General features: G+C 67.7%; 57 protein-coding genes (2 of these 57 cut by a window edge). 24 read left to right on the top strand and 33 right to left on the bottom strand.

Annotation, left to right across the window (positions count from 1 at the left end; all coding sequences use genetic code 11):
* On the top strand, positions 1–250 hold the end of the coding sequence (locus NGK62_RS29825) for an N-acyl-D-amino-acid deacylase family protein (RefSeq protein WP_251881717.1). The gene continues 1,220 nt to the left of window position 1, outside the view; 250 of the gene's 1,470 nt are visible here — the last part of the coding sequence; the start codon falls outside the window, past its left edge; its stop codon occupies positions 248–250.
* Between the two features lie 32 nt (positions 251–282).
* Entirely contained in the window at positions 283–1,242 is a 960-nt protein-coding gene (locus NGK62_RS29820) for a tripartite tricarboxylate transporter substrate binding protein BugE (protein ID WP_165867952.1), read from the top strand.
* Between the two features lie 15 nt (positions 1,243–1,257).
* Here the strand turns inward: NGK62_RS29820 and NGK62_RS29815 are convergent, their stop codons facing one another.
* From NGK62_RS29815 to NGK62_RS29795, 5 genes are read right to left on the bottom strand one after another with little or no spacing between them, the layout of a single operon-like run.
* Positions 1,258–2,628, bottom strand: a complete 1,371-nt coding sequence (locus NGK62_RS29815) for a sulfite reductase subunit alpha (protein WP_251881715.1) — start codon at positions 2,626–2,628, stop codon at positions 1,258–1,260.
* 4 nt (positions 2,629–2,632) lie between these two features.
* Complete coding sequence (locus tag NGK62_RS29810) at positions 2,633–3,658, bottom strand: FAD:protein FMN transferase (protein WP_502803470.1); 1,026 nt, start codon at positions 3,656–3,658, stop codon at positions 2,633–2,635.
* A 14-nt stretch (positions 3,659–3,672) separates the two neighbouring features.
* The gene (locus NGK62_RS29805) at positions 3,673–4,473 is read right to left on the bottom strand and encodes a DUF4198 domain-containing protein (protein ID WP_059379924.1); all 801 of its coding nucleotides are present in this window, start codon (positions 4,471–4,473) and stop codon (positions 3,673–3,675) included.
* A gap of 20 nt (positions 4,474–4,493) precedes the next feature.
* A complete protein-coding gene (locus tag NGK62_RS29800; protein WP_059379923.1) occupies positions 4,494–5,009 on the bottom strand; it encodes a DUF2271 domain-containing protein in 516 nt (171 codons plus the stop codon).
* 28 nt (positions 5,010–5,037) lie between these two features.
* Positions 5,038–5,664 (bottom strand): PepSY-associated TM helix domain-containing protein, encoded by a 627-nt coding sequence (locus NGK62_RS29795; protein WP_059379922.1) that lies wholly within the window; start codon positions 5,662–5,664, stop codon positions 5,038–5,040.
* Positions 5,665–5,852: 188 nt separating this feature from the next.
* Between NGK62_RS29795 and NGK62_RS29790 the strand changes: the two genes are divergently transcribed.
* Together NGK62_RS29790 and crcB are read left to right on the top strand one after the other, a co-directional pair.
* Positions 5,853–6,407: an HdeD family acid-resistance protein gene (locus NGK62_RS29790; protein ID WP_054452451.1), complete on the top strand. Its 555-nt coding sequence runs from the start codon at positions 5,853–5,855 to the stop codon at positions 6,405–6,407.
* A gap of 6 nt (positions 6,408–6,413) precedes the next feature.
* Positions 6,414–6,806, top strand: coding sequence for a fluoride efflux transporter CrcB (gene crcB, locus NGK62_RS29785; RefSeq protein ID WP_059379921.1), 393 nt, complete (start codon positions 6,414–6,416; stop codon positions 6,804–6,806).
* 16 nt (positions 6,807–6,822) lie between these two features.
* Here crcB and hpnE read toward each other — a convergent pair whose 3' ends face one another.
* From hpnE to hpnC, 3 genes are read right to left on the bottom strand one after another with little or no spacing between them, the layout of a single operon-like run.
* Positions 6,823–8,145 (bottom strand): hydroxysqualene dehydroxylase HpnE, encoded by a 1,323-nt coding sequence (hpnE, locus tag NGK62_RS29780; protein WP_251881713.1) that lies wholly within the window; start codon positions 8,143–8,145, stop codon positions 6,823–6,825.
* Positions 8,142–9,005: a presqualene diphosphate synthase HpnD gene (gene hpnD / locus NGK62_RS29775; RefSeq protein ID WP_059379919.1), complete on the bottom strand. Its 864-nt coding sequence runs from the start codon at positions 9,003–9,005 to the stop codon at positions 8,142–8,144. The genes hpnE and hpnD overlap by 4 nt, the downstream gene beginning before the upstream one ends.
* 1 nt (position 9,006) lies before the next feature.
* On the bottom strand, positions 9,007–9,837 hold the full coding sequence (gene hpnC, locus NGK62_RS29770) for a squalene synthase HpnC (RefSeq protein ID WP_059379918.1): 831 nt from the start codon (positions 9,835–9,837) through the stop codon (positions 9,007–9,009).
* Between the two features lie 129 nt (positions 9,838–9,966).
* Here hpnC and alr point away from each other — a divergent pair, with 129 nt between their 5' ends.
* Complete coding sequence (gene alr, locus NGK62_RS29765; protein WP_251881711.1) at positions 9,967–11,094, top strand: alanine racemase; 1,128 nt, start codon at positions 9,967–9,969, stop codon at positions 11,092–11,094.
* A gap of 154 nt (positions 11,095–11,248) precedes the next feature.
* Positions 11,249–11,968, top strand: coding sequence for an SDR family oxidoreductase (locus NGK62_RS29760; protein WP_042794220.1), 720 nt, complete (start codon positions 11,249–11,251; stop codon positions 11,966–11,968).
* Positions 11,969–11,985: 17 nt separating this feature from the next.
* On the opposite strand, the gene NGK62_RS29755 is transcribed toward NGK62_RS29760, so the two are convergent.
* Positions 11,986–12,843: a LysR substrate-binding domain-containing protein gene (locus NGK62_RS29755; protein WP_251881709.1), complete on the bottom strand. Its 858-nt coding sequence runs from the start codon at positions 12,841–12,843 to the stop codon at positions 11,986–11,988.
* A gap of 81 nt (positions 12,844–12,924) precedes the next feature.
* Here NGK62_RS29755 and NGK62_RS29750 point away from each other — a divergent pair, with 81 nt between their 5' ends.
* A complete protein-coding gene (locus NGK62_RS29750; protein WP_251881707.1) occupies positions 12,925–13,305 on the top strand; it encodes a tautomerase family protein in 381 nt (126 codons plus the stop codon).
* Positions 13,306–13,321: 16 nt separating this feature from the next.
* On the opposite strand, the gene NGK62_RS29745 is transcribed toward NGK62_RS29750, so the two are convergent.
* Entirely contained in the window at positions 13,322–14,275 is a 954-nt protein-coding gene (locus tag NGK62_RS29745; protein ID WP_176088235.1) for a LysR substrate-binding domain-containing protein, read from the bottom strand.
* 109 nt (positions 14,276–14,384) lie between these two features.
* Between NGK62_RS29745 and NGK62_RS29740 the strand changes: the two genes are divergently transcribed.
* The 3 genes from NGK62_RS29740 (at position 14,385) to NGK62_RS29730 (ending at position 17,117) form a co-directional block, all read left to right on the top strand.
* Positions 14,385–15,278, top strand: a complete 894-nt coding sequence (locus NGK62_RS29740; protein WP_013394808.1) for an MBL fold metallo-hydrolase — start codon at positions 14,385–14,387, stop codon at positions 15,276–15,278.
* 74 nt (positions 15,279–15,352) lie between these two features.
* The gene (locus tag NGK62_RS29735) at positions 15,353–16,330 is read left to right on the top strand and encodes a Bug family tripartite tricarboxylate transporter substrate binding protein (protein ID WP_251881705.1); all 978 of its coding nucleotides are present in this window, start codon (positions 15,353–15,355) and stop codon (positions 16,328–16,330) included.
* 10 nt (positions 16,331–16,340) lie between these two features.
* Complete coding sequence (locus tag NGK62_RS29730) at positions 16,341–17,117, top strand: alpha/beta fold hydrolase (protein WP_251881703.1); 777 nt, start codon at positions 16,341–16,343, stop codon at positions 17,115–17,117.
* On the opposite strand, the gene hpaI is transcribed toward NGK62_RS29730, so the two are convergent.
* The 4 genes from hpaI to NGK62_RS29710 are packed head-to-tail and all read right to left on the bottom strand — an operon-like array spanning position 17,111 to position 20,568.
* Entirely contained in the window at positions 17,111–17,911 is an 801-nt protein-coding gene (gene hpaI, locus NGK62_RS29725; RefSeq protein ID WP_251881701.1) for a 4-hydroxy-2-oxoheptanedioate aldolase, read from the bottom strand. The genes NGK62_RS29730 and hpaI overlap by 7 nt on opposite strands.
* Positions 17,912–17,925: 14 nt before the next feature.
* Positions 17,926–18,729 (bottom strand): 2-oxo-hept-4-ene-1,7-dioate hydratase, encoded by an 804-nt coding sequence (hpaH, locus tag NGK62_RS29720; RefSeq protein ID WP_059379909.1) that lies wholly within the window; start codon positions 18,727–18,729, stop codon positions 17,926–17,928.
* Between the two features lie 33 nt (positions 18,730–18,762).
* Complete coding sequence (locus tag NGK62_RS29715) at positions 18,763–19,512, bottom strand: fumarylacetoacetate hydrolase family protein (protein WP_251881699.1); 750 nt, start codon at positions 19,510–19,512, stop codon at positions 18,763–18,765.
* A 15-nt stretch (positions 19,513–19,527) separates the two neighbouring features.
* A complete protein-coding gene (locus NGK62_RS29710) occupies positions 19,528–20,568 on the bottom strand; it encodes a fumarylacetoacetate hydrolase family protein (protein ID WP_251881691.1) in 1,041 nt (346 codons plus the stop codon).
* A 201-nt stretch (positions 20,569–20,769) separates the two neighbouring features.
* On the opposite strand from NGK62_RS29710, the gene hpaE reads away from it, so the two are divergent.
* Both hpaE and hpaD read left to right on the top strand, forming a co-directional pair.
* Positions 20,770–22,236 (top strand): 5-carboxymethyl-2-hydroxymuconate semialdehyde dehydrogenase, encoded by a 1,467-nt coding sequence (hpaE, locus tag NGK62_RS29705; protein WP_118932811.1) that lies wholly within the window; start codon positions 20,770–20,772, stop codon positions 22,234–22,236.
* Between the two features lie 37 nt (positions 22,237–22,273).
* Positions 22,274–23,125, top strand: coding sequence for a 3,4-dihydroxyphenylacetate 2,3-dioxygenase (gene hpaD / locus NGK62_RS29700; RefSeq protein ID WP_059379906.1), 852 nt, complete (start codon positions 22,274–22,276; stop codon positions 23,123–23,125).
* On the opposite strand, the gene hpaR is transcribed toward hpaD, so the two are convergent.
* Together hpaR and NGK62_RS29690 are read right to left on the bottom strand one after the other, a co-directional pair.
* Positions 23,126–23,590 (bottom strand): homoprotocatechuate degradation operon regulator HpaR, encoded by a 465-nt coding sequence (gene hpaR / locus NGK62_RS29695; RefSeq protein ID WP_118932812.1) that lies wholly within the window; start codon positions 23,588–23,590, stop codon positions 23,126–23,128.
* 98 nt (positions 23,591–23,688) lie between these two features.
* Positions 23,689–24,321 carry a hypothetical protein gene (locus NGK62_RS29690; RefSeq protein ID WP_118932813.1) on the bottom strand — a complete coding sequence of 211 codons (633 nt, stop codon included), beginning with the start codon at positions 24,319–24,321 and terminating at the stop codon, positions 23,689–23,691.
* Between the two features lie 415 nt (positions 24,322–24,736).
* Here NGK62_RS29690 and radA point away from each other — a divergent pair, with 415 nt between their 5' ends.
* From radA to NGK62_RS29675, 3 genes are all read left to right on the top strand, one after another.
* The gene (gene radA, locus NGK62_RS29685; protein ID WP_059379903.1) at positions 24,737–26,098 is read left to right on the top strand and encodes a DNA repair protein RadA; all 1,362 of its coding nucleotides are present in this window, start codon (positions 24,737–24,739) and stop codon (positions 26,096–26,098) included.
* An 84-nt stretch (positions 26,099–26,182) separates the two neighbouring features.
* The gene (locus tag NGK62_RS29680) at positions 26,183–26,962 is read left to right on the top strand and encodes a sulfite exporter TauE/SafE family protein (protein ID WP_251881684.1); all 780 of its coding nucleotides are present in this window, start codon (positions 26,183–26,185) and stop codon (positions 26,960–26,962) included.
* 162 nt (positions 26,963–27,124) lie between these two features.
* Positions 27,125–27,364, top strand: coding sequence for a hypothetical protein (locus NGK62_RS29675; protein ID WP_054452411.1), 240 nt, complete (start codon positions 27,125–27,127; stop codon positions 27,362–27,364).
* Positions 27,365–27,511: 147 nt separating this feature from the next.
* Here the strand turns inward: NGK62_RS29675 and NGK62_RS29670 are convergent, their stop codons facing one another.
* The 3 genes from NGK62_RS29670 to NGK62_RS29660 form a co-directional block, all read right to left on the bottom strand.
* Positions 27,512–28,468, bottom strand: coding sequence for a 2-hydroxyacid dehydrogenase (locus NGK62_RS29670; RefSeq protein WP_251881682.1), 957 nt, complete (start codon positions 28,466–28,468; stop codon positions 27,512–27,514).
* A gap of 103 nt (positions 28,469–28,571) precedes the next feature.
* Entirely contained in the window at positions 28,572–29,558 is a 987-nt protein-coding gene (locus NGK62_RS29665) for a Bug family tripartite tricarboxylate transporter substrate binding protein (protein ID WP_059379900.1), read from the bottom strand.
* Between the two features lie 74 nt (positions 29,559–29,632).
* Entirely contained in the window at positions 29,633–30,646 is a 1,014-nt protein-coding gene (locus NGK62_RS29660) for a Bug family tripartite tricarboxylate transporter substrate binding protein (protein ID WP_059379979.1), read from the bottom strand.
* Positions 30,647–30,870: 224 nt separating this feature from the next.
* Between NGK62_RS29660 and NGK62_RS29655 the strand changes: the two genes are divergently transcribed.
* The 6 genes from NGK62_RS29655 to garL all read left to right on the top strand — a co-directional run bounded on the left by NGK62_RS29655 (position 30,871) and on the right by garL (position 37,487).
* The gene (locus NGK62_RS29655) at positions 30,871–31,800 is read left to right on the top strand and encodes a dihydrodipicolinate synthase family protein (RefSeq protein ID WP_251881680.1); all 930 of its coding nucleotides are present in this window, start codon (positions 30,871–30,873) and stop codon (positions 31,798–31,800) included.
* Between the two features lie 80 nt (positions 31,801–31,880).
* On the top strand, positions 31,881–32,654 hold the full coding sequence (locus NGK62_RS29650; RefSeq protein WP_118932816.1) for a FadR/GntR family transcriptional regulator: 774 nt from the start codon (positions 31,881–31,883) through the stop codon (positions 32,652–32,654).
* Positions 32,655–32,703: 49 nt separating this feature from the next.
* Entirely contained in the window at positions 32,704–33,810 is a 1,107-nt protein-coding gene (locus NGK62_RS29645) for an Ldh family oxidoreductase (protein WP_280015050.1), read from the top strand.
* A 47-nt stretch (positions 33,811–33,857) separates the two neighbouring features.
* The gene (gene araD, locus NGK62_RS29640; RefSeq protein ID WP_118932818.1) at positions 33,858–35,603 is read left to right on the top strand and encodes an L-arabinonate dehydratase; all 1,746 of its coding nucleotides are present in this window, start codon (positions 33,858–33,860) and stop codon (positions 35,601–35,603) included.
* A gap of 47 nt (positions 35,604–35,650) precedes the next feature.
* On the top strand, positions 35,651–36,646 hold the full coding sequence (locus NGK62_RS29635; protein ID WP_118932819.1) for a Bug family tripartite tricarboxylate transporter substrate binding protein: 996 nt from the start codon (positions 35,651–35,653) through the stop codon (positions 36,644–36,646).
* Positions 36,647–36,719: 73 nt separating this feature from the next.
* A complete protein-coding gene (garL, locus tag NGK62_RS29630; protein ID WP_251881678.1) occupies positions 36,720–37,487 on the top strand; it encodes a 2-dehydro-3-deoxyglucarate aldolase in 768 nt (255 codons plus the stop codon).
* 6 nt (positions 37,488–37,493) lie between these two features.
* Here the strand turns inward: garL and lysA are convergent, their stop codons facing one another.
* On the bottom strand, positions 37,494–38,729 hold the full coding sequence (lysA, locus tag NGK62_RS29625; protein WP_059379896.1) for a diaminopimelate decarboxylase: 1,236 nt from the start codon (positions 38,727–38,729) through the stop codon (positions 37,494–37,496).
* 115 nt (positions 38,730–38,844) lie between these two features.
* Between lysA and NGK62_RS29620 the strand changes: the two genes are divergently transcribed.
* On the top strand, positions 38,845–39,798 hold the full coding sequence (locus tag NGK62_RS29620; protein ID WP_118932820.1) for a LysR family transcriptional regulator: 954 nt from the start codon (positions 38,845–38,847) through the stop codon (positions 39,796–39,798).
* Here NGK62_RS29620 and NGK62_RS29615 read toward each other — a convergent pair.
* Genes NGK62_RS29615 through NGK62_RS29605 form a run of 3 tightly spaced genes read right to left on the bottom strand, consistent with a single transcriptional unit; the run spans position 39,756 to position 43,738 of the window.
* Positions 39,756–40,655, bottom strand: coding sequence for a catalase (locus NGK62_RS29615; RefSeq protein WP_251881676.1), 900 nt, complete (start codon positions 40,653–40,655; stop codon positions 39,756–39,758). The genes NGK62_RS29620 and NGK62_RS29615 overlap by 43 nt on opposite strands.
* A gap of 42 nt (positions 40,656–40,697) precedes the next feature.
* The gene (locus NGK62_RS29610) at positions 40,698–42,170 is read right to left on the bottom strand and encodes an aldehyde dehydrogenase family protein (RefSeq protein WP_251881674.1); all 1,473 of its coding nucleotides are present in this window, start codon (positions 42,168–42,170) and stop codon (positions 40,698–40,700) included.
* A 2-nt stretch (positions 42,171–42,172) separates the two neighbouring features.
* Positions 42,173–43,738, bottom strand: coding sequence for a GMC family oxidoreductase (locus tag NGK62_RS29605; protein WP_251881672.1), 1,566 nt, complete (start codon positions 43,736–43,738; stop codon positions 42,173–42,175).
* Between the two features lie 207 nt (positions 43,739–43,945).
* Between NGK62_RS29605 and NGK62_RS29600 the strand changes: the two genes are divergently transcribed.
* Positions 43,946–44,818 (top strand): LysR family transcriptional regulator, encoded by an 873-nt coding sequence (locus NGK62_RS29600; RefSeq protein WP_251881670.1) that lies wholly within the window; start codon positions 43,946–43,948, stop codon positions 44,816–44,818.
* Between the two features lie 150 nt (positions 44,819–44,968).
* Here NGK62_RS29600 and rpsT read toward each other — a convergent pair whose 3' ends face one another.
* From rpsT to NGK62_RS29550, 10 genes are all read right to left on the bottom strand, one after another.
* On the bottom strand, positions 44,969–45,232 hold the full coding sequence (gene rpsT / locus NGK62_RS29595; protein ID WP_006396042.1) for a 30S ribosomal protein S20: 264 nt from the start codon (positions 45,230–45,232) through the stop codon (positions 44,969–44,971).
* A 258-nt stretch (positions 45,233–45,490) separates the two neighbouring features.
* Positions 45,491–46,465: a FecR domain-containing protein gene (locus tag NGK62_RS29590; RefSeq protein WP_251881668.1), complete on the bottom strand. Its 975-nt coding sequence runs from the start codon at positions 46,463–46,465 to the stop codon at positions 45,491–45,493.
* 191 nt (positions 46,466–46,656) lie between these two features.
* On the bottom strand, positions 46,657–48,216 hold the full coding sequence (murJ, locus tag NGK62_RS29585) for a murein biosynthesis integral membrane protein MurJ (protein WP_059379889.1): 1,560 nt from the start codon (positions 48,214–48,216) through the stop codon (positions 46,657–46,659).
* 152 nt (positions 48,217–48,368) lie between these two features.
* Positions 48,369–49,127 (bottom strand): 3-hydroxyacyl-CoA dehydrogenase, encoded by a 759-nt coding sequence (locus NGK62_RS29580; RefSeq protein WP_059379888.1) that lies wholly within the window; start codon positions 49,125–49,127, stop codon positions 48,369–48,371.
* A gap of 133 nt (positions 49,128–49,260) precedes the next feature.
* Positions 49,261–49,917, bottom strand: a complete 657-nt coding sequence (gene adk, locus NGK62_RS29575; protein ID WP_059379887.1) for an adenylate kinase — start codon at positions 49,915–49,917, stop codon at positions 49,261–49,263.
* A 91-nt stretch (positions 49,918–50,008) separates the two neighbouring features.
* Positions 50,009–50,773: a 3-deoxy-manno-octulosonate cytidylyltransferase gene (gene kdsB, locus NGK62_RS29570; protein WP_059379886.1), complete on the bottom strand. Its 765-nt coding sequence runs from the start codon at positions 50,771–50,773 to the stop codon at positions 50,009–50,011.
* Positions 50,774–50,783: 10 nt separating this feature from the next.
* A complete protein-coding gene (locus tag NGK62_RS29565) occupies positions 50,784–50,966 on the bottom strand; it encodes a Trm112 family protein (protein WP_059379885.1) in 183 nt (60 codons plus the stop codon).
* A gap of 64 nt (positions 50,967–51,030) precedes the next feature.
* Positions 51,031–52,071: a tetraacyldisaccharide 4'-kinase gene (gene lpxK / locus NGK62_RS29560; RefSeq protein ID WP_118932826.1), complete on the bottom strand. Its 1,041-nt coding sequence runs from the start codon at positions 52,069–52,071 to the stop codon at positions 51,031–51,033.
* Positions 52,068–52,481: an ExbD/TolR family protein gene (locus tag NGK62_RS29555; protein WP_059379883.1), complete on the bottom strand. Its 414-nt coding sequence runs from the start codon at positions 52,479–52,481 to the stop codon at positions 52,068–52,070. The genes lpxK and NGK62_RS29555 overlap by 4 nt, the downstream gene beginning before the upstream one ends.
* On the bottom strand, positions 52,478–53,101 hold the full coding sequence (locus tag NGK62_RS29550) for a MotA/TolQ/ExbB proton channel family protein (RefSeq protein ID WP_059379882.1): 624 nt from the start codon (positions 53,099–53,101) through the stop codon (positions 52,478–52,480). Before NGK62_RS29550 ends, NGK62_RS29555 begins: the two co-directional genes overlap by 4 nt.
* 351 nt (positions 53,102–53,452) lie before the next feature.
* On the opposite strand from NGK62_RS29550, the gene xseA reads away from it, so the two are divergent.
* Positions 53,453–54,474, top strand: the 5' portion of a protein-coding gene (gene xseA, locus NGK62_RS29545; protein ID WP_251881666.1) for an exodeoxyribonuclease VII large subunit. 346 nt of this gene lie beyond the right edge of the window; the window shows 1,022 of its 1,368 coding nt (coding positions 1–1,022); the start codon lies at positions 53,453–53,455; the stop codon falls past the right edge of the window.

Here is a 54,474-nt window from a genome sequence, read left to right as displayed (position 1 = left end):
GGCCCGCGTGTTCGGCCTGGCCGGGCGCGGCCAGTTGAGCGAGGGCGCCTGGGCCGACATCGTCGTGTTCGACGCCGACACGGTCGAGGACCGCGCTACCTGGGAGGCGCCGACGCTGGCCTCCGCGGGCGTGGAGCACGTGCTGGTCAACGGCCAGCAGGTCTACCCGGCTGAAGCCGGCATGGCGCGGCCTGGCAAGATCCTGCGCCGTGAAGCAATGGCGCAAGCCGCCGCCGGCGCGGCCGCATAAGAATTCCAACCATCCCTACAGGAGACATACCCATGATGCGCAAGACTTGCGTAGCCCTGGCGCTGGCCGCCATGCTGCCCGCCGCCCACGCGGCTTTTCCCGACCATCCCATCACGCTGATCGTGCCGTTCCCGGCGGGCGGCCCGACCGACATCGTGGGCCGGCTCGCGGCCGCCAAGGCGGGCGAGATCCTGGGCCAGCAGATCGTCGTGGAGAACCGCACGGGCGCGTCCGGCACCATAGGCATGACCGCCACGGCGCGCGCCAAGCCGGACGGCTACACCGTGGGCCTGGCCACCGTCAGCACGCACGGCACCGCGCCGCACCTGTTCCCGAAGCTGACCTACGATCCGGTCAAGGATTTCACGCCCGTCAGCAACCTGGTCACCAGCCCCAACATCCTCAGCGTGAATCCGCAGTTCCCGGCCAAGACGCTGGGCGAGTTCGTCGAGCACGTGCGCGCCAATCCCAACAAGGACGGCTATGCCAACGCTGGCGCCGGCGGCGTGAACGACCTGGGCATGATCTGGTTCCTGCAGATCATCGGCGGCAAGATGAACAGCATTTCCTATCGCGGTTCGGCGCCCGCGCTGACCGATACGGTGGGCGGGGTGGTGCCGGTGATCTTCGATAACTTCCCGTCGTCGCTGCCCTACCTGAAGAGCAATCACCTGCGCGCCCTGGCCATCACCGGCGCCCAGCGCAACCCGCGTCTGCCGGACGTGCCGACGTTCGCGGAGCAGGGCTACAAGGACTACGACGTGACGGCCTGGTACGGCGTGGTGGGACCTGCCGGCATGCCCGACGACGTGCGCGACAAGCTGGCCGACGCCTTCGCTCGCGCCGTGCGCGATCCGGCGACAGCGGCCAAGATGGAAGAGACGGGCGCATTTCCGCTGGGCAATACCCCGGCCGAGTTCGGCCAGCAGATCCGCGCCGAACGCGACCGCTGGAAGACCGTGATCGAGAAGGCCGACATCAAGCTGCAGTAAACGCAGCGGACGCGTTCAATACACGTCGCGGCGGTAGCGGCCGTCGCGCTGCATGGCCTGCAGGCGCGCGGCGCCCAGTATGTCCTGCAGGGCGGCGTCCACGCCGCCGGCCATGCCTTGCAGGCTGCCGCAGACGTAGATGGCGGCGCCCGCGTCGGCCCAGGCGCGCACGGCTTCAGCTTGTTCGCGCAGATGGTGCTGTACGTAGCGGCGCTCGGCCTGGTCACGCGAGAACACCGCGTCCACGCGTTCCAGCGTGCCGTCATTGCGCCAGGCGTCGATCTCTTCCCGGCAGAACCAGTCGTGCGCCGCGTTGCGTTCGCCGAACACCAGCCAGTTGCGGCGCTGGCCCGCGGCGCGGCGCGCCTTGATCAGCGCGCGCAGGCCGGCCAGGCCGGTGCCATTGCCCACCAGCAGCAGCGGGCGGTCGTCGGCAGGCGCGTGGAAATTGCGGTTGACGCGCACGCGCAGGTCGATCGCGTCGCCGGGCTGCGCGATATGGGTGAGCCAGCCGCTGCCCAGGCCCAGCGCGCCATCGGCGCCGCGCATCTGGCGCACCAGCAATTGGATCGAACCGTCTTCCGGCAGCGATGCGATCGAGTATTCGCGGTGCGCGAGCAAGGGGCCGCCGGCTTCGCGCCGCGGGCCGATCTCGGCGATGTCGCCGGCCTGCCAGCCGCGCACGCCATCGGCTGGCGGCGTCAGCGTCAGCAGATAGCAGGGGCCGCCCTGGCTGTGCGGATTGAGCTGTTCGCGCGCGGCCAGGCGCCACGATTCGTAGACGGGCGCCTGCCAATCGGGCAGGTCGCTGCGTCCTGCCAGCAGGCCCAGGTGGTGCTGCCAATGGCGCAGGGCGGCGGGGTCGCCGTTGTCGACTTCAACCAGATCGAACAACGGCGTCGCGCCCTGGGCGTGCAGCCAGTCGTCCAGGCGATGGCCGAAGCCGCAGAACTGGGCATATTCGCTGTCGCCCAGCGCCAGCACCGCGTAGTGCGCGCCGGCAAGCGCCGGGACCGCCAGCTGCATCTGTCCGGCGAAGGTCGCGGCGGCGTCTGGCGGATCGCCTTCGCCATAGGTGCTGACCACGAACAGCATGCGGCGATACGCCGCCAGACGCTTGGCGTCCAGCTGTTCCAGCGCCGCCACGCGCACGGCGAGACCGCCCGCGCGCAGGGATTCGGCGGTCTGCGCCGCCAGCGATTCGGCGTAGCCGGTCTGCGTGGCGTAGGCGACCAGCAAGGTGTCTTCGGGGACGGGCGCTTGCAGGGCTTGCAGTGCCAGCGCCTGTTGCGCCTCATGGCGCTTGGCGCGGCGGCGGGCCCAGAGGCACAGGAGCAACCAGGCTCCCACCACGCATGCTGCCGCGATCAACCGGGTTGCTGGCATGTCGTCAGGCTATGGCGGCCAGCGCCTGGAATGCGGGCGTGGCAACGACGCGCCAGGCGTCGCGCTCGCGCAGGATGAACAAGGCCGCCAGATCGTGGCGGCGCGCATAGGCCAGACCCTCGTCTGCGCCCAGCACGGTCAGGGCGGTGGCGAGCGCGTCGGCCTGCATGCATCCGGGATGCAGCACGGTGACCGAGGCCAGATTGTTGCGCACCGGCATACCCGTGCGCGGATCGATGGTGTGGGCGTAGCGCTCGTCGCCGCTGCCCGCGTGGCGGCGGTAATCGCCCGAGGTGGCGATGCTGCGGTCGGACAGCGGCAGCGCCAGCGCATGGTCGTCGCTGGCGTCCGGCACTTCGATCGCCACGCGCCAGGGCTGGCCGTCGGGCCGTTTGCCGCGCGCGCGCAATTCGCCGCCGACTTCGACCAGGTATTGAGTGATGCCCAGCGCATCGAGCGCCATCGCGGCGCGGTCCACGCCGTAACCCTTGGCGATGGAGGAAAGATCCAGATAGGCGCCGCCCGGCTGCAGCGCGGCGCGGCGTTCGGTGTCCAGTTGCACGCGGCGCCAGCCGCAGCGGGCGCGCGCGGCCTCGATGGCGGCAGGCGCGGGCGGCTCGAAGGCGCGCTGGTGCGGACCGAACCCCCAGGCGTTCACCAGCGGTCCCACCGTGGGGTCATAAGCGCCGCCAGTGTCCCCGGCCAGCGCCAGCGCGTGGCTCAGCACATGGAAGAATCCCGCCGGCAATTCCTGCCAGCCAGCGGCGGCCTGGTTGTAGCGCGTGATGTCGGAATCCGCTTCCCAGGTGCTCATCTGGGCGACCACTTCGTCCAGCGCCGCCTGGATGGCATGGCGCGCCGCGGCTTCCGTGCGCCCGGCCGGCAGCGCCATGCGCGCCGACCAGGTGGTGCCCATGGTGGCGCCGGCCAGCGCCGCGGGCGCTGCCGGCATTGCGGGCATGGCGCCATAGGCGACGCGCACGGCAGTAGCCGGCGCGCCGCTCTGGGCGTAGGAAGGAGAGTTGGCCATGCGCCTGCGGCGGCTTAGGGCTGCAGCACTTCGACCGTGCCTGCGTAGGACAGGCGGCGCTTCTTGGCTTGCGGCACGCTGACCTTGGCATCTTCCATGCCAGCCTCGATCCAGTACAGGCCGGGCTGCGGCCACTTCACGGAGAACTTGCCGTCCTTGTCCGTCTTCAGCTGGATTTCGCCGACCTTGTCGCGATAACGGCTGCCGCCGGGCACCACGTTGACTTCCAGGTCGGCGGCGGGCTTGCCGTCCAGCAGCATCTGGAAGGTGGCGGGCTCGTCGGTGAACAGGTCGTTCGGGTGGGTCACGGGGGCCAGTTCCAGGCCGCGGCCGACCGGCTTGACGGCCGAGGGCTTGCCGGCGGTCACGAAGGTTTCGACGCGACCCAGGCTTTGCGAGACTTCCAGCTCATCGGCCTTGGCCGGCACGGCCTGCGCCAGGCCTTCGGGCTTGCCGAAGTAGCGCTTGTTCTTGCCGTCTTCCTTCCAGCGCGCGAACACGCCGTCGTTGACCACGGCCACGCGGTACGTGCCGGCCTGCTTCAGTTGCAGGTCGAAGGTGCTGCGCAGCTTGCCCTTATTGACGTTTTCGGCTTCGGCGGCGCTGCCGTCCGGAGCCGTCACGGCCAGGCCGTCCAGGCGCAGCGGGGCGTGGTTGAAATAGAACTTGTCGTTGCCGACGGCGGCGTCGACGGTGACCCAGCTGTCGACGCCGGACAGCACCGTCGAGGACGGCACCATCCAGACGTCATGCGCCTGGGAGGCGAAGGGCAGGCACAGCGCCAGGGCGGCGGCCAGTTTGGCGGCGGATTTCATCGTTGCGCTCCTAGGAGGTCTCAAGGTTTCAGGTCGAGCGCGATGGCGCCCAGTTCGTGTTCGCCGCGCGCGGTCAATTGCCCGGCCTTTTGCGGCGGCCATTGGAAGGGAATGCGCAGCAGCTCGCGGCCGCCGACTTCTCGCGCGGCTTCGACCACCACGGCGTACTGGCCAGGCTTCAGGCCCGACAGCGGCTTGCTGGCCGCGTCAAAGCTCAGCGCGTGCTTGCCCACGGGCTTGGTCGCGCCGCTGACGCCGTCCACCGGGAACTGCTGATTGCGGCCGCTGCGGCGCCACCATTGGCGCATGTCCTTGAGCCATTCCGTGCCTTCGTTGTTCTTCTTGGCCACGTCGTACCAGACGGCCAGGTCGGTCGCGACGCTCTGATCTGGGTTTTCGATCCAGATCGCGACGTAGGGACGGTGGTATTCCGCCACGTCCAGGCGCGGGATCTCGATGGACAGGCCGATGTCGGCCGCTTGGGCCGTTCGGGCGATCAGGCCGGCCAGCAGGGCCGACAACAACAGCTTGCGCATGGAAATCTCCAGGGGCGGATCGTTGGAATCAATGTATGAAAAGCAGGGCCAGCACCACCGGGATCACCACGCCCAGGCCGACCATGGGCCAGGTCGCGCTGCGGTTGCCGGCGTGCATCTTGAGCAGCACCAGACCGGTCAGCGAAAAGACCAGACAGGCGACGGCGAAGATGTCCAGGAACCAGCTCCAGGCCAGGCCGGTGTTGCGGCCCTTGTGCAGGTCGTTCAGGTACGAGATCCAGCCGCGGTCGGTGCGTTCGTATTCCACGTCGCCGCTGGCCAGGTCAATGGACAGCCAGGCGTCGCCGCCGGCGCGCGGCAGCGACAGGTAGACCTCGTCGGCCGACCATTCGGCGGGTTTGCCGGCGGCGGAGGCGTCCAGCGTCTGGTCCAGCCATTGCGCCACGGGCGCGGGCAACGGCGCCTTTTTTTGCGCGGGAGGAGGGGACAATTGCTGCAGCACGGCGTCCGGCATGCGGGCCTCGCGGCTGGTCACGACCGCCCGGGCCTCGATGTGCGAGGCGTTGTTCAGGGTCAGGCCCGTCACCGCGAACAACAGCATGCCCAGCAGGCACAGCGCCGAGCTGATCCAATGCCATTGGTGCAGTGTCTTGAGCCAATAGGCACGGCGGCGGGGAGTGGGTTGACTGTCCATGGGGTATAGGGTGAAAGCCCGCGGATTCTAACATTTAATGAGAATGACTCTTATAAATGTTGCGTCTGCCCGCCCGAGGAAATTTCAATCGATTTCGGGCCGCGCGTCGCGGCAGGGCGGGGGCGTCGTGGCGCCTGTCTGCCAGCGGCGATAAGATAGGCCACCCGTTACAAACACCGGAGGTCGTCATGCTTGAACAGCAAGTCGTGGATCAGATCGGTCGTCATTGGGGTTGGGTGGCGTTGCGCGGCGTGGTCGCCATCCTGTTCGGGCTCATGGCCTTGCTCATGCCCGCCATCACCTTGTCCGCGCTGGTGCTGGTGTGGGGCGCTTTCGCGCTGGTGGACGGCGTGCTGGCCCTGGTCGCCGGCGTGCGCATCCGCGACAACGGCAAACCCCTGTGGGCGCTCATCATCGTGGGCCTGCTGGGGATCGCGGCCGGCATCGTCACCTTCCTCTATCCCGGCCTGACCGCGCTGGTCCTGCTCTATATCATTGCGATCTGGGCGCTGGTGTCCGGCATATTCCAGGTCGTGGCGGCGATCCGTTTCCGCAAGGACATCCGTAATGAGTGGCTGCTGGGCCTCTCGGGCCTGGTGTCCATCCTGTTCGGCGGCATGCTGATCATGCAGCCCGGCGCGGGCGCGCTGGCGCTGGTCTGGGTCATCGGCGCCTACGCCGTGTTTTTCGGCATACTGCTGCTGGTCTTTTCCTTCCGCCTCAAACAGCACAAGGCGTCCTGAAATCCGATGTCCGCATACCAAACCCTGATTCCCCTGAATTTCCTGGCCGTGGGCCTGGGCGCCATGTTCGGCGCCTGGACCCGCTGGCTGGTCAGCATGTGGCTCAACGTGGAGTCCTGGCCCTGGGGCACCTTCGTGGTGAACCTGGCCGGCGGCTATCTGGTTGGGCTGGCGTTGGCGCTGGTGGCCGGGCATCCGGAATGGCCGGCCTGGGTGCGGCTGGGCGCAATCACGGGTTTCATGGGGGGCTTGACCACGTTTTCGACCTTTTCGGCCGAGACGGTGGCCATGCTGGAGCGCGGCGCCTACGCCAGCGCGCTGGGCTATGCGGGGTTCAGCCTGATCGGGTCGCTGCTGCTGACGGCGGCCGGCCTGGCCACCGCCAGCCTGTTACGCTAAGGCCTGCGGGCGGCGTTCAGGCCGCTGCCGGATTCAGCACGCGAGCGGCCTGCAGGCCACTGCGCACCGCGCCTTCCAGCACGCCCGGATAGCCCGTGTCGGTCCAGTCGCCGGCCAGCGCCAGGGTGGGCCAGGGCGTGGTATTCAGCGGCCGTGTCAGGCCCGGCACTGCCGCGAAGGTCGCGCGTTTTTCGATGAACAGTTCGGCGGCCGCCACCTCCGGCATGGCCGGCAGGCGCGCGGGATGGCGCGCCGCCTGTTCGGCCACTTGGTCGATCAGCGCCTCGATGAGCTGCCGGCGGTTGCGTTCCGCGAGGCCGGTGGCCGCGCTGGTCACGACCGCCAGTTCGCCGGCCTTGGTGTCGCCGGCCAGTTGCGCGCGGTCGAACAGCCATTGGCCGTAGTGGTCGCGGGCGGATTCCTCGCGCAGCATCATCATGGGTTCGGGCAGGCGCCAGGGATCCTGCAGCCGCAGGTTCAGCGTGGCGATGGGCATGTATTCGAACGCCTTGAGCGCATCCAGCAGCCCGGTGGCGCCGGCTTCCCGCAACGGCGCGTCGAGCAGCCGCGCGGCAAAGGTGGGAGGCACCGCCAGCACGGCTGCATCGAACCGTTCCTGGTTGATGTCGATGCCTTCAGCCGACGGGCGGAGCTGGCGCACGGTGCTGCCGTAGCGCATGGTCACCTGGCGCGCGGCGGCGTCGGGCCAGAGCGCGGACAGGTCGGTGCAGGGCAGCAGCATGTCGCTGTTTTCGCGGCTGCCGGTCAGGCTGTCGCGCAGCACGCGCGCAAACAGCGCGGCGCTGGCCGTGGCGGTCGGCGTGTTCAGCGCGGCCAGGCAGAGCGGTTCCCAGACCTGACGGATCAGCGCATCCGATTGCGCGTGGTAGTGCAGCAGATGCAGGACGGTCCATTCGCGCGGCGGCGTCCAGGCCATGGCTTTCAGGCCGCGCATCAGGCGCAGGGTCGCCAGGCGGTCCTTCCAGGCCAGGCCGCGCGCGCGCAGGATCGCCGCCGCCATGTGCAACGGCGCCGGCAGCCGCGGCGCGGCCAGGCGGAAGCGGCCGTCCAGGCTGGCCAACTGCAGCGGCCGGCGCATCAGCAAGGCGTCGGGGTTGCGGCCGACGCGGCGCATCAGCGCCAGCGTGTGCTTGTAGGCGCCCGACAGCAGGTGCTGGCCGTTGTCCAGCGGCGCGTCGAAATCGGTGTGGAAGACGCGCCGGGCGCGGCCGCCGGGCGTATGGCCGGCTTCGAAGACGGTGACTTTGGCGCCGGCTTCGCGCAGGGCGACGCTGGCTGCCAGGCCAGCCCAGCCGGCGCCGATGACCGCGGCCTTCACCGCGCCAACCGGCGGACCAGTCCGCGTCCGCCGCCCACCCAGGTCTTCCAGGCGAGCCACAGCTTGCGCAAAGGGGTGAGCGAGATGCGCTGGTGCAGCACCTGCCAGTTGTCGCGTTCGATCTCGTCGAGCAGCGCGTGGTAGATGGCCGCCATCATCAGGCCCGGGCGCTGCGCGCGGCGGTCGGCCTCGGGCAGGTTGCTCATGGCCTCGCGGTACAGCCCGCGGGCGCGCTCGGCCTGGAACTTCATCAGCGCGCTGAAGCGGTCGGAGTATTCGCCGTTCAGGATGTCCGAGGCCTTGACCTCGAATTGCTGCATGTCGTTGACGGGCAGGTAGATGCGGCCGCGGCGGGCGTCGTCGCCCACGTCGCGGATGATGTTGGTCATCTGGAACGCCAGGCCCAGCTTCTCCGCGTAGACCAGGGTCTTGGGGTCGGAATAGCCGAAGACGCCGGCCGACAGTTCGCCCACCACGCCGGCGGCGTGCCAGCAGTACTTGCGCAGGCCCGGCCAGTCCAGGTAGCGGGTCTGGTCCAGGTCCATTTCCATGCCATCGATGACGGCCAGCAGGCGTTCGCGCGTGATCGAACAGCTTTGCAGGTGCGGCTGCAGGGCGCGCGTCACCGGGTGGTCCGGATTGCCGTTGTACATCTGGTCGACCTGCGTGCGCCACCAGGCCAGCTTGACGCGGGCCAGCGACGGGTCGGTGCACTCGTCCACCACGTCGTCCACTTCGCGGCAGAACGCGTACAGGGCCGTGATGGCGCGCCGCCGCTCGGGCGGCAGGAAGAGGAACGAGTAGTAGAAGCTGGAACCGCTCTTGGCGGCTTTCTCCTGGCAATATTCGTCAGGGGTCATATCAGGTAATTGCGCGCCACAACATGATGGCCCAATCTTTGGCGCCCAATTCGGGGCGATTCATGAATACATCGTAGCCGCCCGCCTCGATACGCTCCAGCACGCGCAGCCCGCCTTGCACCACCAGGCGCAGCTCCAGGCCCATGCGGCCCGGCAGGCGGCGCGCCAGCGGAGCGCCGAAGTGTAGCAGTGCGCGGGCGCGTTCGACTTCGAAGGCCATCAGGTCGCGCCAGGCGGGCGTCAACCGGCAGGCGGCCAGGTCCTCGTCCGTCACGCCATGGCGGCGCAGGTCTTCCTGCGGCAGGTAGACGCGCTGCTTGTGCCAGTCCACCCGCACATCCTGCCAGAAATTCACCAGCTGCAGGCCGGTGCAGATGGCGTCGGCCTCGGTCACGTTGTGCGGATTGGTGGCTTCGAACAGGTGCAGCATCAGCCTGCCCACGGGATTGGCGGAGCGGGTGCAGTAATCCGCCAGCGTGGCGTAGTCTTCGTAGCGCTTGACGCTGATGTCCTGTTCGAAGGCGGACAGCAGGTCGTAGAACGGCGTGATGGGCAACTGGTGGCGCGCGATGGTGGCCGCGAGCGGCACGAAGATGCCGGCCAGTTCGGGCGAGCCGGGCGCGGGCGTGGCGCCGGGTTCGGCGCCGATGCGGTGCAGCTCGGCGCGGAACGCGGCCAGCTGGCTCAGCCGTTGCGCGTCGGTGGCGCTGCCTTCGTCGGCGATATCGTCCGCTGCGCGGGCGAAACGGTAGATATCGGTCACGGCGCCGCGCAGCCTGCGCGGCAGCAGCAGCGAGGCGACGGGAAAGTTCTCGTAGTGATCGATGGGCATATTTGGACTTGCGGATCTGGCCCGGGGGCCTGGACCGATCCATTTTAGAGTAGTCGCATCCAGGCGGCATGGCGCGACGCCGTGCGGGACGCGGATCAGTTAGACTTAAGCGCCACAGGATCCCACACCATGCCGCGTCCCATATCCGCCACCGTCTCCGTTTCCGCGCTTGCGCACAATCTTGCGGCCGTGCGCCGCCACCTGGACCAGACGGCGGCCGCCGCTTCCGGCCTGCCGCCTTCCATCTGGGCAGTGATCAAGGCCAATGCCTATGGGCACGGCATCGAGCAGGCCGTGGCCGGCTTTTCCAAGGCGCAAGGTTTGGCGATGCTGGACCTGGACGAAGCCGTGCGCTGCCGCGAGGCGGGCTGGGGCGGCCCCATCCTGCTGCTGGAAGGCTTTTTCGAACCCTCCGACCTGGACATCGTCGACCGCTACCACCTGAGCACCACGGTGCACAGCCGGGAGCAGCTGGACATGCTGGCCCGCGCGCGCTTCTCGCGCCGCGTCGACATCATGCTCAAGCTGAACAGCGGCATGAACCGCCTGGGCTTCAGCCCCGCAGCCTACGCCGCGGCGCATGAGCGCGCCATGCTGTTGCAGCAGCAGGGCGTGCTGGGCTCGGTGGGCAAGATGACCCATTTCGCCTGCGCCGACGGCCCCCAGGGCGTGAACGAGCAACTGGCGGTGTTCAATTCGGTGACGCATAAGATGCCGGGCGCCATCAGCGTCTGCAATTCGGCTGCCACGCTGCGCTTCGCCGAGATCGCGGTCGCTTCGGAAAACCAGGCGCACTGGGTGCGCCCGGGCATTTGCCTGTACGGCGCGTCGCCGTTCGCGGACGCCGAAGCCTCTTCCTTCGGTCTGAAACCGGCCATGTCGCTGCGCTCGGAAATCATTGCCGTGCAGGATCTGAAGGCCGGCGATTCGGTCGGCTATGGCGCCATCTTCCGCGCCGAACGCTCCATGCGCATCGGCATCGTGGCCTGCGGTTATGCCGACGGCTATCCGCGCCACGCGACCACCGGCACGCCGGTGGTGGTGGCCGGCATCCGCACCCAATTGGTGGGCCGTGTTTCCATGGACATGCTGATCGTCGATCTGGGGCCTGTCCCCACCGCCGGCGTCGGCTCGCCCGTGTCGCTCTGGGGCGAGGAAGGCCCCTCCGTGGACGAGGTGGCCCTGGCCGCCGGCACCATCGGCTACGAGCTGCTGTGCGCCCTGGCGCCACGCGTTCCGGTCACCCGGGACGTCTGAAACGCGCCGGCTCCTGGCTGCCGGGCAGGCTGTCCGGCAGGCAAGAATTGCTACGCAATTTACAAGACAGGTGACGCCGGATGGTGTCTACTTGGAAGACCGGGCGCCCAAGCGCCCGTTTTTTACCAAGAAAACAGAAGCGAGGTTTCAACCCATGAAGGACAAATGCGTGCTCGTCACGGGCGCCACCAAAGGCATAGGCTGGGCGCTTACTCAGCGGCTGTCCGACATGGGATGTCATGTGGTGGGCATCGCGCGCAACACCACCGACGTGGATTTCCCGGGCTACCTCTATGCCTGTGACCTGGCGGACGCCGGCCGCACCGAAGAGGTGCTGCGCGAGATCCGCGAGAAATTCCCGGTCGATGCCGTGGTCAACAACGTGGGCATCGTCTCGCCCCAGCCGCTGGGCGAGATCGACCTGGCCACGCTGTACAACGTGCTCGACCTGAACGTGCGCGTGGCGGTGCAAGTCACCCAGGCCTTCATCGAATCCATGAAGGTGCGCCGCGCCGGGCGCATCGTCAACGTGGTCAGCCGCGCCATCCATGGCGGCCTGGAGCGCACCGCCTATTCGGCCGCCAAGAGCGCGCTGGTGGGCTGCACGCGCACCTGGGCGCTGGAACTGGCCGAATACGGCGTCACCGCCAACGCGGTGGCCCCCGGCCCGATCGAAACCGAAATGTTCCGCGCCACGCGGCCGGCCGGCAGCGACGCCGAAAAGCGCGCACTGGCCTCGGTGCCCATGAAGCGTTTGGGCACGCCCGCCGAAGTGGCGGCCGCGATCGCCTTCCTGCTGTCGGACGACGCCGGCTTCATTACCGGGCAGGTGTTGGGGGTGGACGGCGGCGGCAGCCTGGGCGGCCGTTCCTGACGCTTCAAGCCTTGTTTTCAGCCTTTCACTGCGCTGCGGAACGCCGCGCCCAGGGCCGTCAGCGCCTCGCGCGCGCGGCCATCCCTGACCCTGGTGTGCAATAGGACTGGTAGTTGCGGCAGGGCAGGCAGTCCCAGCCTGGGGCCCGCGTCGACCGCGCCGAAGGGCAGCATGCGCGGAGACAACGCCGCAACGCCGAGTCCCGCCATCACGGCGGACGCGACCGCCATCACGCCGCCGCCCACAAAGACTTCCGCCCACGGTATGCCGGATTCGTCGAGCAGTTGTTCGGCGATGGCGCGCACGCCGCAAGGTTGCGCCATGGTGGCCAGGGGTAGCGGTTCGCCCGCCCGGTGCTGCCAGTCGGGCGCCGCGAACCAACCGAATTTTTCCTTGGTCAGGACCTGGCCGTCGTCGCGTCCCGCATGCAGGCGCACGATCACCGTATCGAGTTCGCGCCGGTCGTAGCTCTGGAGCAGATCGCCGGACGAGGCAATCCGGATCTCGATCAGCAACTGGGGATCCGCCGCGTTCATGCGTGCGATCAGCGCCGGCAGTTCCGGTCCCGCCACGTGTTCGCTGATGCCGACGGCAAGGCGCTGCCTGCCCTCGGCGGCCGCGGATAACGCGCGGTCGTGCGCCGCCAGGAGTTCGCGCGCCTGTCCAAGAAAGGCGGCGCCCCGCGCCGAAAGCTCCACGTACCGCGGCGTGCGTTCGATCAGGCGGAAACCAAGCCGGTCCTCGAGCCGCTTGAGTTTCAGGCTGATGGCCGCTTGCGTCGTCTGCAGGATTTCGGCGGCGCGCGTGAAGCTGCCCAGCTCGGCAATGCGGACAAAAGCCCTTACGGCAGCGACGTCCAGTGGGCGTTCAGTCATTTCAGATGCTTATCATTGAAATATAGAGCCATAGCTTATCAGAATGGCTAACATGGCATGGCACAACCACGGAGAAGCACCATGCCGCTAGTCCATGTCTCATTGCGCGCTGGCAAGCCGCAAGCCTATCGCCAGGCCATCTTCGACAATATCTATCTGGCCATGCGCGAAACGTTCAATGTTCCCGAAGACGACCAATTCATGACCATGTCCGAGCATGAGGCGTCGAACTTCCGCTACAGCCCGACCTACATGGATGTGGCGCGCAGCGACGACCTCGTGTACATCCAGATCACGGCGAACAACACGCGCAGCCTGGAACAGAAGAAGGCACTGTTCCAGCGGATCGCGCAGCGCTTGGGCGATGACCCTGGCCTGCGGCCCGAGGACGTGTTCGTGAACCTGGTGGAAGTGGCGAAAGAGAACTGGTCTTTCGGATACGGTCTCGCGCAATACGCTTGAGACCGGAAAGGGGGCGCTACGCGCCCAGCGCGCCGGCTTCCACCCGCAGCGCGTCCAGAAAGCGCTGCAGCGCCGGCGCTGCTTCCACCTGCGCCCGCTGCACCACGCCTACCGGCGGCAGGTTCCAGTCGGGGCGGAATCTCAGGATGGCCAGCACGCCCAGCGCGGCGTAGTGCTGCGCCACCGCGCGCGGCATGGCCGAAAGCAGGTCGCTGCTGCGCAACAGCACCTCGTTGGCCAGCAGCGATACCGATTCGGCCATGGGCGCGCGCAGCGTCAGTCCCTGTTCGGCGAAGTAGGAGTCGATGCGCTGGCGCAGCGGCGCCTGGGGCGGCGGCAGGATCCAGTCCTGCCGCGCCAGCGCGGCGGCGGTGATGCGGGTGGACTTGGCCAGCGGATGGCCGATGCGCGCCACCACGCAGATGGGTTCTTCGTACAGGACCTCGGTACGGAACACGGGTTGCGTGGCGTCCAGCATCAGGCGGCCCAGCACGCAATCGAGTTCGCCGCGCGCCAGGCCGGCCAGCAGCGCGTCGTGCGCGCCTTCCTGCAGCATGACGGTGACGCCGGCATGGTCGGCGCGCAGGCGCTGCAAGGCGCGCGGCACCAGCACGGGCAGGGCCACCTGCTGCACGCCAACGCGGATGCGGCCGCTGGCGCCGGCCGCCAGCGCCGCGATCTCGTTGCGCGCGCCGGACAGGTCGGACCAGAGCACATCGGCCTTGCGCGCCAGCGCATGGCCAAATCCCGTGGGCACGATGCCGCGGCGCGTGCGCTGGAACAGCGGCACGCCGAACATGTCTTCCAGTTCCAGCAGCTGCTTGCTGGCCGCGGGCTGCGTCATGCCGAGCTCGGCCGCGGCCTTGTGCACGCTGCCCAGCGCGTATAGCGCGCGCAGCAGGTCCAGGTGGCGCATGCGCAGGCGTCCGCCGATGTGGTGCAGCTCTGGAATGCGGGGAGTGGCTGGCATTTTGTGGAATTCCTGTTGGTTATCACAGCATTCTAATAATTGATTAGATTGTATGCACCCCATACCTATACTGGATCGCAGTTCAACGACCTGTGCAAAAGGGGAAAACATGAAGATCACGATGCTGGGAACCGGAGCCGCGCTGCCCGATCCCGACCGGGGCCAGTCTGCCATCCTGCTGACCCTGGATGACGATACCCATTACCTGTTTGACTGCGGCGAGGGCGCCACGCGACAGATGGTGCGCGCCAACGTGGATCCTGCGAAGGTGGGCTTCGTGTTCCTGACGCACCTGCACCATGACCACATCTGCGACTATCCCTATTTCGTCATTTCCAGCTGGATGCTGAACAAGACCGGCGCGCCGCTGGTGCTGGGGCCGAAGGGCACGCGCCATTTCGTCGACCATCTGTTCGAGAACGGCGCCTACCACACCGACTACCAGGCGCGCAGCGCCTATCCGGTGCGCCAGGCCAATCTGGAAGCCATGCGCCCCGAGGTGCGGGAAGTCAGCCCTGGCCCGGTGTTCGACGACGGCAGGGTGCGCATTTCGGTCGACTGGGTGGAGCACATTCCGCGCGACGTCTGCGAATGTTTCGGCGTGCGGGTGGAGGCCGAAGGCAAGGTCATCGCGTTCAGCGGCGACACGGCGCCCTGTGAAGCCATGGTGCGCCTGGCGCAGGACGCAGACCTGCTGATTCATGAGTGCACCTTTCCCGAATCGTTCATCGCGCATCGCGCCAAGACAGGGGTGGGCACCTATGCGCACACCAGCCCCACGGACCTGGGCATCATCGCCAGCCGCGCCGGCGTCAAGAGCCTGGTGGCGACGCACTTCGGCCATTTCGATTCGACCAGCCCGGTGATCAAGCGCGCCGCGGCCAAGCATCTGCCGGTGGAACTGATGGGACCGCACCTGATGGACGAGATCGTGGCCGACATCCGCAAGAACTACTCGGGCCCGCTGCGGCTGGCGCACGACCTGATGCGCATCGACCTGTAGCATCCGCGGGGAATACCTGCCGGCCGCCGGGCCGGCGCGTGCGCGGGCGTGGCCCGCCAGCCAGGGAGAACACCATGACGTACCGGACTTGCGCCGTATCCGTTTTGCTTGCCTTGGGCCTGGCGGCATCGCCGCTGGCCGCCCGGGCGCAGTATCCCGATCACCCCATCCGTATCGTCCTGCCGTACGCGCCGGGCGCGGCGGGCGACGTGGCCATGCGCCAGATCCAGCCCCTGCTGGAAAAGCGTCTGGGCCAGCCTCTCATCGTCGATTACAAGACTGGCGCCGGCGGCAACATCGGCGCGCTGGAGGTGGCGCGCGCCAAGCCCGACGGCTACACGCTGGTGCTGGGCGCCACCAACAACTTCGTCATCAATCAGTTCCTGTACCGCAAGCTGGGCTTCGATCCGCTGGCCGACCTGGAGCCGGTGGGCAAGTTGGCGGACGTGCCGGCCTTCGTCTACGTCAGCGCGCAAGTGCCGGCGCAGGACTACGCGCAGTTTGCGCAGTATGCGCGCGCGCAGGCCGGCAAGCTGAACTACGGATCGCCGGGCATGGGCACCACGCCGCATCTTTCCGGCTACCGCCTGTCGCATGCGATGGGCGCGGGCATGACGCACATTGCCTACCGCGGTTCCTCGCCGGGAGTGCAGGCCTTGCTGGCCAACGAGATCCAGATGTACATCGGCGGCTACAGCATTGCCGCGGCCTACGTGCCGCAGGGCAAGGTGCGGGCCCTGGCGGTGGCGGCATCCGAGCGCTTCGCCGGCCTGCCCGACGTGCCTACCGCGGGCGAGGCTGGCATGCCGGACGTGGTGCAGGGCAACTGGTGGGGCTTTGCCGCGCCCAAGGGCACGCCGCCAGAGCGGGTGGCGCGCTTTGCCGGCGTCCTGCATGAGGTGCTGGCCTTGCCGGAGGTCCGCCAGGCCTTCCTGGCGGGGGGCTTCGTGCCGGGGCAGGACACGCCTGCGTCGTTCGCCTCCGAGTGGCGTAGCGAAGCGCCGCAATGGCAGGCGGTGGTGCGCGAATCCGGCGTGGTGCTGGAGAACTGAGGAGCTGGACATGGAGTACACGCGCCGCGGTTCAGGCCGCCCGCTGTTCCTGCTGCATGGCTTTTGTTCATCGTCCGCGATCTGGTACGGCCTGGCGGGTGTGCTGGCCGATGAGCATGACGTGATTGCCGTGGATTGGCCGGGCTTCGGGCGCGGCGCGCAAGCGGCCCCCTTGCAGGGATTGCCGGCCTATGCGGACGCGCTCGTCGCGCTGGCGGACGAGCTGGGTATAGGCAGCTTCGACGTGTTGGGCCATTCTTTCAGCGGCTTCGTCGCGCAGCAGTTGCTGTGCGCGGTTCCGGGGCGCGTGGGCCGTGCCGTGCTGTATGGCGCGGGCTTGAGGGTCGATGCCGCCGCGCGCTTCGAGCCCATGGACCAGACCTTGGCGCGCCTGCGCGCGGACGGCCCGCGGGCCACCGCAAGGCGCGTGCTGGGCGCCTGGTTCCAGCAGGGGGAGCAGGCGCCGGCCTACGCGGCCTGCCTGCAAGACGGCATGTCCATGAGCGCGGCCGGCGCGGCGTCGATGATTGCGGCGGTTGCGGGCGCGGACTACACGCAGGCGCTGGCGGCGGTGCGCGCGCCGGTGCTGGTCATATCGGGCGAACACGAACGCAGCCATCCGCTGCCATCGGCGCTGGCCTTGCGCGCGGCCTTGACGCACGGCAGCCTGTGCGTGCTGCCGGACTGCGGGCATGCCGCGCACCTGGAGCGCCCGCGATTGTTCAACACCGCCGTGCGTGAGTTTCTGGCGGGCCGGGAGGGCGCGTCCCGGCCTGCGGGTCAGTAGGGACCCTTGGCCGCCACGGGCGCGGCCGCGCTCTTGAATTGGCCCGCCAGCTGTTCGGCCGCGCGCGCCAGCAAGATGGCGTCCACGCCCACCGCCACGAAGGTGGCGCCCAGCGACAGATAGTGCTTGGCGCGGTCGACGCCGCTGTGCAGGATGCCGGCCGCCTTGCCGCTGCGCACGATGCGCAGGATCGCGTCGTCGATCGCCTTGACCACTTCCGGATGCTCCGGCTGGCCCAGGTAGCCCATGCTGGCCGACAGGTCGGCCGGGCCGATGAAGGCGCCGTCGACGCCGTCCACCGCGAGAATCTCTTCCAGCGCGTCCACGCCGCGCGGGGTTTCGATCTGCACCAGCACGCACATCTCGTCGTTGGCGCGGCGCAGGTAGTCAGGGATGCGGTTCCAGCGCGACGAGCGGGCCAGCGCGCTGCCCACGCCGCGCACGCCTTGCGGCGGATAGCGTACCGCGGCCACGGCGGCGGCAGCCTCTTCGGCGGATTGCACCATGGGTACCAGCAGCGTCTGCGCGCCGGTGTCCAGGATCTGCTTGATCTGCACCGCGTCGTTCCAGGCCGGCCGTACCACCGGGGCGACCGGATAGGCGGCCATCGATTGCAGCTGCTGCAGCGTGGTTTGCAAGGTGTTGGGCGCGTGTTCGCCGTCGATCAGCAGCCAGTCGAAATCGGCGCCGGCGATGATCTCGGTGGAGTAGGCGCTGGCCAGGCCCGCCCACAGGCCGATCTGGGGTTTGCCGCTGCGCAGGGCCTGCTTGAAGGTGTTGGTCAATATGTCCATGGATGGTGGCGTGGTCAGATGAAGTGGCAGTTGACGGAACCCAGCACGCCGTAATCGACGTTGAAGGTATCGCCAGGGCGGGCCAGCACCGGCCGGGTGAAGGAGCCCGACAGGATGATCTCTCCCGCTTCCAGCGCCACGTCGTGGGCGGCCAGCTTGTTCGCCAGCCATACTACGCCATTGGCCGGATGGTTCAAGACGCCCGCGGCCACGCCGGTTTCTTCGATGACGGCGTTGCGCGACAGGATGGCGCCGATCCAGCGCAGGTCCAGCTCGCCGATCTTCACCGGGCGTCCGCCCATCACCACGCCGGCATTGGCGGCGTTGTCGGCGATGGTGTCGAACACCTTGCGCGGGCGCTTGCTGTCGGGGTCGATGCTGTGCGAGCGCGCGTCGATGATCTCCAGCGCCGGGATCACGTAGTCGACCGCGTCATAGACCTGGAACAGCGTGACGTTGGGGCCTTGCAGGCGTTTGCCCAGCACGAAGGCCAGTTCGACTTCCAGCCGCGGCAGGATGAAGCGGCCCGCGGGTATGTCCGCGCCGTCATTGAAGAACATGTCGTCCAGCAGCATGCCGAAGTCGGGCTCGTCGATCTGCGAGGCCTGCTGCATGGCGCGCGAAGTCAGGCCGATCTTGTGGCCGCGCTTGATGCGGCCTTCGGCCAGCTTGATGTCCATCCAGGCGCGCTGGATGGCATAGGCGTCGGCAATGGTGATGTCGGGGTACTCGAGCGAAATCTGGCGGATCTGCTGGCGGGTGCGTTCGGCTTCGTGCAGGCGCGCGGCGATGGCGCGCACGGTATCTTTATCTAGCATCGGAGTTCCAGGTGTAATTGGGTTGGAGTGGAATCAATGGGGGAAGGGGACGAGCGTGTTGACCAGCCGTCCCACGCCTTCGATCTCGGTCACGACTTCGTCGCCGGGCTGCACGTTGACGATGCCGTCGGGCGTGCCGGTCAGGATCAGGTCGCCGGGCGAGAGCGTCATGAAGCTGCTGAAGTACTCGATCAGCGCGGGTACGTCGAACACCATGTCGCGGGTATTGCCGCGCTGCGTCTCCACGCCGTTGACGGTGGTGCGCAGGTTCAGGTTCATGGGGTCGGGCACGTCGTCGCGGTCCACCAGCCAGGGGCCAAGCGGCGTGCAGGTGTCGCGGCTCTTGACGCGCAGATTGGGGCGATACCAGTTTTCCAGGTAGTCGCGCAGCGCATAGTCGTTGGCCACGGTGTAGCCGGCCACGCAGTCATAGGCCTGGGCGCGGCGGACCTTGCTGGCGGTCTTGCCTATCACCACCGCCAGCTCGCATTCGTAATGCATGAAGGCGACGTCGGCGGGGCGGAAAGTCTGGGCGCGGTGGCCCACGAAGGTGTTGGCAGCCTTGAGAAAGCCCAGCGGCTCGTCCGGCGCCTTGAACGCCAGTTCCTTGGCGTGGTCGGCGTAGTTGATGGCCAGCGTGAAGGTGGTGCGCGGCTCGAAGGGCGGCAGCCATTGCACCGCGTCTTCGGCATACACGCGTCCGTCGGCCAGGCGGACCTGGCCGGGGCTGGCTTCGGTGGCGGCATGGATGACGCCGTCCAGGGAGATGCGGGCATGTTTCATGGCGGGCTCCTGTGCTTATCGGGCGGCGGCCAGCGCATTGCCCAGCGTGCCGACCCGGGAAATGCTGATGTCGTAACGCTGCCCGGCGCGTGCGCGCGGCGCGCCGTGGGGCGTGCCGGCCAGCAGGATGTCGCCCGCTTCCAGCGTCATGAACTGGGTCACGTCGGCGATCAGCCGCGCCACGGGACGGATCAGGTCGGCGGTGCTGGCGCGCTGCGTCACCTGGCCGTCGATGCGTACTTCGATGTCCAGCGCGTCCGGGTCGCCGACCGCGGCCACGGGGGCGACATCCTGGCCGATGGGACAGAAGCCGTCGCGGCATTTCTGCTTGAGCGCGGGGCGGAAGTAGCTCGCGTGCGGCACGGACAGGTCCGCCACCACGCGGTACCCCGCCACATAGTCCAGCGCCTCGGCTTCGCTCACGCGGGTCGCGCGGCGGGCGAACACCACGCCCAGGCAGGCGCCCACTTCGACCTCGTCCACGTCGGCGGGCAGGACGATGACGTCGCCGTTGCGGGCGTAGGTATTGGCCGGCTTGATGTAGAGCACGGGCGCATTCGGCGCGGCTTTGTAAGGGGGCGCGTCCACGGCGTCGCCCAGCGCGGCCAGCGCCTGGCGCGTATTCAGCGCCGCGCCCACCACGGTCCGCGGCCACGGCGCCGCGGCCGCGGCCGCGCGCGCGGCCAGGTGCTCGCGGTAGTTGTTGAGCTTGTAGTTCAGCACCGGGTCGGCTTCCTCGATCTGCATCGAGATGCCGAGCGGGCGCGCCGCCATCTGCGGCGCGAGTGCGGCGGTCAGCGCCTGGAACACCCGTTCGCCCAGGGCGGCTTTTTGTTCGGCATTGCGGCCGTGGCCGATGCGCAGCACCACGTGGACGAAGGCATTGTCGGGATGGCCGTCGACGATCAGGCAATCATCCACGCGCAGTGCGCGGGTGCGCGCGCCGGCCAGCGGGAACAGGCTGCCGTCGCCCACGGCGGCATCCTGCACGGTCCGCATCAGCGCCTGCGTATCCAGGGCCAGATTGCCCGAGTATTCGATCCAGATATGGGGCATGGCCTTGCTCCGCATGATGTAATTATCATGTTAACTAGTTTAATGAAAAACCGCGGTGACAACAATCGGCCAGAGGGCTGTCGGGGTCCGTTCCGCCTGGGGGTTTCCCGACGTTGACAGCCCGGTCAGGCAAGCATAACGTTAACTCGTTAATTAAATTGGCGCCGCACCATCAGGCGCAGACGGGACGAGGAGCCGCGCGTGAGCATCAAGCACTGGATCAATGGCAAGCAGGTCGACAGCAGCGACCGCTTCATCACCAGCAACCCCGCCACGGGCGAGGCCATCGCCGAGGTCGCCGCGGGCGGGCAGGCCGAAGTCGACGCGGCAGTTGCGGCCGCGGCCGAGGCCTTTCCCAAATGGGCCAACACGCCCGCCAAGGAACGCGCCCGCCTGATGCGCCGGCTGGGCGAACTGATAGACCAGAACGTGCCTCAGCTGGCCGAACTGGAAACCCGCGACACCGGGCTGCCGATCTCGCAGACCCGCAAGCAGCTGATCCCACGCGCCTCGGAAAACTTCAATTTCTTCGCCGAGGTCTGCACGCGCATGAACGGCCACACCTACCCGGTGGACGACCAGATGCTGAACTACACGCTGTACCAGCCGGTGGGCGTGTGCGCGCTGGTGTCGCCCTGGAACGTGCCGTTCATGACCGCCACCTGGAAGACCGCGCCGTGCCTGGCGCTGGGCAACACCGCGGTGCTGAAGATGTCCGAGCTTTCGCCGCTGACGGCGGACCAGCTGGGCATGCTGGCGCTGGAAGCCGGCATTCCGGCCGGCGTGCTGAACGTGGTGCAGGGCTATGGCGCCACCGCCGGCGACGCGCTGGTGCGCCACCCCGGCGTGCGCGCGATTTCCTTCACGGGCGGTACCGTGACGGGCAAGAAGATCCTGGCCAGCGCCGGCGGCGTCAAGAAATACTCGATGGAACTGGGCGGCAAGTCGCCGGTGCTGATCTTCGACGACGCGGACGTGGAGCGTGCGCTGGACGCGGCGTTGTTCACCATTTTTTCGCTCAATGGCGAACGCTGCACCGCGGGTTCGCGCATCTTCATCCAGCAATCCATCTACGACGATTTCGTGCGCAGGTTTGCCGAACGCACGCAGCGCCTGGCCGTGGGCGACCCCACCGATGACCATACCCATGTGGGCGCGATGATCACGCGCCAGCACTGGGAAAAGGTCACGGGCTATATCCGCCTGGCCGAGCAGGAAGGCGCGCGCATACTCGCGGGTGGCGCGGACCGGCCCGCAGGCTTGCCGGCCCATCTGGCGGGCGGCAATTTCGTCAGCCCCACGGTGCTGGCCGACGTCGACAACCGCATGCGCTGCGCGCAGGAAGAGATCTTCGGACCGGTCGCCTGCCTGCTGCCGTTCAAGGACGAGGCCGAGGGCCTGGCGCTGGCCAACGACGTGAAGTATGGCCTGGCCTCCTACATCTGGACCCGCGACATCGGCCGGGCGCACCGCCTGGCCCGCGGCATCGAAGCCGGCATGGTGTTCATCAACAGCCAGAACGTGCGCGACCTGCGCCAGCCCTTCGGCGGCACCAAGGAATCGGGCACGGGACGCGAAGGCGGCGAATACAGTTACGAAGTCTTTGCCGAGATCAAGAACGTGTGCGTGTCCATGGGCAGCCACCACATCCCCAGATGGGGCGTTTGAATCCGGCCCGGACCACAAGAACGAGGAGACTAGCACCATGGGCAAGCTCGCGCTGGCGGCCAAGGTAACGCATGTGCCGTCCATGTATCTTTCGGAACTGCCTGGCAAGCACCAGGGCTGCAGGGAGGCCGCGATCCAGGGACACCGCATCATCGGCCAGCGGTGCCGCGACCTGGACGTGGACAGCATCGTGGTGCTGGACGTGCACTGGCTGGTCAATGGCGGCTATCACGTGAACTGCAACAGCGGCTTCAAGGGCCGCTACACCAGCAACGAGCTGCCGCATTTCATCAAGGACATGGACTACGCCTACCGCGGCAATCCACAACTGGGACGGCGCATTGCCGAATGCGCCAATGCCGCGGGCGTGGGCACGCGTGCGCATGAAATCGACAGCCTGGAACTGGAGTACGGCACCTTGGTGCCGATGCGCTACATGAATGGCGACGGGCGCTTCAACGTGGTGTCGGTGGCCGCCTGGTGCGCCTGGCATTCGCTGGACGAGAGCCGCCGCTTCGGCGCGGCGCTGCGCCAGGCCATCGAGGCCAGCGACAGCCGCGTGGCGGTGCTGGCCAGCGGGTCGCTGTCGCACCGCTTCAACGACAACGGCAGCCCCGAGGCCGCCATGCACCAGATCAGCCGCGAGTTTTTCCGGCAGGTGGACTTGCGCGTGGTGGAGTTGTGGCGCCAAGGCGACTGGAAGACCTTCTGCGCCATGCTGCCCGAATACGCCGACCTGTGCGTGGGCGAGGGCGGCATGCACGATACCGCGATGCTGCTGGGCCTCTTGGGCTGGGACGGCTATGACCAGCCGGTGGAGATCGTGACCGACTATTTCGCCAGTTCCGGCACGGGACAGATCAACGCGATCTTCCCGGTGCCGGCCTGATCATTCGTCTTCGGAGGCGCGCGCGTCGGCGGGCTCGCGCTTGATCAGGTCGACCATGGTGTCGACGTCGCGATACAGGCGGTCGAGCAATTCCTTGCCGATCCGGGCCTCGATTTCCTGGTACTTCGCGTCCACTTGCGGACGCATGCGGTCGATCAGCTTGTTGCTCTTGGGCGTCAGCGAAATTTCCTGGCGCCGCTGATCGGCGCTGGAGCGCGTGCGTTTGATCAGGCCCTGTTCCTGCATGCCCGCCAGCATGCGCGTGAGGCTGGGGCTGAGGATCTGGCAGGTGCGGGCGATCTGGTTGGGTTCCATGGAGCCCACTTCGCTCAGCGTGCGCAGCACCCGCCATTGTTGTTCGGTGACGCCCGCCGCGTGCAGGATGGGGCGGAAGTGCGCCATCAGCGTTTCACGCGCGTAGAGCAGCAGATGGGGGAGATTGCGGTGGTGGAAGCTCGGACTCATGGCGGCTATGTTAGCAAGAAGCCGAGCCGCGCCGCAGCGAAATCGGACGCGCACGCCCATCGGTCCGCGCCGGGCGCGGCGCCGATGGGAGGCGGCGGTCAGGCGGGATTCTGCTGGGCCAGTTCCTGCAGGTCGTCGGGCAGGGTCAGGTCGGGCGCGGCCTGCTGCAATTCGCGCAGCGCCTGCACGGCCTCTTCCTGCTGTTCCTCGCGCACCAGCGCCCGGATGTGGGTCACGCGGGCTTCGATGTCCTGGTCGCTGAGGGCGGGCGTTTCCGGTGCGACGGGTTCGGCGGCCGGCTGTTCCGCAGGCGCGGCTTCCTGGACGGGGGCGGCTTCCTGGGCAGGAGCGGCTTGCGGCGCCGCTTCCTGCGGCGGCGCGGCCACGCGTTCGGTGACGGGCGCGGCCTGTTCGGCGGGCGCTTGCGCCGGCGTGGACAGCAGCGCGGGCGCGCGTTCCGAGCTTGTCCCTATTTCGTGGGGGGCGATGACAGGCGTGTTCTGCTCGGCAAAGTCCTGGGCTTCGCGCATCTCGGTCCAGGCGAACAGGCCGAAGACCATGGCCGCGCAAGCAGCAGCGCCCCAGGCGGGGTGCCAGCTATGGCCGGGATGCCAACGGCGGCGCACCGCCGCGTCCAATTCGGGATTGGCGCCGGGACCGTGCCTGCGATACAAGGCGCGCAGATCCCGTTCATCGTCTTCGTCGAAAGGGGGGCGGTAGGTAATGCTCATGCGCGTACTCCTCGCGCATGCGCCTGGTGGCAAGGCGCATCCGCGTCTGACCTCTGCGCACGCCGCGCCGGTGGTCCGGCGGTCTCGTCGTAGCTCGGGTCCTGTTCCGGTTTAGGCGGCTTCCTGGAAAGCCGCGGGTGATTGCGCCGCGATTCCCGCCGCCGCGCCCCTGGGGGCGTCTGGCTGCAGGTATGCCGCCCTGGGCCGGGCGGTTCGTCAATGCGCTGCACCTGATGATTATGCGCGATTTGGAGAAATCCGCCAGAGAATTTCTTGAGTTTGCATCATGTAACTTCAGCGCGTCCCTGTTTTTGAAAGCAGAATGACAGATAGCAGCACCAGCATGGGGCGCGCAAGGACAAAAGCGCGCGTTTGCGCGCGCATGCCCCCCTGGCTTGCCGGTACACTTTCGCGCATGGCCAAATCCCGAACCGTATACGTGTGCTCCGATTGCGGCGGCACCACCCCGAAGTGGCAGGGCAAATGCCCGCATTGCAACGCCTGGAACACGCTGGAAGAAACCGTGGAGTCGTCGGCGCCGGCCGCCGCCTCCCACCGCTATGCGCCGCTGGCGGCCGCCAGCCCGGTGCGCAGCCTGTCTGAAATCGAAGCCCGCGAAACCCCGCGCCAGCCTACCGGGCTGGAAGAGTTCGACCGCGTGCTGGGCGGCGGCCTGGTGGCCGGCGCCGTGGTGCTGATCGGCGGCGACCCCGGCATAGGCAAGTCCACCTTGCTGCTGCAGGCGCTGGCTTCGCTGTCCGAAGTCACCAACGTGCTGTACGTGACGGGCGAGGAATCCGCCGAACAGGTCGCCCTGCGCGCGCGCCGCCTGGGCCTGCAGACGGGCAACGTCAATCTGCTGGCCGAGATCCGGCTGGAGTCGATCCAGGCGGCGGTGTCGGAGCAGAAGCCCACCGTGGCGGTGATCGACTCGATCCAGACCCTGTACAGCGGCGAACTGACCGCGGCGCCGGGGTCGGTGTCGCAGGTGCGCGAATGCGCGGCCCAGCTCACGCGCCTGGCCAAGCAGACGGGCATCGCCATCGTCATGATCGGCCACGTCACCAAGGACGGCGCGCTGGCCGGGCCGCGGGTGCTGGAGCACATCGTGGACACCGTGCTGTATTTCGAGGGCGACACGCACTCGTCGTTCCGCCTGGTGCGCGCCTTCAAGAACCGTTTCGGCGCGGTCAATGAACTGGGCGTCTTCGCCATGACGGACCGCGGGCTGCGCGGCGTGGCCAATCCCTCCGCGCTGTTCCTGTCGCAGCATGAACAGCAGGTCGCGGGATCCTGCGTGATGGCCACGCAGGAAGGCACGCGTCCGCTATTGGTGGAGATCCAGGCGCTGGTGGATAGTTCGCATGCGCCCAACCCGCGCCGGCTCACAGTCGGCCTGGAAGGCAACCGCCTGGCGATGCTGTTGGCGGTGCTGCACCGGCATGCCGGCGTTTCCACCTTTGACCAGGACGTGTTCGTCAACGCGGTGGGCGGCGTGCGCATCACGGAACCCGCGGCCGACCTGCCGGTGCTGCTGGCCATCATGTCCTCGCTGCGCGACAAGCCGCTGCCGCGCGGCCTGATCGCTTTCGGCGAAGTCGGCCTGGCGGGCGAGATCCGGCCCGCGCCGCGCGGACAGGAACGCTTGCGCGAAGCGGCCAAGCTGGGCTTTTCGATTGCGCTGATCCCCAAGGCCAACGCGCCGCGCCAGCCCATCGAAGGGCTGGAGATCTGGGCGGTGGACCGGCTGGACGCCGCGCTGGACAAGTTGCGCTGACGCCCACAGCGGCGGTCGGCGGCGGTTTCATATCGGTATTCTGATTGCCCGGCCTGCAACCGGCCGGGCCTGCTGGAGCAAGAAGTGAGTCTGTTAGTTATCGCCGCGTGCCTGGCCGCGGGCGGCCTGATCGGTTTCATGGGCGGCGTGCTGGGCATCGGGGGCGGCCTGATCGCGATTCCCGCGCTGGTGCTGTTGATGGGCATGTCGCAGCAGTTGGCGCAGGGCACGGCCCTCATCATGGTCCTGCCCACCATCATGATGGCGGTGCGCAAGTACAACCAGCAGACCCGCATCGACAAGCGCGTGGCGCTGGCGGGCGCGGCCGGGGCCGTGGTGTTCACCTGGGTCGGTGCGCAGCTGGCGCTAGGCATAGATTCCGGTGTCCTGCGCCGCAGCTTCGCCGTTTTCCTTTTCTTCATTGCGCTGTTCTACGTGTGGCAGACCTGGCGCGCATCGCGTCCCGCTGCGGCGCGCAAGCCGGCGGCCAAGGGTGCGCCGCCCGTCTTCACGCCGCGCCGAGCCAGCGTGCTGGGCATCCTGTGCGGCACGCTGGGCGGCTTCTTCGGCGTGGGCGGCGCGGTGCTGGCCGTGCCCATCATCACGTCCGTGTTCAGGTTGCCGCAGACCACCGCGCAGGCGCTGGCGCTGAGCATGGTGATTCCGGGCTCTTTCATCGCGTTGATCACCTACTCCTGGGCGGGACAGGCCGATTGGCTGGTTGGCGCGCCGCTGGCGATAGGCAGCCTGCTGTTCGTGCCGGTGGGCGTGAAGCTCGCGTACCGTCTGCCTGAACGCAAGCTGAGAGCCTGCTTCGCATTGATGCTGTTCGCCACCGTGGCCTTGCTGGCATTCGAGAGCTGAACCGCCCGCACAATATTTCGAAGCGTTAGCGACCGAAATTTTCTGGTTCCGCGCTGAACCTTCTGGATGGGCCCGGTTCAAACGGGAACGGGTAAAGCGGCGATGTTGCCGCCCCGTGTCGAATAAAGGACCTCGGTCCTTTTACATTCAGGAGTTCATGAAATGACGACTCACTCCCGTATTGCTGCGTTCCTATCCACCTCGGCCTTGTGCCTCGGTCTTGCTGCCGCGCCTTCGGCGTTTGCGGCGGGCGCCGATGCCACGTCCAAGACGGGTGAAACCAAGACCCAGGCGCAGCACAAGCATCACAAATCCGACAAGACCTCCGCCAAGCCGGCGGCGGCCAAATCGGGCGGGGCCGCGAAGACGGATCATTCCGGCGCTGCGGCACCAGCGAAGTAAGCACTGAGGGCCTTGCGGCCTGGTAGTTCCTTTGCGCAAACGACTTCCGATTCCCGCGGGGGCCGGAAAGTCGAAAGCCTCTCGGTATGGGCGCCGAGAGGCTTTTTCATGGGCGCGCCGCGGCCAGGGCCGCAGCGCAGAGCGGGCTTATTCCGCCGGGGTGATTACGCGGCCGGTCTCGAAGAACGCCTGCAGGTTTTCCAGCATCAGGTTCTCCATGGCCAAGCGGGTTTCCAGCGTGGCGCTGCCGATGTGCGGCAGCAGCACCGCGCGATGGGTCTTGAGCAGCGCTTCGGGTACCTTGGGCTCGTGTTCGAACACGTCGAGCGCGGCGCAGCCCAGCTTGCCGGCTTCCAGCGCGGCGACCAGCGCGGTCTCGTCGATGACGGGGCCGCGCGCGATGTTGACGATGATGCCCGTGGGGCCCAGCGCTTCCAGCACTTCGCGGTTGACCAGATGGCGCGTGCTGGGTCCGCCGACGGTGGCCACGATGAGGAAGTCCGCCCACTTGGCCAGGTCGGTGAGCGAGGCCTCGTAGCCGTATTCCACGTCATCGCGCTTGCGGCGGTTGTGATAGCGCACATCCATGTCGAAGCCCATGCCGCGGCGGGCGATGGCTTCGCCGATGCGGCCCAGGCCGACGATGCCCAGCTTCTTGCCGCTGACGCGCTGGCCCAGCGGAATGCCGCCGTGCACCTGGCCCCACTGGCCTGCGCGCACGAAGCGCTCGCCCTGGCCCATGTGGCGCGCGCCGGCGATCAATAGGCCCCATGCCAGATCGGCGACGCAATCGGTCAGCACGTCAGGCGTGTTGCTGACCTGCACGCCGCGCTGCTTGGCGGCCTGCACGTCGATGGTCTCGTAGCCCACGCCCCAGCTGCAGATGGCCTTCAGGTCGGGCAGGGCGTTGATGAGTTCGGCGTTGGCGCCATAGGTGGCGGAGGTGACGACGGCGGTGACGCCCTTGCCATGCTCGGCCAGCGCCGCCTTGCGGTCCGGGTACTTCCATAGTTCGACGACGTCGTAGCGGTCGGCGAGCGTCTTGTTGGCGTAGGGGGAACCGGCCAGCGAGCCGACCTGGATGATGCGATGCTTGGTGGTCATGTTGTCGTACAGGTGGGTGGCAAAACGTTGATGCTACTTGATCCGGCCTTGATGCAGGCTGACAGGATGCCCGCCAGGGGCATCCCGCGTCCTGATCGCGGCCTTACTCGAGCTGGATGTTGGCTTTCTGGATGACGTCCTTCCAGCGCTTGACCTCGGCCTGCTGGAACGCCGTGAACTGCTGCGGCGTGTTGGCCACGACCTCGAAGCCCAGGCCCTGCAGGGTCTTTTCGGTCTGGGGATCGCGCAGCGCGGTCTGCAAGGCCTTGGACAGTTGCTGGACGACGGGCGCGGGCGTGCCCTTGGGCACGGCAAAGCCTTGCCAGGAGTACACCACCATGTCCTTGATGCCGGCTTCGGCCAGCGTGGGGACGTCCGGCAGGTCGGCGGCGCGCGCGTCGCCGGTGATGGCCAGCGCCTTGAGCTTGCCGGCCTTGATGTGGGTCTGGACCGCGCCCAGGTTCTGGAACGATACGTTGACCTGCCCGCCGATCAGGTCGGCGATGGCCGCGCCGCCGCCGCGGTAGGGCACGTCCACGCCCGTGCTCTGGGTGCGCTGGCGGAACAGCACGGCGGACAGATGGTCCGAAGAACCCGTGCCCGACGAGGCATAGGACACCTTGCCCGGATTTTTCTTCGCGTACTCGATCAGCTCGGCGACGGTGCTGGCCGGAAACGCGGGCGCGGCCACCAGCACGTTGGGATTGCGCACGGCTTGCGTCAGGTACTCGAAGTCCTTGCTGGGGTTGTATGACAGGTTCTTGTAGAGCGCCTCGTTGATGGCGAAGGTGCCGATGGAGCCGACCATCATGGTGTAGCCGTCGGGCGTGGAGCGGGCCAACGCCTGCGCGCCGATGGCGCTGTTGGCGCCCGGCTTGTTCTCGACCACGAAGGTCTGCCCCAGGATTTTCGTCAGCCCCGGCGTGACCGAGCGCGCGGTGATGTCGGAGGAGCCGCCCGGCACGAAGGGCACGATCATCGTCACGGGTTTGTCGGGATAGCCGGCAGCCTGCGCCGCGGGCATCCCGGGCAGCACGGCGCCTGCGGCGACGGCGGCTGCGACGGCCGCGGCGCTCATCAGTTTGTTCATGGTGTCTCCTGGTTCGCGTGCTGATGAAGAGCCCGCCGCCCACGCGTTGCGGACGGGCCCGGATCGGCTTGAGGTCAGTCGACCTTGGCGCCGGATTTCTTCACGACCTCCGCCCACTTGACGGATTCCTGCGCCATGAACTGTTTGAACTGGGCCGGGGTGTTGCCGGATGGGGTGGCGCCTTGCGCCTGCAGCTGCGCGCGCACGGATTCCAGCTTGAGGGCGGCGGCCACGTCGCGCTGGATCTTGTCGACCACAGCCTGCGGCGTGCCGGCCGGCGCCAGCAGGCCGAACCAGCTGGATGCCTCATAGCCTTGCACGCCGGCCTCCGCCATGGTGGGGACGTCGGGCAGGGCGGGCGAGCGCTGGGCAGTCGTGACGGCCAGCGGGCGCAGCTTGGCGCTCTTGAGGAACCCCATGGAGGACGGCAGGTTGTCGAAGATCAGGTCGGCGGAACCGGCCATCACGTCGGTCAGCGCGGGGCTGCTGCCCTTGTAGGGCACGTGGGTCATGCGCGTGCCCGTCATGTTCTGGAACAGCTCTCCCGACAGGTGCGTGGAAGTGCCGTTGCCGGTGGACGCCATGTTGACGCTGCCCGGGTTGGCCTTCAGGTACTTGATCAGGTCGGCCACCGTGCGGATGCCGTGTTTGTCGGCAAACGCGGGGTTGAGCTCCAGGATGTTGGGCACGGGGATCACCAGCGTCACCGGCACAAAGTCCTTGACCGGGTCATAGGGCAGCTTGGCATAGACCGACTGGTTGATCGCGTGCGTGCTGACGGTGCCCATCAGCAGCGTGTAGCCGTCCGGCGCGGCCCGCGCGGCCTCGGCCGTGCCGACGTTGCCGCCCGCGCCTGCCTTGTTGTCCACCACCACGGCCTTGTTCCAGGTCTTGCCGAGTTCGGCGGCGACGATGCGGGCCGCGATGTCGGTGGTGCCGCCGGCCGGGAAGGGCACGATGATCTTGACGTCCCGTTCGGGGTAGTCTGCCCGCGCCGGCGCGGCCGGCGACAGGAAGGCGGCCGCCGCCAGGGCGGCGGTGCAAAGAACGGCCAAGGCGGACCGGCCTCGCGCAGGGGCTGCATGCATGGAATTCGTCTCCTCGGTGTGCGCGTGGCCGCGCATCGTTTCTGGGGGTATTCCGCCCCTGGCATGGCCCGAGGCTTTGAAGCCGCATGGCGCCCCGCGGCGCCCTGCGTTTTGCTGCCTGACTACTTGTAAAACAAATATATGTATTGAGCTTGTGCTTGTCAACCAAGTATACTTTTTCGAACCCACACACCCGATAGCAGGATCAGCCAGGAGCCCCGCCCATGAAAACCTCCCCGGTCACCGCGCAGGACTTGCAGCGTTCGGTCATCGCCGTGCCGCCGCTGGCGCGCCACGACGATCTTTCCCTGAACGAGGCGGCCAACAAGGCCCTGCTCGGCCATCTGGAAGCGGGCGGCGTGCGCAACGTGATGTATGGCGGCAACGCCAACTTCTACAACGTGGGCGTGGGCGAATACGCGCGCATCGTCGATATGCTGGCCGGGCTGGCAGGCGCGGATACGTGGATCCTGCCTTCCGTGGGGCCCGACTACGGCAAGATGATGGACCAGGCGGCGATCCTGCGTACGCGCGCGTTTCCCACGGCCATGCTGCTGCCCATGTCCTTTCCCTATACGGACGCGGGCCTGGCAGAAGGCGTGCGCCGCTTCACGGACGCGCTGGGCAAGCCTGCGGTGATCTACATCAAGTCGTCCGGCTACCTGGCGCCGGAAAGCGCCGCGCGCCTGATCGAAGAGGGCCGCATCGTGGCGTTCAAGTACGCCGTCGTGCGCGACGATCCGTCGCAGGACGCCTATCTGTCGTCGCTGCTGCAGGCGGTGGATGCGCGCTGGATCGTCAGCGGCATCGGCGAACGCCCGGCCATCGTGCACTACCGCGATTTCGGCCTGAAGAGCTTCACCTCCGGCTCGGTCTGCGTGGCGCCGCGCGGCTCGATGCGCCTGTTGTATCTGCTGCGCGACGGCCGCTATGACGAAGCCGAGGCCGTGCGTCAGCAGTACCTGGGCCTGGAAGACTGCCGCGACAGCATCAGCCCCATCCGCGTGCTGCACGATGCCGTGACCCTGTCGGGCGTGGCGGACATGGGGCCGATGCTGCCCCTGCTGACCGGCATCTCCGCCGCCGAGCGCGAGCGCGTGGCGCCGGTGGCGCGCGCCCTGGCGGCCTGGGACCGGGAGGCGGCCGCCGCGTGAGCGCACTGGCGCCGCGCATTGACGGTACGATGAGCGCTGTCCCGCCATCGCGGGCAGCGCCATAGCATCGAGGAGGTTTCGTGGCCCGACCCAAAGCAACACCCGCGCCCGCGCCGCAGGCGCCCGCCGAACACGATGCCGCGGGCGCGCTGGTGCTCGAACGCGGGCACCGGGTGCGGCTGGCGGATCAGCTGTACGGCCAGATCTTCGAGCAGATCGTCTCCGGCGGGCTGAACGTGGGCGACAAGCTGCCATCCGAGAACGAAATCTCCGAACGCTTCGGCGTCTCGCGTCCGGTGGTGCGCGAAGCGCTGCTGCGCCTGCGCGCCGACGGCCTGATCACCGCGCACCAGGGGCTGGGCACCTTTGTCAGCCATGCGCCCGCGCCGCGCCTGAAGACCTTCAACGACGTGCAGAACGTCAGCGCTTACCTGCGCGCCCAGGAGGTCCGGGTGGCGCTGGAGGGCGACGCCGCGCGCCTGGCGGCGCTGCGCCGCACCGATGAGCAGCTCAGGAAGATCGCGGACGCGCACGCGGCCTTCGCCGACAGCCTGGCGCGCGGCCAGGTGTCGGCCGAGGCCGACCTGGCCTTCCATGCCAGCATCGCCGAAGCCAGCGGCAACGACTTCTATCTGGGCGTGCTGGAAAGCATCCACGAATCCATCAGCGGCTTCATGCGGCTCACCTTGAACCTGACCCGCACCGGCTCGCGCCAGCGTGCGCAGCGCGTGGTGGACGAGCATGCCGCGATCCTGGACGCCATTCGCGAACAGGACAGCGAGCGCGCCCGCGTCGCCATGCAGTTCCATCTGGGCCAGGCGCGGCACCGGCTGGTGGACCGCGAGCGCGATTGATCCCTTCCGTCTGCCCGCTGCGATCGAATCAAAACTACAGGAGACCAGAGTGCAAGGGAATATCGCGGTGCAAGCGCCGGTGGAGCAGGTCCGCGAGCAGATCCTGCAGGTGCTGATGGCCTGGGGCATGGCGCAGGACCTGGCGCACGTCACTGCGGGCCTGATGGCGCGCACCGACCTGCTGGGCATCGATTCGCACGGCATCTCCATGCTGCCGGCATACGAGGACAAGCTGCGCGCCGGCACCCTGCGGCTGGACGCCAGGCCGCGCATCCTGCGCGACGGCGGCGCCAGCGCGCTGATCGACGGCATGGGCGGCCTGGGCTATCCGGTGGCGGCGCAGGCCATGAACCTGGCGGTGGACAAGGCTTTGGAGCACGGCGTGGGCGCCGTGTCGGTCTGCAATTCGCATCACTTCGGCGCGGCCGGGGTCTATGCGCGCATCGCGGTCGAGCGCGGCGTGGTCGGACTGGTGACCAGCAGCGCCAACGGCGTCATCATGGTGCCCACGCGCGGCGCCATGCCCATGCTGGGCACCAACCCCATCGCCTTCGGCGCGCCGGCGGCCTACAACGAACCCTTTCTGCTGGACATGGCGACCACCACCGTCGCCGCCAACAAGGTCAAGGTCTACGACTTCCTCGACCAGCCGCTGCCGCCGGGCTGGGCGGTGGACGGGCAGGGCGGCGCGGTCACCGATGCGGCGGCCGCCATGCAATTCATCTTCAAGCATCCCGAGGGCGGCCTGACGCCGCTGGGCGGCACTGCCGCCATGAGCAGCCACAAGGGCTACGGCCTGGCGATGATGGCGCAGATCCTGGGCGGCACGCTCAGCGGCAGCGCCTTCGCCGCGCGCCGCGCCCCGACCCGCCGTCCCGGCGAACCCGACGACGTGGGCCATTTCTTCCTGGCCCTGAACCCCGACGCCTTTCGCGCGGCGGGCTCGTTCGAGTCCGACATGGACGACATGATCGACGCCATGCACGATACGCCGCCCGCCCATCCCGACGAGCCGGTGCTGGTGGCGGGCGAGCCCGAGGCCGCCGAGCGCGCGCGCCGGCTGCGCGAGGGCATCCCCATCCCTGTCGCGCTGGCCGAACGCCTGCGCGCCATCTGCGAGCGCGCCGGCACGCCCTATCTGCTGGACGCGGCGTGATCCCGTTTTCCCTATAAACCCTTGCCCAAGAGCACAGGAACAGAGACATGAGCAATTCAACCAAGCGCAAGAAACCCGAAGAACTGCGCAGCCACCGCTGGTACGGCGTGCGCGACCTGCGCTCGTTCGGCCACCGTTCGCGCACCGCGCAGATGGGCTATCACCGCTCGGACTACGCCGGCAAGCCGGTGATCGCCATCATCAATACCTGGAGCGACATCAACCCCTGTCACAGCCATTTCAAGCAGCGCGTGGAAGAGGTCAAGCGCGGCATCTGGCAGGCGGGCGGCTTCCCGGTGGAAATGCCCGCCATGAGCCTGTCGGAACCCTTCCAGAAGCCGACCACCATGCTCTACCGCAACCTGCTGGCGATGGAGACCGAAGAGCTGCTGCGCTCCTACCCCGCGGACGGCTGCGTGTTGATGGGCGGCTGCGACAAGACCACGCCCGCGCTGCTGATGGGCGCGGTGTCCATGGACCTGCCCACCATCTTCATGCCGGCCGGCCCCATGCTGCGCGGCAACTGGAACGGCAACACCCTGGGCTCGGGCTCGGACACCTGGAAGTACTGGGCCGAGCTGCGCGCCGGCAACATCACCGAGGAAGACTGGCAAGGCGTGGAGGACGGCATCGCCCGCTCGCCCGGCCACTGCATGACCATGGGCACGGCGTCCACCATGACGGGCGCGGTCGAAGCGCTGGGCCTGTGCCTGTCGGGCGCCTCGTCGATCCCGGCGCCGGACTCGCGCCACGCGCAGATGGCCAGCCTGACCGGCAAGCGCATCGTGGAGATGGTGTGGGAAGACCTGAAGCCGTCGGACCTGCTGACCGCCGCGTCTTTCGACAACGCCGTGCGCACGGTGCTGGCGCTGTCCGGCTCGACCAATTCGGTGGTGCACCTGATCGCCATGGCGCGCCGCAGCGGCTTCGGGCTGGACCTGGACCGCTTCGATCACCTGGCGCGCACCACGCCGGTACTGGCCAATCTGCGGCCGGCCGGCAAGTACCTGATGGAAGACTTCTATTACGCGGGCGGCCTGCGCGCCATGCTGGTGCAGCTGGGCGACCTGCTGGACACGACCCAGCGCACCGTCGACGGCCGCACGCTGGGCGAGAACATCGCGGGCGCGCGCATCTTCAATGAAGACGTGATCCGGCCGCGCGCGCAGGCGCTGATCGAGCGCGACGGGCTGGCGGTGCTGCGCGGCAATCTGGCGCCCGACGGCGCGGTGATCAAGCCGCCCGCGATGGAGGCGCATCTGCAGGTGCACACGGGCCGGGCGGTGGTCTTCAAGGACTACAACGACATGGCCGCGCGCATCGACGACCCCGATCTGGACGTGGACGCCGACAGCGTCATCGTGCTGCAGAACGCGGGGCCGCAGGGCGCGCCCGGCATGCCGGAATGGGGCCAGTTGCCGATTCCGCAGAAGCTCCTGAAGCAGGGCGTGCGCGACATGGTGCGCATCTCGGACGCGCGCATGAGCGGCACCAGTTACGGCGCCTGTGTGCTGCACGTGGCGCCCGAAGCCTATGTGGGCGGCCCGCTGGCGCTGGTGCAGGACGGCGACCGCATCACGCTGGACGTGCCGGCGCGGCGCCTGGAGCTGCTGGTGTCCGACGAGGAGCTGGCCGCGCGCCGCGCCGCCTGGCAGGCGCCGCCGCCGCGTTTCGAGCGCGGCTACGGCGTGCTGTACCTCAAGCACATCGGCCAGGCCGACACGGGCTGCGATTTCGATTTTCTTCAGACTGAAACGCGCGCTCCGGCCGCGGGCGAGCCTGAAATCCACTGACCCGGACACCGGGCGCACATACTAAAAAACCCACAGAGGAGACAACCATGCAACAGAAGAAACCGGCGGCGCGCGCACGCTTGGCCATCCTGGCGGCCGCGGGGGCGCTGGCCGTGCTGCCAGGCATGCTGATGGCGCAGGGCGCGGACTGGCCCGCCAAGCAAATCAAGCTGGTGGTGCCGTTTCCGGCGGGCGGCAGCACCGATTCGGTGGGCCGCCTGCTGGCGGCCGAGCTGTCCAAGGAACTGGGCCAGACCGTGGTGGTGGAGAACAAGGGCGGCGCCAATGGCAATATCGGCTCCGACATGGTGGCCAAGGCCGAGCCTGACGGCTACACCCTGCTGCTGTCGGGCGTGGGCTCCAACGCCATCAGCTATGCGGTCTACCAGAACATGCCTTACCGCGACAGCGACTTCGCGCACATCTCGCTGCTGGCGACCGGGCCCAATGTGCTGGTCGCCAACAACGACTTTCCGGGCAAGACCTTCGCCGAGTTCATCAAGCTGGCGCGCGAGAACCCGGGCAAGTACACGCATGCGAGTTCGGGCAGCGGCTCGTCGGGCCATCTGGCCATGGAGATGCTGAAGCAGGACGCCAAGATCGATCTGGTGCACGTGCCTTACAAGGGCGGCGCTGCCGCCATCACCGACATGATCGGGGGCCGCGTGCAGGTCATGTTCCTGAATCAGGACACGCTGCTGCCGCAGGTCACTTCGGGCAAGCTGCGCGCATTGGCCGTGGCCAGCGCCAAGCGCAATCCCGCCTATCCCGATACGCCGACGGTGGCGGAATCGGGCTATCCGGGTTTTTCGGCCGAGTCCTGGTTTGGCTTGTCGGCGCCGGCGAAGACGCCGCCCGCCGTGATCCAGCGCCTGAACCAGGCGACGGTGAAGGCGCTGTCTTCGCCCGAGATCCGGCAGAAGCTGGAGAGCGTGGGGTTCGTGGTGGTGGCCGACGACCCGAAGTCGTTCTCGGCGTTCGTGGATAACGAGATCGCGAAGTGGGGCAAGGCGGCCAAGGCCTCGGGCGCAAAAATGGATTGAATGCGTGGATTGAATGCGCGGCCGGGCTTGCGGGCCCGGCCTGACCTGTTTTTTTGATGAAGTGAAGACGGCAATGAACTCACCCTTACCCAACCGTTTCCGGCAACGCATCCTGGCGCGCGAACGGCTCATCGGATTCTGGATGTGCATGTCCAGCCACATCACGGCCGAGCTCGTGGGGCTGGCCAATTTCGACTGGCTGCTGCTGGACGGCGAGCACTCGCCCAACGAGGTGCCGATGTTCCTGCAGCAGCTGCAGGCCCTGCAGGGCAGCGCCAGCGCTGCCGTGGGCCGGCCGTCGTGGAACGACCCGGTGGAGATCAAGCGGCTGCTGGATATCGGCTTCTACAACCTGTTGATTCCGTTCATCGAATCCGAAGAGGACGCGCGCCGGGCCGTGGCCGCCACGCGCTATCCGCCGCAGGGCATGCGCGGCGTGGCGGGCGCCCAGCGCAGCAACCGTTATGGCACGGTGCCGGACTACCTGCGCACCATCAACGACAACATCTGCGTACTGCTGCAGATAGAAAGCCGCCCGGGCATCGATGCCGTGGACGAGATTGCCTCCGTGGAGGGCGTGGACGGCGTGTTCATCGGACCGTCCGACCTGGCCGCGGCGCTGGGCCATATCGGCAATCCCGGCCATCCCGAAGTCCAGGAGGCCATCCGCCATCTGTACCAGCGGGTGTCGGCCCAGGGCAAGGCCGTGGGCATCCTGGCGCCGGTGCATGCGGATGCGCGGCGCTACCTGGACATGGGCATGCACTTCGTGGCGGTGGGCACCGACCTGGGCGTGTTCAAGCAGGCGACCTTCGCCTTGCGCGAGGCGTTCCCGACCTGACGAGGCTCAGGCCTCTTCCAGCGCCAGCAGCTCGCCTATCGTCTGGCGGCGGCGGATCAGCCGCGCCGCGCCGTTGTCCAGCAGCACTTCCGGCGCCAGCGGGCGGCTGTTGTAGTTCGAGGACATCGACGAGCCATAGGCGCCCGCGTCGTGGAACACCAGGAAATCGCCGATGCGCGGCTGCGGCAGCAACTGGTCCGACACCACGCCGCCGGCGTCCTGGGTGAACACGTCGCCCGATTCGCACAGCGGGCCGGCCACGGCGATGCGGGTCTCGGCCGCGCCTTGCGGCCGGCTGCCGTCGGGCGCGTGCACCGAAATCTGGTGATAGCTGCCGTACATGGCCGGACGCATCAGGTCGTTGAAGCCGGCGTCGACCAGCACGAAATCGCGCTCCGGACGGCGGTTGATCGAATGCACCTCCGACACCAGCGCGCCGGCCTCGGCGACCAGGAAGCGGCCCGGCTCGATTTCCAGGCGGATCTCATGGCCCAGGCGCTCGGCGATGCGGCGGCGCGCCGCGTCCCATTGTTCAAAGTAGTGGTCGCAGTCGATGCGGGCATCGCCTTCGCGGTACGGGATGGACAGGCCGCCGCCCGCGGAAATGGCTTCGATGTCGTGGTCCAGCGAGGCGACCACGTCGACCATGGCGTCGCACACGCTGGACAGGTGGGCGTAGTCCACGCCCGAGCCGATATGCATGTGGATGCCGACCAGCTTCAGGCCGTGGCGGCGCACGATGGCCATGGCTGCGGCCACGTCGCCGATCCAGATGCCGTGCTTGCTCTGCGGGCCGCCGGTGTTGGTCTTGTTGCTATGGCCGTGGCCGAAGCCCGGGTTGATGCGCAGCCAGACGCGATGGCCGGGCGAGGCCTGGCCGACGCGGGCCAGCATGTCCAGGGAACCGGCGTTGACGGTGATGCCGTGCTTGAGCACGGCGGCCAGCGTGGCGTGGTCGATCAGGTCCGCGGTGAAGACGATGCCTTCCGGCTCCCCCTGGGGCTGGAAGCCGGCGGCCAGGCTGCGCTCGATCTCGCCCAGCGAGACGGCGTCCACCACGGCGCCCTCGGCGCGCATCAGGCGCAGGATGTGCAGGTTGGAGCAGGCCTTCTGCGCATAGCGGATGGTGTCGAAGCGGCGCAGTTGCGCGATGCGTTCACGGATGACGGCGGCGTCGTACACCCAAAGCGGCGTGCCGTGCTCGGCGGCGAGTTGGGTGAGTTGGCGCGGATCGAAGGCCATGGCGGGCGAAACCTTGTTGGTGGAAGTGAAAACAAGGCGGCATGATGCCCGGCTTTGGTCATCCAGTAAAATGCTTAAATTTCCTTGATCGATTCATTTTTGATATGGGTAGGCGATGCTTACGCACCGGCAAATCGAAGTCTTCCGCGCGGTCATGATCGCCGGCAGCGTGACCAAGGCGGCCGAACTGCTGGGGTCGTCCCAGCCGACCGTCAGCCGCGAGCTGGCGCGCCTGGAGCAGGGCATAGGCTTCACGCTGTTCGACCGCGTGGCGGGGCGGCTGCGGCCCACCATGCCGGGCCTGGCGCTGTTCGACGAGGTCCGTCAGTCCTACGCGGGCCTGGAGCGGGTGGCCTCGGCTGCCGCCCGCCTGCGGGCCTACCAGGGCGGGCAGTTGTCGGTGATCGCTTTGCCGGTCTTTTCCCATTCCATCCTGCCGGATGCATTCCGGCGCTTCCACGAACGCCATCCCGGGGTGAGCCTGATGCTGGAAACGCAGGAATCGCCCTTCCTGGAGGAATGGCTGAGCGCCCAGCGCTACGACCTGGGCCTGACCGAACACGATGCGGCGCCGGCCGGCACGCGCGTGGAGCTGTTGCTGGAAGTGGACGAGGTCTGCGTGCTGCCCGATGCTCATGCGCTCCTGGGCAGGCAGCGCATAGAGCTGGCGGATTTCGAAGGGCAGGCGTTCGTCAGCCTGTCTTCCAGCGATCCCTACCGCATCCAGATCGACGAGGCCTTTGCCGAAGCCGGCGTGCTGCGGCGGTCCATCGTCGAGACGACGACCGCCGTGTCCGTGTGCACCTTCGTGCGGCAGGGCTTGGGCCTGGCCATCGTGAATCCGCTGACCGCGCTGGACTTTGCCGGCCGGGGCCTGCATATCCGTCCCTTGGCGCGCTCGTTTCCGTTCCGGGTCAGCGTGGTGTTTCCTGAGCATCGGCCAGGCAATCCGCTGGTGGGCGGGCTGATGGCGTCATTGCGCGAGGCGGCAGCGGCAGCCCGGAGCCGCCTGGCGTCAGGCCTGGATCAGGAAATACCGCGCAGTCGTCGCTCTGCCGCCAACCGGTAGGCCAGCAGGCGCGCCTTCAGCAGCGGGTCGCCCACGAACTCGATGCCTGCAGGCAGGATGGATGGGTCGAACACCAGGGTGCGTTGCGCGTCCTGATCTGGCGCAAGGCGTTCCAGCATCAGGTATCCCAGGAGCATCGAGCCGCCGTGTTCGGGCCAGCCAGCGGACGGGTCGTTCGTCGCGCCTTCTTCCGGCGCCGGGGTGAACGCCAGTTCCAGCGCCACCGGGCCCGCCTCCATTGCGTGGCGCAAGGCCTCGTCCATGCAGTTCCGACCGTTCAGGGCCTTGTGAGCGCCATCGGCGTTCCTGCCCCGGATCGTCAGCCTGCCAGTTCGCGTCCCGCCATCCGCGGCGGTCAGGCGGTAGGAATGAAGCATGTGGTAGCTGCGGGAGGCGTAGCCCGTGGGCAGGGTGTCTTGCTGCAGTCGGCCGAAGCGTTGCGCCGGCGCATTGGCCGCCAGGTGGGCTTGCAGCGATTCAGGGGCCGTGTGCTGCGTGTTCAAGGCCTGTATGAATGCAAGAAACGTCTGCGGGTCTTGCGCGGGGAAGCCTTCGATCGAGTGGCCGACCAGCACCAACTGGGAATCCTGCCCGATACGCACGGCCAGGCCGCGCGGTTCGGCTTGCGGACTGTCCTGGCGGATCCGCGGGTCGGGGCCGGAGTCTGAGAACCGGACGAGGAGCGGCTGCTCCGCGTCGTTGAACATGGGCGAAGCGCAGAATTGCGCTGCCCGGGGCACGCCAAGGAATCTGCCTTCAACAAGCAGTCCGCGCGCGTGATTGACGCGGCAGCCTGGCGAGACCTCCGCGCCCGCATGGAGCGCGTCGATCAGCTTTGCGGCGGTGGAATCCGGCATGGTTGCCTCCTTTCTTCTAATGGATGTTCCGGTTCGTCGGCATTACCCGAGGCCGGATTTGAGTGCGATGTGCTTGTACTCGATGAAGTCTTCCAGCGCGGCCACGCCGTTCAGGCGTCCCAGTCCGGACTGTTTGAAGCCGCCTTCCTCGGTGCCGTCGTAGACCTTGGCCCAGTCGTTGATCCATACCGAACCCGCGTCGATGGCTTGCGCGACGCGCAGCGACCGCTCTACGTCGCGGGTCCAGACGCTGGCGGCCAGGCCGTACTCGCTGTCGTTGGCCAGGCGTATGGCTTCGGCCTCATTGGCAAAGCGCTGGATCGTCAGCACCGGGCCGAAGGTTTCTTGCTGGACGATGGCCAGGCTGTTGTCGGTCACTTCCAGCAGGGTGGGGCGGTAGAAGGCGCCGCTGGCCAGCGGGCCGCTGTTCACCGGCCCGCCGCGTTCGACCGCCGTGGCGCCCGCTGCGATCGCAAGGACGACCGCATGGTCGACGCGTTCGACGCTGGCGCGGTCGATCAGCGGACCCATATCGCTGTCCGGATCGGCAGCCGGGCCGACCTTGACCTGGCGCAGCCGGCAGGCGAGTCCGTCGCGGACCGCGGCGTAGATGCCGTCCTGAACCAGCAAGCGGGAGCCGGTCATGCAGAACTGGCCGCTGAAGACAGTCAATGCCTTTTCAAGCACGGGCAACGCCGCGTCCACGTCCGCGTCATCGAACAGGATCATGGGAGTCTTGCCGCCGAGTTCCATGCCGAAGCGCTTCAAGTGCCTGGCGCCGGCGCCGCTGATCGCGCGGCCGGTGCGGGTGGAGCCGGTGAAGCTGATGACGGGAACCTCGGGCGAGTCCACGAGATAGGCGGAGCCTTCGGGTCCGCTTTCGAAGAACAGATTGACCACGCCGTCCGGCAGATCCTCAGCTTCGGCCATGATTTCTGCCATGAAGCTGGCCGTCTGCGCCACTTGGCCGGGCAGCTTGACGACCGCCGTGCATCCCGCCGCCAGGGCCGGCGCCAGCGACCGTATCGTCAGCACCGCCGGCGAATTCCAGGGCGCGATCACGGCCGCCACGCCCATGGGTTGGCGCAGGACCATGGAGATGCTGCCAGGCCTGGGCGTCAGCGCCCGGCCGCTTTCGAGCAGGGCGGCGGCGGCCGCGTAGCGCAGCTTGCTTGGAATCATGTCGAGTTCGAAGCCGGCTTCGCCCTTGATCTTGCCGTTTTCGAGCGAAAGGATATCCAGCAGCCGGTCGCGGTTGCGCTCGAAGGCGCGCGCCAGTTGCTCCAGGACGCGGGCGCGCAGTTCGTGGTCATGCGCCCACGGCGTCGTGCGGAAGGCGCGCACGGCGGCCGCGACGGCCGAACTTGCCGCTTGCAGGCCATTGTCGGGGTAGTGGCCGATGATGTTGTAGGTGGCAGGGTCGATCGATTCCCTCAAGGCGCCTTCGGAGAGCTGGACGCCTCCGATCCAGTTGTAGGCCTTGCGGGACCAGGCGGTGTTTGCGGCATCGTTCATGGTCAGGTCTCCGTGTTCTTGATCCAGTTGCTGATGCGCTCGGCCAGCATGACTACGGTGGGATTGGTGGCGACCGAGGGAATGTCCGGGAAACAGGAAGCGTCCGCGACCCGCAGGCCGGCGATGCCGCGCACGCGCCCCTGATAGTCCGTTACCGCGCCGGGATCGCCGTCGCCGCCCATGGGGGCGGTCGAGGTCGGGTGGTGATAGATGTCCAGCGCCGCAGGGAGGGCGGCTTCCAGCGCGGCGGCGTCCGCAGCGGCCGGGCCGGGTATGAGTTCCTGGGCGATGATCTCGGACAGCGGACCCTGGCTCGCGATCCGCCGGATCAGTTGGATGCCTTCGACCATCAGTTCTCGATCGCGCGCGGTCCCGAGGATGTTGAGGTCGATGAGCGGCGCGGTACGGGGATCGCGGTCCCGCAGCCTGAGGGTGCCAGTGGAGCTGGGACGGGTCAGCGCCAGGGCCAGCATGAAGATCGCGCCGGTGGGCGAGTCGGCGGGATCGCCGTAGTGCACGGCGCTGACGTGCAGGTCGCCGTCGCCCGGGCCGGCTTCGGATGACTGGGTCCACAGAATGGCGCCGACCGGCGGGATGGGAAGCCCCAGCCGTTCGGGATGCGCGGCCCAAACGGTGTAGTAGAAGGGATGCTCCTGCAGCCGCAGGCCGACCGGCAGATCGGCGATAACGGGGATGTCCAGGGCCTTGAGGTCCGCCGCCGGCCCGATGCCGGAGCGAAGCAGGATGGCTGCCGATCCATACGTTCCGGCCGCGAGCACGACTTCGCCGGCTTCGATCCGCTCGCCATCGGCCAGGATCACGCCTTGCGCCCGGCCATCGCTGATATCGACGCGGTCAGCCAGCGTTTCGCTGTAGATCGTCAGGTTGGGCCGGGCGCGCACCAGGTCCGACAGGTAGGTCATGCCCGTGTTCAGCCGTTGGCCCATGCGGTTGTTCATCGGGTAGGGGCCGACGCCGAAAGGCGAGTCGCCATTGAAATCCTGAACGCGGGGGTGACCCGCCATCTGGGCCGACACCACGAACGCGTGCTGCATGTCGGAGATCTCGTCGTCGTGCAGCTGGTGCACCGGTTCCGGGCCGGAGCGGCCGTGGCATTGGTCCGCGCCCGAGGCGGTCCATTCGCTGCCGCGGAAGAACGGCAGCGCGTCGGCGATGGACCAATGCGGCAGTCCTCCCCGGGTCCAGCGCTCGAAGTCGGCTGCGGGCGCCCGCATCCAGACGCCGGCATTCACGGCCGAGGAGCCGCCCAGCACCTTGCCCCGCGGAACCGGGAAGGATTTTCCGCCCCAGCCTGGCAGGGATGCATATCCCCAGTCGTGCTTGGCATCGCCGCCGATGATGTTCTGGGCGCGGACGGCGTCGGGGTAAGCGTGGGGCGGATAGGCGCGGCCGGCTTCGATCAGCAGCACTCGGCGGGTCGGATCTTCGCTCAGGCGGCTGGCCAGCACGGCTCCGGCCGAGCCGCCTCCCACCACGATGATGTCGAAGGCAGCATGCTCGAAGTCTGAATTTTCTGACTCCAAAGGGTGGCGTAGTCCTGTATTCATTGTGGTCTCCCATAAGAATTCCGAGCTTGTGTCAGGATCGGAGGTTCAAGCGCATCGACGGCTGATCGGATCAGCTGGAGCCAGCGTTCAGCTCGCCATCCATTTGGGTGCATCATTCATCGGTACCGCCGCCGGCAGAAGACGGGTGGCGGTCTTTAGAGTCGCGAACATATGTCCGGAACCTTTTCGATCGAATCGTTCAGTGGAATGGTGGCCTTCGCGGCCACGGTGGAGTCCGGCAGTTTTGCCGCGGCCGGGCGCAAGCTGGGTTTGTCCGCTTCAGCGGCGGGCAAGGCGGTGGAAAGGCTGGAGCTAAAGCTGGGCGTGCGGTTGTTGCATCGCAGTACCCGCTCTTTGGGGCCGACGGGCGAAGGCGAGGTTCTGTACCGCTATGTCAGCAAGATCCTGAAGGATCTCCAGGAGGCGGAGCGGGAATTGCAGCTGGTGCAGAACGCGCCGCGGGGCCGGCTCAAGGTCAGCGTTCCCACGGTGATGGGCCGCAGGATCGTGTTGCCGGCGCTCAGCGACTTCCACGCGCGCTTTCCCGAGGTGATGGTGGACATCAACCTGGACGACCTGATCGTCGACGTGATCGAGGACGGATACGACCTCGTATTGCGCTTGGGCGAGCTGGAGGATTCAAGACTGCAGGCCCGCAACATCGGCCCGCATGCGTTCACGACTTGCGCTTCGCCCGCTTATCTGGCCCAGCGCGGCACGCCGCGCACGCCCGGGGATCTCAGTGAGCATTGCTGCATCCACTATCGGTTTCCAACTACGGGCAGGACGGAAACCTGGGCCTTCAAGGGAGAACCGCCGGGCAGGACGTTCAAGCCCTCCAGCATATTGAATGATGGCGAGGCCCTGGCGTCCGCGGCGATCGGCGGGTTGGGGATCGTGCAGGTGCCCAGTTACCTGGTAAAGGAAGACGTGGCGGCGGGCCGGCTGCGGCCGGTGCTCGAGGACTACACGGAAAACCGGGGCAGCGTTTCGCTGCTATGGCCGCCCCGTTCGGCAGAGGTTGCCCGGGTGCGCGCATTCATCGATTTCTTCGCCGAGCGGATCGCGGCGCGGCTGTAGCTGCGTCGGGAGCGGGGCGTCCAAAGAATGGATGTGGGCGCAGGAAACTAGAGGCTTTGCGGTGGGCGGAAATGCAAAAAAGGATGCCCAAGGGCATCCTTTTTCATTTGCCGTATTCGTGACGCCCTGAAAACAGGGCGGCAGAATGGCTTAGGCCAGCGCCTTGATGGCGGCAGCCAGGCGGCTCTTGTGGCGAGCGGCCTTGTTCTTGTGGATGATGTTCTTGTCAGCCACGCGATCGATCACGCTGGAGGCCTTCTGGAACACTTCGCCAGCCGCAGCCTTGTCGCCAGCGGCGATGGATTGGCGAACGCGCTTGATGGCGGTGCGCAGCATCGAGCGCAGGCTGGAATTGTGCTTGTTGCGCTCAACGGATTGGCGAGCGCGCTTGCGGGCTTGGGCGGTATTGGCCATGTTGCTATATAAGTTGAATTCGGCAAAGTCGAACATTGTAGCAAGTCCCTACGGGAATGCAAGCTTTTAATGTTTGATCAGCCGATGGAGCGCCCGTCAACCGGGCGGGGGCGCTGCGGGAGGAATTCCCTGGGCTGGAAAGCCCTTGCGGATGGTCCTCATGTGTTTGAGGAAAACCCGTGGCGCCTACTGGATAAAAACACCGTGCTTAGTATACAACGAAGCCGCTCTGGCGACACGGCGCGGACGCCGGCGTTGTCAGGTGGCGACGCTGATGGAGACGAACCAGGGCGTGAAGCGGCGGACGTGGATGGGCATGATTTCGCGCAGCGTATCGAGCGCGGCATCGGTGTCATCCAGCGGGAAGTGGCCGGATACCGGCAGGCCGCCTGCGGCCATGGACACGCGCAGCGTGCCGCTGCGGTAGGGACGCAGGGCGGCGATCACTTCGGCCAGCGGGCGGCCGCGGGCTTCGACCCAACCGGCTTCCCAGGCGGCCTCGGCCATGAGTTCGGCGCGCGGGGTATCCATGCGGGCCGCGTCGAACCGGGCGCCGGTGCCGGCGCGGACGGTGCCGTGGGCGCCGGACATGGTTTCGACCTCGACCTCGACCTCGTGCTCATGCACCACCACCAGGGTGCGCTGGGCTTGCTGGCGCACCATGTAGCGGGTGCCCAGTGCGCGGACCGTGCCTTCCGCGGTCTGGACCAGGAAAGGGCGGCGCGCGTCGGGCGCCACGGACACCGTCACGGCGCCGTCCAGCAGGCGGACCTGGCGGTAGGCAGGCGTGAAGTCCAGGTTGACGCGGCTGCGGGCGTCCAGCAGCAGCTGGCTGCCGTCGGACAGCACGTAGCGGCGGCGTTCGCCCGTGGCGGTGGCGGCATCCGCCGCCACGTTGCCCAGGGGATAGAAGGCATTGCCGACGTAGGCGGCGCAGGCTCCGGTGCCGGCGAGCGCCAGCGCGCCGGCCAAGAAACGGCGGCGAGGGGGCGCAATGGCTGGGCCGAGAGGGGCCGCGAGAGGCGGGATGGCGGGGCCAGCGGTGGCGTAACCGGCGGGATAGGCGTCGCCAAGCCGGCCGAACGTCGATCCTTCCAGCGAGCCGGTCAGCTGCTGCCAGGCATTTTCGTGGGCTGGGTCGGCAGCGCGCCACGCCAGGAAGTCGTTATAGTCCTGGGCGGTCGCCTTGCCGGAGCGCAATAACAGCAGCCAATTGATTACCTGGTCCGCCATGGGTTGTCCTTGGGCGTACTTCACTTCATGTCCCCGCAGTGCTTCAAGGGGGATCCTTTCGATGGCAATTTGTAAATAATAAAGGTTTTTTACCAAAGATTACCGGCTGATTGTCAATTCTTGACGAATCTAATGCAAAAAAGCCGGTACTAGACCGGCTTTTGACGTGTATATAGGCAGATTGTCCGAACTTAGCGCGCCGGACGTCGGCCAAAGTCCCTAGGGCGGAAGCCAAACAGTAACAACATTCCGAAGTAGACCGCGCCGCTGGCTGCCAGCACGCCGGCCAGCCAGGCCACCCGCTGCCAGGAATGGGCCTGCAGGGCGATCCAGTCGATGCGCCCGTCCGCATACCAGAGCAAGGCCGCCAGCGCCGCCAGGGCGGGCAGGAGGCGCAGCGCGAACGCGGTCCAGCCGGGACCGGGCTGGTAGACGCCGCGGCGGCGCAGTCCGATCAGCAGGGCCAGCGCGTTCAGGCAGGCGCCCAGGCCGATCGCCAGGGCCAGTCCGGCATGCGCCATCAGCGGCACCAGCACCAGGTTCATCAGTTGCGTCATGATCAGCACGCCGATGGCGATTTTCACCGGCGTGCGGATGTCCTGCTTGGCGTAGAAGCCGGGCGCCAGGATCTTCACGGCCAGCAGACCGATCAGCCCGGCGGAGTAGGAAATCACCGCCAGGCGGGTCTGGCTCACGTCCTGGGCGGCGAAGGCGCCGTAGTGGAACAGGGTAGCGACCAGGCCATCGGACAGCAGCGCCATGCCCACCGCCGCCGGCAGGCCCAGCAGCAGCACCAGGCGCAGGCCCCAGTCCAGCAGCCCGCTGTAACCGCCGTGGTCGTCGCGGGCATGGGCGGCGGACAGGCTGGGCAGCAGCACCGTGCCCAGCGCCACGCCCAGCAGCGCCGTGGGGAATTCCATCAGGCGGTCGGCGAAGGACAGCCAGGTGACGCTGCCCGGCGTGAGCCAGGTGGCGATGTTGGTGTTGATCAAGAGCGAGATCTGCGCGACCGAGACCCCCAGGGTGGCGGGCGCCATCTGCTTGAGGATGCGCTGCACCGTGGGGTCGCCCCAGGCCTCGCGGAACCGCAGGGTGAAGCGCGGCGTCAGGCCGAGCCGGGCCAGGGCGATCCATTGCACGGCCAGTTGCGCCACGCCGCCGATCATGACGCCGATGGCCAGCGCATAGACCGGCACGTCCATGCGCGGGGCAAGCCAGATGCAGGCGGCGATCATGGCCAGGTTGAGCAGCACCGGCGTGAAGGCCGGCACGGCAAAGCGCCGCCAGGTATTGAGCACGCCCGAGGCGAAGGCGATCAGCGACATGCAGAAGATGTAGGGGAACATCACCCGCGTCATCCAGACCGCCGCGCCGAATTCGGTGTCGCGGGCGGCGCCGCGCAGGCCGCTGGCCATGGCCGATACCACCCAGGGCGCGGCGACGATGCCGATGAGCGTGATGAGCATGAGCGCCGCGGTCAGCAGCAGCGCCACGCGGTCCAGCAGGGTGCGGACTTCGGCTTCGGACCGGTTGTTGCGCGCGGCGCCCAGGATGGGCACGAAGGCCTGGGCGAAGGCCCCTTCGGCGAACAGGCGGCGCAGCAGGTTGGGAATGCGGAAAGCGACCCAGAAGGCGTCGGTGATGGGGCCGGCGCCGAAAGCGCGGGCCACCAGGATGTCGCGGATCAGGCCGGAAATGCGGGACAGCAGGGTGAAGCTGCTGACCGTGGCCGCCGAACGAAACAGGCTCATGGATGACTACGTAAAAAGGGGGCCTATAGGCCCCATGACCAACATTGCCCCTTGAGTGGGACAACGCTTCGCCCAACGCTTTTTCTCTACGCCGGAGCGTCTTTTCCCCTTGTGGGGCAGAGAGCCCGCGTAGCGGGCGAAGCGTGGGGGCATTATTTCGGCGGCATGCGGATGGCGCCATCCAGGCGGATGGTTTCGCCGTTGAGCATGTCGTTCGTGACGATGCTGTGGACCAGCTTGGCATAGTCTTCCGGACGGCCCAGGCGGGCGGGGAAGGGAATGCTGGCGGCCAGCGAGTCCTGCACTTCCTGCGGCATGCCGAAGATCATGGGCGTGCCGAAGATGCCCGGGGCGATGGTCATGCAGCGGATGCCGGTCTTGGACAGGTCGCGCGCGATGGGCAGGGTCATGCCGGCCACGCCCGCCTTGGAGGCGGCGTAGGCGGCCTGGCCGATCTGGCCGTCGAAGGCCGCGACGGAGGCGGTGTTGATCAGCACGCCGCGTTCGCCGGTGGGTTCGGGCGCGTTGGCGCTCATGGCCTCGGCGGCCAGGCGCATCATGTTGAAGCTGCCGATCAGGTTGATCGACACGACCTTCTGGAACAGTTCCAGCGGATGCGCGCCGTTCTTGCCCACGATCTTGGCGGCGGGCGCGACGCCGGCGCAGTTCACCAGGCCGAACAGCGAGCCCAGTTCGAGCGCAGCGGCCACGGCGTTCTTGCCGTCGGCTTCCTGGGTCACGTCGCAGTGGACATAGCGCTGGCCCAGTTCCTTGGCCAGGGCCGAGCCCGGTTCGTCCTGCACGTCGGCGATGACGACCTTGGCGCCATTTTCGACCAGCATGCGCACCGTGCCGGCGCCCAGTCCGGACGCGCCGCCCGTGACGATGAATACCTTGTTCGCGATTTCCATGTGTCTACCACCAGTGAGTTCTAGGGATGAAAGCGGCGCGGCAGGCGCCGGATATGACGAGGCCTTCGGGGCCGGCCGGACGCGATGCGTTCCGGTGCCGGCGCCGAAGGCCTGTGAGCCATCGAGGCGCCGATCAGCCTTGGACGGCTGCGAACAGGCGTGCCTTGATTTCCTCGACCGCGCCGACACCGGAGATCTTGCGGTACTTCGGCGCGTCGGCGGGATTCTGCTGCGCCCAGGACGAGTAGTAGTCGACCAGGGGGCGGGTCTGGTCGCGGTACACGGCCAGACGGTTGCGCACGGTTTCCTCGCGGTCGTCGTCGCGCTGGATCAGTTCTTCGCCGGTGACGTCGTCACGGCCTTCGACCTTGGGCGGGTTGAAGCGCACGTGGTAGCTGCGGCCGCTGGGCTGGTGCACGCGGCGGCCGCTCATGCGTTCGATGATGTCTTCTTCGGGGACTTCGATTTCCACCACGTAATCCAGCTTGACGCCGGCGCTCTTGAGCGCGTCCGCCTGCGGGATGGTGCGGGGGAAGCCGTCGAACAGGTAGCCGTTGGCGCAGTCGGGCTGCTTCAGACGGTCCTGCACCAGGCCGATGATGATCTCGTCGGAAACCAGACCGCCGGCATCCATGACCTTTTTGGCTTCAATGCCCAACGGCGTGCCCGCTTTGACCGCGGCGCGCAGCATGTCGCCGGTGGAAATCTGGGGGATGCCGAAGTGTTGGGTGAGAAACGCGGCCTGGGTGCCTTTGCCGGCGCCGGGAGGTCCGAGCAAGATGAGACGCATGAGTGCTCCTGAAGGGGTGTATTTTTTGTGATCCGGGGAATTATGCCGCAATGCAGCAGCCGATGCGGAGCCGCGCCATAGGAAATAACCCTTATATCTGCTTGCTGTAGACCTGTCGGACGCGTTCCAGATCCGCCGGGGTATCTACGCCGGCGGCAGGAGGGTGGGACGCCCGATGGACGACGATGACGTGGCCGTGTTCCATGGCGCGCAGCTGTTCCAGGGATTCGAAACGTTCCAGCGCGCCCTGCGGCAGGGCCGGATAGCGGCGCAGGAACGACACCCGGTACGCGTACAGGCCGATGTGGTGCCAGGCCGGCAGGCCTTCCGCCAGCACGCGTTCGCCGGAGGCGAGCGCATCGCGGGCCCAGGGGATCGGGGCGCGTGAAAAGTACAGCGCGCGGTCGTTCACGGCGCAGACCAGCTTCACCACGTTGGGGTTGAACAGCGCTTCGGCGTTGGCCAGGGGACAGGCGCAGGTCGCGATGTCTGCCTCGGGGCTGGCTTGCAGCTTGGCCGCCACGGCATCGATGAGTTCGGGTTCGATAAGGGGTTCGTCGCCCTGCACATTGACCACGATGGCGTCGTCGGGCAGGCCCAGCTGCTCCACGGCTTCGGCCAGGCGGTCGGTGCCGGTCGGGTGGTCGGCGCGGGTCATCAGCGCCTGCAGCCCGTGCGCCTGCGCCGCCTGTTGCACGCGGACGTCGTCGGTGGCCACATAGACGCGGGAGGCGCCGGACAGCGCCGCGCGTTCGGCGGTGCGCACGACCATGGGCTTGCCGGCGATGTCGGCCAGCGGCTTGTCGGGCAACCGGGTCGAGGCGGTGCGCGCCGGGATCAGGGCGATGAAGCTCATGCGCGGCGGTTCAGTGGGCAGCGGGGGCGTCGTCCAGCGCGCGGGCTTCCGATTCCAGCATGACGGGGATGCCGTCGCGCACAGGGAAGGCCAGGCGGTCGGCACGGCAAACCAGTTCGGCTTGCTGCCGGTCGTGTTCGAGGCGGCCCTTGCACAGCGGGCAGACGAGGATGTCGAGTAGGCGGGATTCCATGACCGGAATTCTAAAGCAGTTTGCCGGGGGCCGGGCCGCGCGGCGCTACCAGGCGGACGGTTTGCTAGGCCCGGGCCGGCTGGCGCAGCGCCTGCGCCAGCCAGTCGAATAGCTGGGGGTCGGAAAAGCCGGCGCGCACGGGCACTTCCCACAGGCGCGGATCGTCCAGGGCGGCGCATTTGATCGCGTCCTTGGACGTGACCAGGATGGCCTCGGCCGTGAGCGCCTGGAAGGGCGACTCGGCGTAATCGTGATGATCGGGCAGGGCGAGCGCGGTTTCCAGCTGGATGCCGGCGCCGCGCAGCGTGGTGAAAAAGCGTTCCGGATTGCCGATGCCCGCCGCCGCAGCGATGCGCGGCTGGCCGGCGAAGGCCGCCAGGGGGCGCGTGCCGCGGCCCGAGACCTGGCGCGTATCGCCCGGCTCCAGCCACATGCGGACTTGCCGCGGCCGGCCGCTGCCAGCGGCTTGCGGCTGGCCGTCGGGCGTGCCGATGTTCGTCACGACCACGTCGACCTCCCGCAACCGTTCGGCAGGTTCGCGCAAGGGGCCCGCGGGCAGCAGGCGGCCATTGCCCACGCCGCGCTCGTCCTGCACCACGATTTCGACATCGCGTGCCAGCGCCAGATGCTGCAGGCCGTCGTCCGAGACGATCACATCCACTTTGGGGTGCGCCTGCAGCAGGGCCTGGGCGGCCAGGGCGCGCTTCGGGTGCACGGAAACCGGCGCCCCGGTGGCGCGGGCGATCAGCGCGGGCTCATCGCCAAAGCGGGCGGCTTCGAGCTCGCCCAGCCCCACGCGGGCGTGCGGGCCGACCTTGACGCCGTAGCCGCGGCTGACGACCCCGGGGGTGTAGCCGCGGGCCCGCAACGCTTCGACGGTGGCGATGACCATGGGGGTCTTGCCCGTGCCGCCGACGTAGACATTGCCGATCACCACGACGGGAACCGGGGCGCGGTACGAGCTGCGGGTACCGTCCAGGTAGCGCTGGCGCTTGCGCGCCACTTCCCAGGCGGTCAGCCTGGACAGCGGCAGCAGCAGATTGGAGAGCCAGCCGCCGCGCTGCCATTGGCGCGCCAGCAGCGTCGAGGCACGCTTGGCGGTCACCGGGTGGTCTGCGCGGCGAAGTTGACGCGGCCGATGCCAGCCAGCCGGGCGGCTTCCATGACGTTGATCACGGACTGGTGGGTGGCCTGGGCGTCGGCGTTGATGACGACCAGCGGTTCGGTCTTGCCGGCCGCGGCCTGGCGCAGGACCTCGGCGATCTCGGGGGGCGTGGAGACGTCGATGAGCGTGCCGTTGAGCGCGTAGCGCCCGTCCTGGCTGACGGCGACTTCCAGCGCCGGAGGCGTGTCCTGTTCCATCGAGGCCTGGGGCAGCGTCACCTTCAGCTGGGTGAAGCGCGCGAAGGAAGTGGTTGCCGCCAGGAAGATCAGGATGACCAGCAGCACGTCGATGAGCGGAATCAGGTTGATGTCCAGCTCATCGCGCTCGCCGCGGGGGCCGCGGAAATTCATGAACGGCCCTCGCGCGTGGCGGAGCCGGGGGCGACCGCGCGCACCAGGCGCGACGCGGTCTGCTCCATGGCGCTGAGGTAGCCGTCCACGCGGCCGCGCAGATAGCGGTGCGCGATCATGGCGGGAATGGCGATGAGGATGCCGAAGCCGGTGTTGTACAGCGCCATCGAGATGCCGCGCGCCAGTTGCGCGGGATCGCCGCCGCCGGGGGTGTAGGAGCCGAAGATCTCGATCATGCCGACCACGGTGCCGAACAGACCCATCAGGGGCGCGACCACGGCGATGGTGCCGATGGCGGAGATGTAGCGGCTGAGGTCGTGGGCCACGGCGCGGCCGGTGTCCTCGACCACGTTGCGCAGTTCCTCGCGCGGCAGATGACGGTGACGCATCACTTCGGCCAGGATCCGGCCCAGCGGCGAGTTGCGCTCGAGGCGGTTGATCGCGTCGGGCGTGTCCTGGCGGTTGCGCAGCATTTCAGCCACTTGGTCGCTCAGGCCGCGCGGCATGACCAAGCCGCGGCGCAGGGAGAGGAAGCGCTCGAAGATCAGCGCCAGGCCCAGGACGGATGTCGCCAGCAGGGGCCAGATCGGCCAGCCGGCCTCGCGCAGTATGGAAAGCAAAGCGTTCAACTCCCGGGGGGAACCGGTACGCAAGGCGGCGCGGACCGGCATCTGATCAAGCCGAAACTGTAACGGTGCGGCGGGGGTGTGGCAAGTCGGTACGACCCCCAATCTATCCACAGATCTTGTGGATAATTCTGTGCAAAACTTCCCGGAATTGCTTGTGGGCACAGGGCTTGCACTTGTTTGCTTCAATTTCGAGCAGCTTGGATTTCAATAAATTCTTATAAAAAACAATGACTTGGTTCTAATTTGCTGGCTTTCGGGCCGGTTGGGGGAAATCTGCTGGGACGCGGTATGATTGCGGCCCGCTACGCGGCTCCTGTGGACAGGTATGCATCGGAAAGCCCCATGACAATTGAATCTACAGTCACAAACAACGTATTCGCGCGGGATATCCTGACGGTTGCCCAGCTGAATCAAGCTGTGGGGCAGTTGTTGGAGCGCAGCATCCCGGCGCTGTGGGTGCGCGGAGAGATTTCCAACTTCACGGCGGCGGCTTCCGGGCATTGGTACTTCACGCTCAAGGACAGCCGGGCCTCGGTGCGGGCTGTCATGTTCAGAAGCCGCGCCAGTGCGGTGGGTTTCACGCCGCGCGCCGGCGACCAGGTCGAAATCCGGGCCCGCGTGTCCCTTTACGAGCCCCGCGGCGACTATCAGCTGCAGGCTGACGCCATGCGGCGGGCCGGACTAGGCAATCTGTACGAGGCGTTTTTGCGCCTGAAGGAGCAACTGGCTTCCGAAGGCCTGTTCGATCCGGCCGCCAAGCGCGAACCCGTGCGCCTGCCGCGGGCGATCGGCGTGGTGACGTCCCTGCATGCCGCGGCGCTGCGGGACGTGCTGTCGGCGCTCGCGCGGCGCGCGCCCCAGGTGCCCGTGTTCATCTACCCGGCGCCGGTCCAGGGGGCCGACGCCGCCGGGCGGCTGGCCGCCCAGGTGCGCATGGCCAACCAGCGCGCCGAGGTCGATACGCTGCTGCTGGTGCGTGGCGGCGGCAGCATCGAGGATCTTTGGAGTTTCAACGACGAAGCCTTGGCCCGCGAAGTCGCGGCCAGCGCCATTCCCGTCATCAGCGGGGTGGGGCACGAAACGGATTTCACCATCGTCGATTTCGTTGCCGACGTGCGTGCGCCCACACCGACCGCGGCCGCCGAACTGGCCTGCGTGCCGCGCTCGGAACTGCTGGGCCGGGTCATGCAGGCGGCAGAGGCCATGACGCGCGGCCAGCAGCGCCGCCTGGAACGCGCGGCGCAGCGGCTGGACCGCGCCGCCGCGCAATTGGTGTCACCGGCCCAGCGCCTGGAGCATCAGCGCGAGCGCCTGAACAGCCTGCGCTTCCGTTTGGCGACCGCCTGGTCCGGGCCCCAGGAGCG

This window comes from Achromobacter sp. Marseille-Q4954, from assembly GCF_943737025.1.
Taxonomy (GTDB): Bacteria; Pseudomonadota; Gammaproteobacteria; order Burkholderiales; family Burkholderiaceae_B; genus Achromobacter; species Achromobacter bronchisepticus_A.
Note: the sequence above shows the minus strand (reverse complement) of the source record. Positions and strands in the feature narration are given on the sequence as shown.

Coding starts and splice junctions, on each gene's coding strand:
- NGK62_RS29820 (WP_165867952.1), top strand. CDS start 283: ATGATGCGCAAGACTTGCGTAGCCCTGGCGCTGGCCGCCATGCTGCCC.
- NGK62_RS29815 (WP_251881715.1), bottom strand. CDS start 2,628: ATGCCAGCAACCCGGTTGATCGCGGCAGCATGCGTGGTGGGAGCCTGG.
- NGK62_RS29810 (WP_502803470.1), bottom strand. CDS start 3,658: ATGGCCAACTCTCCTTCCTACGCCCAGAGCGGCGCGCCGGCTACTGCC.
- NGK62_RS29805 (WP_059379924.1), bottom strand. CDS start 4,473: ATGAAATCCGCCGCCAAACTGGCCGCCGCCCTGGCGCTGTGCCTGCCC.
- NGK62_RS29800 (WP_059379923.1), bottom strand. CDS start 5,009: ATGCGCAAGCTGTTGTTGTCGGCCCTGCTGGCCGGCCTGATCGCCCGA.
- NGK62_RS29795 (WP_059379922.1), bottom strand. CDS start 5,664: ATGGACAGTCAACCCACTCCCCGCCGCCGTGCCTATTGGCTCAAGACA.
- NGK62_RS29790 (WP_054452451.1), top strand. CDS start 5,853: ATGCTTGAACAGCAAGTCGTGGATCAGATCGGTCGTCATTGGGGTTGG.
- crcB (WP_059379921.1), top strand. CDS start 6,414: ATGTCCGCATACCAAACCCTGATTCCCCTGAATTTCCTGGCCGTGGGC.
- hpnD (WP_059379919.1), bottom strand. CDS start 9,005: ATGACCCCTGACGAATATTGCCAGGAGAAAGCCGCCAAGAGCGGTTCC.
- hpnC (WP_059379918.1), bottom strand. CDS start 9,837: ATGCCCATCGATCACTACGAGAACTTTCCCGTCGCCTCGCTGCTGCTG.
- alr (WP_251881711.1), top strand. CDS start 9,967: ATGCCGCGTCCCATATCCGCCACCGTCTCCGTTTCCGCGCTTGCGCAC.
- NGK62_RS29760 (WP_042794220.1), top strand. CDS start 11,249: ATGAAGGACAAATGCGTGCTCGTCACGGGCGCCACCAAAGGCATAGGC.
- NGK62_RS29755 (WP_251881709.1), bottom strand. CDS start 12,843: ATGACTGAACGCCCACTGGACGTCGCTGCCGTAAGGGCTTTTGTCCGC.
- NGK62_RS29750 (WP_251881707.1), top strand. CDS start 12,925: ATGCCGCTAGTCCATGTCTCATTGCGCGCTGGCAAGCCGCAAGCCTAT.
- NGK62_RS29745 (WP_176088235.1), bottom strand. CDS start 14,275: ATGCCAGCCACTCCCCGCATTCCAGAGCTGCACCACATCGGCGGACGC.
- NGK62_RS29740 (WP_013394808.1), top strand. CDS start 14,385: ATGAAGATCACGATGCTGGGAACCGGAGCCGCGCTGCCCGATCCCGAC.
- NGK62_RS29735 (WP_251881705.1), top strand. CDS start 15,353: ATGACGTACCGGACTTGCGCCGTATCCGTTTTGCTTGCCTTGGGCCTG.
- NGK62_RS29730 (WP_251881703.1), top strand. CDS start 16,341: ATGGAGTACACGCGCCGCGGTTCAGGCCGCCCGCTGTTCCTGCTGCAT.
- hpaI (WP_251881701.1), bottom strand. CDS start 17,911: ATGGACATATTGACCAACACCTTCAAGCAGGCCCTGCGCAGCGGCAAA.
- hpaH (WP_059379909.1), bottom strand. CDS start 18,729: ATGCTAGATAAAGATACCGTGCGCGCCATCGCCGCGCGCCTGCACGAA.
- NGK62_RS29715 (WP_251881699.1), bottom strand. CDS start 19,512: ATGAAACATGCCCGCATCTCCCTGGACGGCGTCATCCATGCCGCCACC.
- NGK62_RS29710 (WP_251881691.1), bottom strand. CDS start 20,568: ATGCCCCATATCTGGATCGAATACTCGGGCAATCTGGCCCTGGATACG.
- hpaD (WP_059379906.1), top strand. CDS start 22,274: ATGGGCAAGCTCGCGCTGGCGGCCAAGGTAACGCATGTGCCGTCCATG.
- hpaR (WP_118932812.1), bottom strand. CDS start 23,590: ATGAGTCCGAGCTTCCACCACCGCAATCTCCCCCATCTGCTGCTCTAC.
- NGK62_RS29690 (WP_118932813.1), bottom strand. CDS start 24,321: ATGAGCATTACCTACCGCCCCCCTTTCGACGAAGACGATGAACGGGAT.
- radA (WP_059379903.1), top strand. CDS start 24,737: ATGGCCAAATCCCGAACCGTATACGTGTGCTCCGATTGCGGCGGCACC.
- NGK62_RS29675 (WP_054452411.1), top strand. CDS start 27,125: ATGACGACTCACTCCCGTATTGCTGCGTTCCTATCCACCTCGGCCTTG.
- NGK62_RS29670 (WP_251881682.1), bottom strand. CDS start 28,468: ATGACCACCAAGCATCGCATCATCCAGGTCGGCTCGCTGGCCGGTTCC.
- NGK62_RS29665 (WP_059379900.1), bottom strand. CDS start 29,558: ATGAACAAACTGATGAGCGCCGCGGCCGTCGCAGCCGCCGTCGCCGCA.
- NGK62_RS29660 (WP_059379979.1), bottom strand. CDS start 30,646: ATGCATGCAGCCCCTGCGCGAGGCCGGTCCGCCTTGGCCGTTCTTTGC.
- NGK62_RS29655 (WP_251881680.1), top strand. CDS start 30,871: ATGAAAACCTCCCCGGTCACCGCGCAGGACTTGCAGCGTTCGGTCATC.
- araD (WP_118932818.1), top strand. CDS start 33,858: ATGAGCAATTCAACCAAGCGCAAGAAACCCGAAGAACTGCGCAGCCAC.
- NGK62_RS29635 (WP_118932819.1), top strand. CDS start 35,651: ATGCAACAGAAGAAACCGGCGGCGCGCGCACGCTTGGCCATCCTGGCG.
- garL (WP_251881678.1), top strand. CDS start 36,720: ATGAACTCACCCTTACCCAACCGTTTCCGGCAACGCATCCTGGCGCGC.
- lysA (WP_059379896.1), bottom strand. CDS start 38,729: ATGGCCTTCGATCCGCGCCAACTCACCCAACTCGCCGCCGAGCACGGC.
- NGK62_RS29620 (WP_118932820.1), top strand. CDS start 38,845: ATGCTTACGCACCGGCAAATCGAAGTCTTCCGCGCGGTCATGATCGCC.
- NGK62_RS29615 (WP_251881676.1), bottom strand. CDS start 40,655: ATGCCGGATTCCACCGCCGCAAAGCTGATCGACGCGCTCCATGCGGGC.
- NGK62_RS29610 (WP_251881674.1), bottom strand. CDS start 42,170: ATGAACGATGCCGCAAACACCGCCTGGTCCCGCAAGGCCTACAACTGG.
- NGK62_RS29605 (WP_251881672.1), bottom strand. CDS start 43,738: ATGAATACAGGACTACGCCACCCTTTGGAGTCAGAAAATTCAGACTTC.
- NGK62_RS29600 (WP_251881670.1), top strand. CDS start 43,946: ATGGTGGCCTTCGCGGCCACGGTGGAGTCCGGCAGTTTTGCCGCGGCC.
- rpsT (WP_006396042.1), bottom strand. CDS start 45,232: ATGGCCAATACCGCCCAAGCCCGCAAGCGCGCTCGCCAATCCGTTGAG.
- NGK62_RS29590 (WP_251881668.1), bottom strand. CDS start 46,465: ATGGCGGACCAGGTAATCAATTGGCTGCTGTTATTGCGCTCCGGCAAG.
- murJ (WP_059379889.1), bottom strand. CDS start 48,216: ATGAGCCTGTTTCGTTCGGCGGCCACGGTCAGCAGCTTCACCCTGCTG.
- NGK62_RS29580 (WP_059379888.1), bottom strand. CDS start 49,127: ATGGAAATCGCGAACAAGGTATTCATCGTCACGGGCGGCGCGTCCGGA.
- adk (WP_059379887.1), bottom strand. CDS start 49,917: ATGCGTCTCATCTTGCTCGGACCTCCCGGCGCCGGCAAAGGCACCCAG.
- kdsB (WP_059379886.1), bottom strand. CDS start 50,773: ATGAGCTTCATCGCCCTGATCCCGGCGCGCACCGCCTCGACCCGGTTG.
- NGK62_RS29565 (WP_059379885.1), bottom strand. CDS start 50,966: ATGGAATCCCGCCTACTCGACATCCTCGTCTGCCCGCTGTGCAAGGGC.
- NGK62_RS29555 (WP_059379883.1), bottom strand. CDS start 52,481: ATGAATTTCCGCGGCCCCCGCGGCGAGCGCGATGAGCTGGACATCAAC.